A 56,059-nucleotide genomic window follows, 5' to 3' on the forward strand; every position below is an offset into this window, starting at 1 on the left:
CCCGAGGCGGCCGCCGCAGCCCTTGTGGAAGCCGCCCGCACCAGCGAGACCGGCCCGATGCTCGGCGTTCTCGGGCTCAAGGGGCGCGACATCGTCTTTTCCGGCGACGAGGTCGCCGACGCAGCGGACAGGGAGCGCTTTCTCTCGGCCTATCAGGCCAAGCACCAGGTCGAGGTCGACGGCGACAAGGCGACATTGCTCGTCGGTCAGAATGACTTTCCGTTCCCGATCCCGATCCTGCGCAAGGACGGTGAGTGGCGGTTCGACACTGAGGCCGGGCGCAAGGAAATCCTTTTCAGGCGCCTCGGGCGCAATGAGCTCGATGCGATCCAGGTCAGCCTGGCCTATGTCGACGCCCAGAACGACTATGCGAGCAAGGACAGAACCGGCGCCGGGCCAGGCTCCTATGCCCAGCGGGTCGCGAGCCGCCCGGGGAAGCGCGACGGCTTGTTCTGGGCGACCGGGGCAGGAGAAGAGGCCAGTCCGCTKGGCGCTCTCGCCGCGCAGGCCGAGCGCGAAGGCTACAAGGGCGGGCAGGGCAAGACGCCCTATCACGGCTACTACTACAAGATCCTSAAGCGCCAGGGKGCCGCGGCRCCAGGYGGAAGCCTCGACTATGTCGTCGGCGGCAAGATGATCGGCGGCTTCGCTCTGCTCGCCTATCCCGCCGAATACGGCAACTCCGGCGTCATGAGCTTCATCGTGAACCACGAAGGCACGGTGTATCAGAAGGATCTGGGACCCAGGACCAGCCGGATCGCGACGCGGATGCGCTCATACGACCCCGACAAGACCTGGGAGAAGGTTCCGGTGCCGCAGTAATCAATTTTCGAGATGCAGACTGCTGATCCATTCAGCGAAATGGCGATGTCTTCACAAAGCGACATTTAGCCTTCTCAAATGATCTTCGGATGACGGCCCCGATTGGACTACGGTGCCGCCAAAGGCAGGTCGAAAGATTGGCCCGATAGGCGCGGGGGCCGTCGAATCATAGCGGCTATCAGCAATGGAGAACCGATGACCGGCCTCCTTTCGATCCTCTTCGGCGGCTTTTCAAGCTTCACGCCCGGTCGGATGCTTGGGGTCCCAACGCGAGCCCTTAGGAGACTACCGCGGGTTAGGGGCCTTTGATCGTGGATTGATCCTCAGTCGGCGACTGTGCCGAGGGCGTGGGCCGAATATCAGCGGTGGTGATGCCGCGGTGGATGGCAGCATGAATGACGTACAAAAGCGCGGACTTGCAAGGCTCATGCTTCGTTGGCCGCAGCGGCGGATGGAGCTACGTCAAAAATGCAGCAGTGGTGCGGGACTGCTCGATCTCTGCGAAGTTTACCAGGTGACATGTGAGGCCGCTTCCTATTGGGAGAAAATAACTTCGCCGGCCGGAGAGGCCCGTGCGGAGGAGTACCGCGCTCTCGCATTGGAAATCGAACGTGAGGTCAATGAGGCGCTTGCCTCAGTTTGAGCCTTCGTCGCGCCGGTGATCGCCTCGAAGTGGCGCACCTCGCCCTCAGGCTCAAGTCGATGGTCAAGCCTAGATGTGAGGTCTCAATAGGTTGTCCATCCGGTCCCGAATGATGGTGGCGCTGTTCTCTACGGCTACAGCCGGGGCATCATCGCGGCAGCTTGGCTGCGCCTGCGACGAGCGGGTCGACGTGGGGGCGGTGACCGGACTGAACCGACCTGACTTCCGCAGCATCGCCGATCTCCGCAAGCTCCACCTCTCGGCGCTGTCGGATCTGCTCGTGGAAGCTAACGATGCGATAGTGAAGCCACTGCTTGTCGGAAATCCGGGACAGTCGATCACAACGGCGGCATGCTTGCCTTGGCGGCTTGCATCTGGAAGTACGATCGGCATTGTCTGTTCGCACAGAGAATTGAGAATGACTTGATGTCATCCCATCGTCGCGGCGTTTAATTTTCCGCGCTCTGGGAACCCGCCGAGGGAGGCCTCCGTGAATAGACGTTTCTACCTAGTAGTGCTGGCTCTGATGGGACTGGTGGGATGCGTTTCGCGCGAGACGTCCGGATCGGGGGGCGGCGGGCCCGCCTATGTCCAGCAGGACCTCGGGAGCCCCGGTCGACAGACCGACTTCTTCGGGAACGGCCTGCGGCCTTGAGAGCGGGATCTCGCGCTCCCGCGACCCGTCTCGCCATTGCGGGAACTGCCGTGCGCACTGCTGCTGCGACATGAAAGTCACGGCGCGCGGCCCCGGCACCTCGAGAGGTGCCGGAGGGGGCTGCCCCGCCTATTCGACTGGCGCCCAGCTGCTGTCGGGGTCGTAGCGCAGCAGGCGCTCCGCCAAGGCGCTGGTCTTCGAGCCGAGATTTTTCTGCAGTACGACCCCGTTATGTCCGCAGATGAAGGTCATGACGCCGGTCTTGCCCCATTCGGCCGGCCAGGCCACGAGGCCGAAGCCAGCGATCATGTTGCCGTTGACGACATAGGAATGCGCGCCGCCGGGCGCCCAAGGTCCTTGTGCCTTGAGGATGCGAAAGCGATAGCCGGCATAGGTTCGGTTCCCGCGATCCAGCAGGGCCTCGCTCAGGGCGCCCTCGAGCGGGCTGACATCGGCCTGCCCGGTTCTCGGCCAGTACAGCCCGTCCTGCGTACCGGGCGTCGAGATCAGGTTCTGGGCATATTCCGGCACCTGGTCGCCATCATGGTCCTTCCGGATATATTCGCGCTGGGCGCCGATATAGGCTTGGCAGGCCTCGATGGCGCGCAGTTCGTTCTCGCCGACGGCGCGGTTGAGGATTTCGCTACGCCCGGCCGCGACATCGAACATCCAGGCCTCGCCGCGTCGGACGATCGGGATCGGGAACTCGAACTTGCGTTTCCCGATCGTCAGGATCCGCGTCGCGTCGTCGCGCGGCGTCAGGGTGACGGATTCCGCTGCGGCCTCATTGAACCGGTCGAGTCGTTCGCGGTCCAGCGTGGCGTCGCCGGTGCTCAGCACGTCGCGGGCCCCCGGCCCGAAAATGCGATCGAGCATGCCGGGCTCGCGCGCCCGGGCCGCCTCGACCAGCGCGCTGGACGCCGCATCGGGGGAGGGGAAGCTCTGCTGGGCTGCGGCAGGGCCTGCCATCAACAGGACCGCGAGCGAGACCGGGACTGAAAATCGAGCGTGATGTGCCATGATCATGTCCCCCAATCAGCGCCGTCCACCGCGACCACCACCACCGCCCCCGCGGCCACCGCCGCCGCCGATATGCCCGCCGCCGCCACGGCCGCCGCCGCCGATGTGAGCGCCGCCGCCGCGACCTCCGCCGCCGATCTGTCCGCCTCCGCCTCCGCCGCCGCGCCCCGCCGGCATGCTGATCTGCCCACGGCTGGCTGCGCCGCGATTGCCATAGGCCGCCGCGCCGCGCCCGGCATCGATACCGTCAAACGCGGTCCGGCTTGGTGTCGGGCGCGGTCTCGCGCCCTGCGGCGCCGCTGGTCGCGCCTGTGCCGCCGGAGGCCGTGCCGTGGGCCGCTCGGGGCCCGATGGTCGCGTCGCGGGCCGGCCTGCGTCGGCCTGCGGTCGCCCCTGTCCAGCCCCGCCCTGGGGGCGGTCCTGGCCGGGCCGTGCATCAGGACGGGCGGGTTGCTGCGACGGACGCTGGCCGATCATGCCTGCCGCCGCGCCGCCGATCGCGCCTGCCGCCGCACCGCCCAATGCTCCACCGACGCCGCCTGCGCCGCCTGGGCCACCGATGCCGCCAACACCACCGACGCCGCCTGGGCCGTCTGGGCCGCCGATGCCGCCAACACCACCGACGCCGCCCGGGCCGCCTGGGCCGCCGACGCCACCGATGCCGCCGGACCCTCCGGGACCACCAACGCCGCCAGCCGGCCCGGGGCCGCCAATGCCGCCAACGCCACCCGGGGCGCCTGGCCGGCCAACGCCGCCTGGGCCTCCCGGTCCGCCAACACCGCCTGGGCGGCCTGGRCCGCCGGGGCGGGCGAGGCCGGGCTTGGAGCCCTGCCCGGGCCGATACCGGTCAGGGTCGGGCCGCCACGGCTTGGTGTTGCCGATGTTGTTCCCGCTGCCGATGGTGTTGCCGCCGCCGATATTGATCTCGTTGCCGATATTGATGTTTCCGCGCCCGGGTGCGCCGGGATAGCCGGGCCGGTAGCCGGGATAACCCGGCCAGCGCGGCGGATAGACCGCGCCGGTGCCCCAGTTCCACGGGTTGTTGTACATCACGGCGCCSACGGCGATGGCCGTCCCGAAGGTCAGGAGCGCGCCCGGKACGGCGGAGGCGACCGGCTCGTAGACGACGCCGGGGTCGTAACTCGGAACATAGATCACCTCCGGTTCCGCCGGCTCGATATAGATGACGTTGCTGGATCCCTCGGTCTTCTGGACGACGGTCTGCTGCGGCGTCGATTTCAGGGCTCCGCCCTTTGCCGCCTGGGCTCGGAGATCCTGGATGACAGCGGCGACATCCGTCGGCTGGTAGACGAAGGCGTCGCCGAGATCGCTCGTCCAGTCGAGGTTCTCATTCATCTGCTTGATCAGGTCGGGAAACCGGATCAGCGCCTTCACGCTGGCATCCCAGTTCATGGCGTCGGCTGCCGTGAAGTCGGCTTTCTCGACAGCCGCCTTGTTGCGCTCGATCCAGCGCGCCGCCTGCACGATGTCGAGCGGATAGGCCGAGGCCGGCAGCAACTGGGCGAGCAGCGGGTCGGGGTAGAGCGCGATCGGCTTCACCAGCGGCTCGATCTCCGCACGGGTGAAGACCGTGTCCGCTGCCTGCGCCGGTGCAGCCTGTGGCGCTGGTGCGGCCTGCTGGGCGAATGCGGCGCCGAGGCCCGGGAGAAGGACGCTGGCCGGAGCCAGCGCCAGCGCCATTGCGGATAGGGCGATCATTCCGTGTCGCATGCCGTCCTCGCGCTCAAATGTCTGCCACCAAGCCGGTCCATTGCCGTCCGGCCCCTATCTGAAACGACCCACATTCACGATCTGGACGCGCCGATTGGCTGCTGCGTCCGGGTTCTTCCGGTTCTGCAACTGCTCTTCGCCGAGGCCGACCGAGACAATCCTGGCGGGGGCGATGCCGAATGTGGTGACCAGCGCGTCGCGAACAGCATCGGCCCGCTTCTGGCTCAGCGTCAGGTTGGACTTGCGGTCGCCGACCGCATCGGTGTGGCCGACGATGAGGAACTTGTATTCCCGCAAGGTCGGGTGAAGCAGGGAGTCGGCGATCACGCCGACCGTGCGGAATGATGCAGGGCGGATCACCGCCGAGCCGGTCCGGAACTGGATCTCGACCGTAAACTGCGAGAGATTGTCCAGTTCCTGCGAGAGAGGCTCGCGCAGCGAGGCATCCGGCCCGCGGTTGGCGGCGACACTGTCGACGGCCCGGCGCCGGAGCGCGGCGACGTCGATGGATTTCGACTGGTCGAGGACGTTCAGCGTCTCGATCAGTTGCGTGTCGTTGAGCCGCTCCTGGGCGTGCACGGTTGCGGGGGCGAGGGCGATTGCCGCGCAAAAGACGAGGGCGATGGGCTTCATCGGGTGCATTGTCCCTTCAGTTCCAGCCGGCATCGACGATGGCCTGCTTGCAGCCGCTGCTGACGACCTTSGACGCGGTCAGCAGGCACTGCAGCCTGTAGCCGTCATGGGGCTGCACGCCGCTGCAATATTGACCAAGGTCGCGCTCGCAGACCTTRACTGCGGCAGCCTGGGCATTGGCCCGCTTCGCGAGCGACTGGAAGACYTCGGCCGAMGCGGCCTTGCAGCCCRCCGATAGCCGCGCCTGGTTCCGATCAAGGCACGTTTTGACGGCGCCGCCGCCAAGCGAAACCTTCGAGCAAAGCTTGTCGATGTCCGAACCGCAGGMCTTCGCCAGMCGRTCATAGGCTTCGGCGAAGGTGAGCGTCTGGGCSGAAMCGGCCAGTGGGATGACCAGGCTAGTTAGCAGGCAGGTTGCGGCGAGGGCTCTGCGTAGACTCACGATCGTCTCCCTGTGTTCGGTCGGTAATCCCTTGCGCTCTCTTTTCTGCCCGCCCTAGGGGGAGGTCAGAAAAGAGAGCGTATCCGAAGGTTCCAGCCAATCAAGCGGTCAGGCGATTTCAGCGAGACCGGCGTTCTTGGCGCCGGAAAACGCCAGGGGGATGAGTTGATCGATCAGGGCGAGCGCGAATACATCTCGAGCGCCGGCATTAGAGAATGTCGGCAGCTTCCGAGTTTCGTCGTGACAGGGGGCGAACAGAGGCCGCGCTTGTGGCGCGGTCGGATGAAGGGAGAAACAGCCCGGCGCATGGGCCGGGCTGTTTGCAGATCCAGAGTGTCCGGCTCAGAACTTGTAGTTCACGCCGACGCGAACGATCCCGCCGCCGCCGCCGCCACTGGTGGTGGCGGTATAGATTCCGGCCGGGAGCACGCCGCCCGCGGGGTTTTGGAAGACCCGGGTCTGTCGGCCCTCGCCGGTATCGACGTAGAGACCTTCGAGCTTGACCGTCCAGTTATTGGTGAAGGCGTATTCGACGCCGCCRCCGATGGTCCAGCCGGCATTGCTYGTCGTGTTGCCGGTCAGCGGGTTGCTGTTCAGGCCGCCATAGGCCAGACCGCCSGTGATGTAGACCAGGGTCCGATCGAAGGCGTAACCGATGCGGGCGCGCACGGTGCCGAAATASCCGCCGTCACCACCGCCATTATTTGCCCACCAGGTGTATTGCCCCCAGGACATATTGCCGTTCGATCCGACATACTGGATATCGGTCTCGAGACCGTAGACCCACGCGCCGGATTGCCAGTTATAGCCGATCTGGCCGCCGCCGACGAACGTGCCGTCGCCGCTATTGCCGCCCAGAATTCCGGAAGAGCCAGCTGTCGGCCCGGTAATGGTGATGTTACCCGAGTCGGCCCAGCCCATGCCGGCGTTGAGGCCGATGTAAAATCCGGCCCAGGTGAAGACGGGAGCGTAGACGATCGGGGGAGGCGGCGCTTGGCGGCTGGGAAGATCGGCCGAGAGGGCCGACGTCGCCAGGCAGGTTGCAAGGACGGCGGTGGATACAAGTCCTAGTCGCATGGTGTCCTCCGAAGTCAGGAATAGGCCAGCCTATCTGTTGCACATCAAATTGCGGCGGTGAACCCGAATAATCGGCCTAATTTACTGATGGATGTCAAATATTCCCGATAGCGACAATTTGATCACTTAGCCAATTATGAATGCGAATTCTCGATGACGTGAGGTCAATCAATCCATGGGTGCGCCTTGAAGGTTGTCAGGACGGGGATACCGGAGTGTGTTTGATCTCGGCGGTCGCGCAATGCGTATTCGGAGCGGCGATGATTGGCCGAAATGGGGTTGGGTCATCGGGCGCGTGCGAATAATCTTGTGCGCGAGGCCGGCCGAGCCCATAACCAGCCTGCCAGCAATGACGCGGACGGTTGTCTTGCCTCAGGCTGCGGCCGCGGCTGGCCCGGCGTCAAACATGGTGTTCTGGAGCGGCAGGGGGGCGGCCAGGGGTGGCCAAGGGGGCAGCAAAGACGGTTCATCGATCCAAAGGAGTTTTGCCATGAGCGAAGTCTTCAATCCGGACGTGATCTCTCGTCGACATGCCCTTTCCTTCTTGTGGTCGGCGGCTGCACTGGGCCTCGCAGGGGCTGCCACAGTCCTGACAAGTTCACCTTCCGAGGCCGAGACCGCGGGCATGGATCGACGCGGCGACAGGCGCACCGGGCGCGGGGAGCGACGCGACGTTCGCCGCACCGGACGCACCGATCGGCGTGAGGAGCGCCGTCAGTGAGTGGCTGCTGAAGGTACAGCGGAAGAGCGGGATACGATGGCGGCCCCTCTGCGCACCATCCCTGCGTAGGGATGTGGTCGCCACCGTCTCGCGCGCCATTTGAATCTCAAGCCCGGTACGGCGACGCCGCTCACGCCAGCGACGGAAGGTCCTCCGCAGTGCGCGTCACTCTGCCAGCATGATCTCGGCCGCACGCTCGCCGACCATCATCGCCGGAGCGTTGGTGTTGCCGGAGGGGATCGTCGGGAAGATCGAGGCATCGGCGATGCGCAGGCCGCTGAGGCCATGCACCCGCAGGCTCGCATCGACAACTGAATCCGCAGGATCGGGCCCCATCCGGCAGGTGCCGCAGGGGTGGAAGACCGAATAGGCCTGCTGCCGGATGGCGTCGATCTGCGCCTCGTCATCGGCGCAGTCCGGCCCCGGACGGATCTCGCGCTCGATCAGGGCGGCGAAGCTCGGCGCCGATGCCAGGCGGCGCAGGAAGCGTGCACCGGCCAGGATGTCGCGGATATCCTCCGGATCGGAGAGATAGTTCGGCTCGATCACCGGGGCGACATGGGGATCGGCCGAGCGGATCGCGACATGCCCGCGGCTGCGCGGCCGGCAGGGCGAGACGCTGGTGCTGAAGCCGGAGAACGGATCGGGCTTCATCAGGGCGCGCACGCCGGGCAGGGCGCGCTCATAGCTCAGCGGCGAGAAATAGAGCTGCATGTCCGGACGCTCGAGCCCCGGCCGCGTCTTGAAGAAGCCGCCGCCCTGATTGACGCTGAGCGAGAGCGGGCCGCTGCGGTGAAGCGCATAGTGCAGCGCCATGCCGATGCGGCCGGGCCAGGAGAGCAAGGCCTCGTTCAGGCTGGGCCGCCTGGACCGGTAGACATGGTCGTAGCAGAGATGGTCCTGGAGATGGGCGCCGACCGCCGGCAGGGCGTGCAAGGGCGTGATGCCATGCTGCGCCAGAAGCGCGGGCGCGCCGATGCCGGAGAGCTGCAGGAGCTGGGGCGAATTGATTGCGCCCGCCGCGACGATGATCTCGCCGGCGGTGCGGAAGCTGACGGGCGCGCCGTCGCGTTGCCCTTCGACGCCGACGGCGCGGTGCCCCTCGAACAGGATGCGCGAGGCGAGCACGCCCGTCTCGACCTTGACGCGCCCGGTCTTGCGGGCCGGATGCAGATAGGCGCGTGCCGCCGATTCACGCAGGCCGCCGCGCGTCGTGATCTGGTAGATGCCGGCGCCCTCGCAGCTTTCGCCGTTGAGATCGGGGTTGAAGGGCAGGCCGGCCTCTTGCGCCGCCTTGACGAAGATCGGGGTCAGCGGGTGGACGACCGAGGCGATGTCCTCGACATGCACGGGGCCGCCCGCGCCATGCCACTCTGACGCGCCGAGCGCATGGTCCTCCATGCGGCGATAGGCGGCGAGCACCTCGCGCCAGCCCCAGCCGGGATTGCCCATCGCCTCCCAGCCGTCGAAATCCTCGCGCTGGCCGCGCATATAGACCATCGCATTGATCGCGCTCGACCCCCCGACGACCTTGCCGCGCGGCTGGTAGATCTGGCGGCCGGCGAGGGCGGGCTGGCTTTCCGTCCGGTACATCCAGTTCAGGCGCGGGTGGTAGAAGGTTTTGCCGTAGCCGATCGGCAGATGCAGCCAGGGGCTCAGGTCGCGCGGCCCGGCTTCCAGCACGAGGATGCGGCCGCGCCCGGCCAATGCGAGGCGCCCGGCCAGCGCGCAACCGGCCGAGCCCGCGCCGATGACGATGACATCCCATTCCTCCAAGATGGACTCCCTGCCGCTTCCGGCGCTGCCTGAACATCAGGCTCGCGATGTGTTTGCATCGGCTTTCCCCGAAAACCGCGATCCACGTTTCGGGCCGATGTCTTAGGTTGGATTGGGCTTGTCGCTAAGGACCATTCTGTTCGAAGCGCCAGTCCAATCGGTGGGGATCAGGCCGGCGATCAGGCCCAGGATCAGGTCGAATTGAGATCGTCGATCGCCTGGCGCAGGCCAAGCACGCCGGCCTGGATCTGCGCCGGCGTGAAGCCGCTGAAGCCGAGCACGAGCCCGTCGCGCTCCACCGGCTCCAGGCTGAAGCGGCTGATCGGCGCCACCGTGATGCCGCGCCGGGCGGCGGCCTGCGTCACCGCAACGGCATCGAGCCCCTCGCGCAGGAAGCCGATCGTGTGCATGCCGGTATGGGTGGGCACGACGGTGAGAGCGCCCGCCAGATGCGCATCCGCCGCGGCGATCAGCGCCTGGTGGCGCTCCTGGTAGAGCTTGCGCATGCGCCGGACATGGGTGGCGAAATGGCCCTCGACGATGAAGTCGGCGACGATGCCCTGCAGCGCCGTCGGCACGCCCGGCGAATAGGCGTCGAGGCAGATGCCGATCTGCTCGGCGAGCTGCGGCGGGGCGACGAGGAAGCCGAGGCGCAGCGAGGGGAACAGCGTCTTCGAGAAGGTGCCGACATAGATCACGCGGCCGGTCAGGTCGATGCTGGTCAGCGTCGCCATCGGCGCGCCCTGGAAGCAGAACTCGCCGTCCCAGTCATCCTCGATGATCCAGGCGGAACTCGCCTGCGCCGCCTCCAGCAGGGCCAGCCGCCGTTCCAGGCTCATCTTGGCGCCGAGCGGCTGCTGGTGCGAGGGGGTGACGAAGGCGAGCTTGAAATCCGGCGCGCGGCGCAGGCCTGCCTCGACGATCAGGCCGGCCTCGTCGACCGGCACCGGCACGATATCGGCACCCGACAGGATCAGGCTGTTGCGGGCGCCGATCGCGCCCGGATTCTCGAACCAGACCTTGTCGCCGGGATTGATCAGCGTCGCGGCGAGCAGCTGGAAGGCCTGCTGGGCGCCGGCGACGATGAAGATCTGCTGCCATTCGCAGGCAATGCCGCGGTTGAGCCGCAGATGCGCGGCGATCGCCTGGCGCAGCACCGCCTCGCCATGGGGATCGGGATAGCCCAAAACCTGCTGGCGGGCCTTGCGCCAGTGCCGGCCGGAAAGCTTGGCCCATTGCGCCATCGGGAAGGCGTCAAAAGCCGGCATCGCCGTAGTGAAGGCGCGCGGCTGGTGCGGCAGGCGCGTGCCGAACAGTTTTGAGGCGGAATCCATCGCCTGCGCCAGCCGGAGTTTTGCGGTCGGCACGGCTACCGCCGCGGTCACTGGGGCCGGCCGCTCGCTCGCCAGCGCCTGGCTGACATAGGTGCCGGCACCGACGCGGGTCTCGACCAGCCCCTCGGCGGCGAGCCGGTCGAAACTCTCGACGATGGTGGTGCGGGCCACGCCGAATTCCTGCGCCAGCGTGCGCGTCGCCGGCAGGCGCTCGCCGACCTTGAGCGCGCCGCTCAGGATGAGTTCGCGCAAGCCCACGCAGACCTGGACGCTGAGCCCATGCTGCCCCTGTCGATCCAGCACGATCGATTGCAGCAGGACACCTTCTTCGCGTTTGACCATATCGCTCCAGTGATCCTGCCCAAGCCAGCACCGGTCGCGATCTCTGCGATTGGACTGCTGCTTTCGCCAGAATGGACCTTGGGTTCAGACCAATTCAAGTCCCTTTCTGAGCCCACGCCGCCTGGCAATCGCGCTGGGCCATGGCGATGGATTGGCGGCGGCAATAATGAAGATCACCCGTCTCGAAAGCTTCACGACGCCGGATGTCGGCTTCGTCCGTGCCACCTGCGAGGATGGCAGCCAGGGCTGGGGGCAGTTCTCGCCCTATAATGCCGACATCACCGCGACGGTCTTCCACCGCCAGGTCGCCCGCTGGGCGATCGGCTGGGACGCCTTTGCGGTCGACGACCTCGTCGCGACGATCGGCGAGCGCGAGCACAAGTTCCCGGGCTCCTATCTCTGCCGGGCTCTGACCGGACTCGACACGGCGCTCTGGGACCTGCGGGGTCGCAAGGAGCGGAAGAGCGTCTGCGAATTGCTCGGCGGCACGCCGCGCCCGTTCACGGTCTACGCCTCCAGCATGAAGCGCGGCGAGATCACTCCCGAGGCTGAAGCCGAGCGCCTCGCCCGGCTGCGCGACGCCCATGGCTACCGCGCCTTCAAGTTCCGGGTCGGGCGCGAATGCGGCCGCGACCTCGATGAATGGCCCGGCCGTACCGAGGCGATCGTGCCGCAGGTCCGCGCCGCGCTCGGCGACGCGGCGACGCTGCTGGTCGATGCCAATAGCGGCTATACGCCGGCAAGCGCGATCGCGGTCGGCCGTATGCTGCAGGACCATGGCATCGTCCATTTCGAGGAGCCCTGTCCCTATTGGGAACATGCCTGGACGCGTGAGGTCCGCGAGGCGCTCGATCTCGACGTCACCGGCGGCGAGCAGGATTGCGACCTCGCGATCTGGCGGGCGATGATCGACGGGCGCGTCGTCGACGTGGTGCAGCCGGATATCTGCTATCTCGGCGGGGTCGGGCGGATGCTGACGGTGGCGCGCTGGGCGGCCGAGGCGGGCCTGCCGGTGACGCCGCATTCCGCCAACCAGTCGCTGGTGACGGTGTTCACCCTGCATGTCATGGGCGCGCTCGCCAATGCCGGTCCCTATGTCGAGTTCTCGATCGAGGGGCCGGATTATTACCCTTGGGAGCAGGGGCTGCTGCGCAACCCGCCCAAGGCCCGCGACGGCATGGTCGCAATCCCCTCCGAGCCCGGTTGGGGCGTCGAGATCGAGCCCAGCTGGCTGGACCGGGCCGCCTATCACGTGACCGAGGTGTCGGCGTGACCCTCGACCGGGAGAAGCTGGTCGAGGAAGCGCGACGCACCGGCACACTGGCGGGACTGCCGCGCGGGCATTTCATCGGCGGCCGGCTCGTTGCCTCCGTCTCGGGGCGGGAGATGGAGAGTTTCGACCCCGGCCGCGGCGTCCCGTTCGCCAGCGTCGCAGCGGGCTCAGCCGAGGAGGTGGCGGCGGCGGTCGCGGCGGCACGAGCGGCGCTGTCTGGCCCCTGGTCGCAGATGACGCCGGCGGCTCGCGGCGAGATCCTGATGCGGGCGAGCCATCTGCTGCGCGAGCGGGCGGCGCGTTTCGCCGTGGTCGAGACGCTCGATTCCGGCAAGCTGCTCGCCGAATCCGAGGGCGATGTCGGCGGCGTCATCCGTGCCTTCGCCTATTATGCGGGGGCCGCCGACAAGCTGCATGGCGACAGCGTGCCGCTTGGCCCGGACTATCTCGGGGTGACGATCGAGGAACCGGTCGGCGTCGTCGCGCAGATCGTGCCGTGGAACTATCCGCTCTCGACGGCCGCGCGCGGCATCGCGCCGGCGCTCGCCGCCGGCTGCACCCTCGTCGTCAAGCCGGCAGAGCAGACGCCGTTCACCACGCTGATGCTGGCGGAACTGCTGCATGAGGCCGGCCTGCCCGACGGCGTGCTCAATGTCGTCGCCGGCACGGGAGCGGAGGCGGGCGCAGCACTCGTCGCCCATCCCGGCATCGACCACATCACCTTCACCGGTTCGGTCGCGACCGGCCAGCGCGTGATGCGGGCGGCGGCCGAGCATGTCACGCGGCTGGCGCTCGAACTCGGCGGCAAATCCCCCGTCGCGCTGATGGCTGATTGCGAGATCGGGCTGGCGATCGAGGGCGTGCTCGGCGCGATCTACGAGAATGCCGGCCAGATCTGCTCGGCCGGCTCGCGGCTGATCCTGGAGGCACCTATCGCGGACGAGGTTCTCGACCGGCTCGTCGCACGCGTTTCAGCGATGCAGCTCGGCCATGGCCTGGGCGAAGCCGGCATAGGGCCGATCAATTCGGTGCAGCAGCTCGCGCGTATCGAGGCCCATGTCGAGCGGGCGCGCGCGGCCGGCAACCGCATCCTGATCGGCGGCGGCATCGTTCCCGCAGCCGAGTGCGGCAGTGGCTGGTTCTATCGTCCGACCATCATTCTCGCCCGCGGCCCGGACGACCCGCTGGTGCAGGAGGAGATCTTCGGCCCGGTCCTGACAGTGCAGATCGTCGCGGATCTGGAGGAGGCCATCGCGGCGGCCAACGCGACCTCCTATGCGCTGGTCGCCGGCATCTACACCCGTGACCATTCCAACGCCTGGCGCTTCGCGCGCGCCGTCGATGCCGGCCAGGTCTACATCAACGAGTTCTTCGCCGGCGGCATCGCCATGCCCTTCGGCGGTAACCGTAAATCCGGCTTTGGCCGGGCCAAGGGCATGGCGGGCTTGCGCAGCTACTGCAAGCTCAAGAGTGTTGTGGCGCGGCTCTGAACGGGCCCGGGGGGAAACGACGGAATGTCGACTGAGCTGTTTACCGCCGATTTCAAGGCGGCACCCTATTGGTGGGACGGAGTCCCGCGGCCGGAATTGCCCCGCTCGGAGCCGCCGAAACAGGCCGATGTCGTGGTTGTCGGCTCCGGCTATACCGGCCTGCATGCCGCGCTCCAGACCGCCAGGGGCGGGCGCAGCACGGTGGTGCTCGATGCGGAGGCGGCCGGCTTCGGCTGCAGCACCCGCAATGGCGGCCAGATCTCGACCAGCATCAAGCCCGGCCTCGCGGCCCTGGCGCGCCGTCACGGCGAGAAGCGGGCCTTTGCCATTCTGCAGGAAGGCCATCGCTCGCTGCGCTGGATCGCCGAGTTCGTGCGCGAAGAGGCGATCGACTGCGATTTCGGCGTGGTGGGGCGCTTTCACGCCGCCCATTCGCCGGGCCAGTACGAGATGCTGGCGCAGCGCGTCGACAACCAGACCAAGGGCCTCGAAGTGCCCTGCCATGTCGTGCCGCGCACCGAGCAGCGCGACGAGATCGGCTCGGATCTCTATCATGGCGGCGTGGTCTATGCCGGCCATGCCTCGGTCAATCCGGCGCGCTATCACCAGGGCCTGCTGGAACGCGTCCTCGCGGCCGGCGCCGAGCTGGTGCCGTTCTGTCCGGCGACCGCGATCACCCGCCAGGGCAAGGACTTCCTGGTCGAGACGCCGCGCGGCACGATCCGGGCGCGCGACGTCATCGTCGCCACCAACGGCTATACCGGGCCGGCGACCGGCTGGCTGCGCCGCCGCGTCATCCCGATCGGCAGCTACATCATCGCGACCGAGCCGCTGGAGCCGGCGCTGATGGACAAGTTGATCCCGCGCAACCGCATCGTCAGCGATACCCGCAAGGTCGTCTATTACTACCGCGCGTCGCCCGATCGGCGGCGCATCCTGTTCGGCGGCCGCGTCTCCCTGAGCGAGACGGATCCGCGGCGCAGCGGGCCCAAACTCCATGCCGACATGAGCGCGATCTTCCCCGAGCTGGCGCAGACACGGATCAGCCATTCCTGGTGCGGCTTCGTCGCCTATACCTTCGACGAGCTGATGCATGTCGGCCGCCATGACGGGCTCTACTACGCCATGGGCTATTGCGGGGCGGGCGTCGGCACGGCGAGCTATTTCGGCATGCGGCTCGGCCAGCAGGTGCTTGGCCTGGCCGAGGGCAAGACGGCGCTCGACGACCTGCCGTTCCCGACGCGGCCCTTCTACAGCGGCAATCCCTGGTTCCTCGCACCATCGGTCTTCTATTACCGCTGGCGCGATCGCCTGGCCCGATGAGCCAGCAGGATCGTCTCTGCGGATTGGCCTTCCCCAATTCTCAGAATGGACCTTCTGGCCAGACCAATTTCAACAAACTCTGCACGCTCTCAATGGTGGGAAGCTGGGTCGCTACAGCGACTGCGCGACTGCCGCTGGACATGTGCCCCTCAGCTCAGGAGATATGACATGCAGTGCCCGCCGATCCTGCCGTCGCGATCGACCCTCGTCCTTCTCCTGAGCCTGGCCGGAGCGATGCCGGCCCTGGCGCAGGAGCTCACCGTTGTGTCCTTCGGCGGCTCCTATCAGGAGGCGCAGAGCAAGGCGCTGTTCGTGCCTGCCGCCAAGGCGCTGGGCATCAAGCTCAAGGAAGAGACCTATAGCAGCATCGCCGACCTGCGCCTCAAGGTGAAGGCTGGCGCCGTGACCTGGGATGTCGTCGCCAGCGGCTCCGGCAGCGCGGCGCGCGCGGGCTCCGAGGGCATTCTCGAAAAGCTCGACTACAAGGTCATCGACACCTCGAGCTTCGTGCCTGGCACCGCGCAGGATTACTGCGTCGGCGGCGACGTCTTTTCCACGGTTCTGGCCTGGAACACCAAGACCTACGGCGAGAAGGGCCCGCAGAGCTGGGCCGATTTCTGGGACGTCAAGACATTCCCGGGCAAGCGCTCCTATCGCAAGGGCGTGGCGGGTGCGCTCGAGCCCGCCCTGATGGCCGACGGCGTGCCGCCGGAAAAGGTCTACGAGGTCCTGTCGCAGCCCGGCGGCATCGAGCGCGCGATCAAGAAGATCCGCGAGCTGAAGCCGCATATCGCGGTCTGGTGGAGTTCTGGCGCCCAGCACGCCCAGCTGATGAAGGATGGCGAGGTCGACATGATCACCGGCTGGAACGGGCGCTTCGACGTCGCCGCCAAGGACGGTGCCAAGGTCGCCTACACCTTCAACCAGGCGCTGCTCGACTATGACTGCTTCGCCATCGCCAAGGGGGCGCCGAACAAGGACCTGGCGATGAAGTTCCTGGCCGAGATCAGCAAGCCGCAATACCAGGCCGAATTCACCAAATACATCACCTACGGGCCGACCAACAAGAAAGCCTACGACCTCGGCACGATCGAGGCGGCCTATGCCAAATCACTGCCGTCGCATCCCGACAATGCCGCCAAGCAGGTGCCGATCGACCTCGACTGGTACACCAAGTTCGAGACCCAGGCCTCGGCCGCCTACCAGAACATGCTGACCGAATGAGACTGGCGGCTGATCCCGGCGAGCGGGAGGCTGCCATCGCGGCAGCCCCGCTCGTCTCACCCGCAGGCAGGGCGCTGCCGATCGCAGTGCGGCGCTTGAGCAAGGCCTATGGCGCCGTCTCGGTGCTCGACGATGTCGATCTCGACGTCAGGCCCGGCGAGTTCCTGACTCTGCTCGGCCCATCGGGGTCGGGCAAGACGACCCTGCTGATGGCGATCGCCGGCTTCCTGCGGCCCGACAAGGGCAGCATCCGCTTCGGCGAGCGCGAGGTCGTCCGGCTTGCGCCGCACAAGCGCGAGATCGGCATGGTCTTCCAGAACTACGCCTTGTTTCCGCATATGGACGTCGCCCGCAATGTCGGGTTCCCGCTCAGGCTGAGGCGCGTCCCGGCGAGCGAGATCGCCCGGCGCGTCGAGGCCGCGCTGGAGATGTTCCAGCTTGGCGGCTATGGCGGGCGCAGCATCAACCAGCTCTCCGGCGGCCAGCGCCAGCGCGTCGCGCTTGCCCGGGCCATCGTCTTCGAGCCGCGCATCATCCTGATGGACGAGCCGCTCTCGGCGCTCGACAAGCAGCTGCGCGAGCGCATGCAGATCGAGCTGCGCCAGCTCCATGACCGGCTCGGCACCACCACCGTCTATGTCACGCATGACCAGCGCGAGGCCCTGACCATGTCGGACCGCATCGCGGTGCTCGATCGCGGTCGGATCGCGCGGATCGACACGCCGCGTGCGATCTACGACCAGCCCGGCAGCCGTTTCGTCGCCGAGTTCATCGGCGAATCCTCGTTTCTCGATGTCGCGGTCACCGATGGCATCTGCCGGGCTGCCGGCGCCGTCATCCAGGCGCCCAAGGTCCCGGCCGGGCAGCGGAACTGCGTGATGATGCTGCGCCCGGAACGGCTACGCATCCTCGACGGCAGCGAAACCGAGGCGATGAACCGCTTCGAGGGCACGGTCCAGAGCGCGATATACCAGGGCGACACGCTGCTGCTGCAGCTCGTGCTGGGCGATGGCAGCCTGGTCAGCCTGCGCATGGCGACACGGGGCGACGATGCCGCGCCGCCGGCACGCGGCACGCCGATCGCGGTCGGCATCGCCGTCAGCGACACCGTCCTGCTGGGCGACGAGGGGAGGGCGCGCAAGTGAGCGCGCCCGGGCTCAGCATTGCCGGCGGGGCCGGCGACGATTTCCATGCCGCGGCGCTGCACCGCGACCATTGGCGCGAGCGGTTCGGGCTGGCGGCGCTGGCCGCGCCTGCGCTCCTGCTCGTCACGATCACGGTGCTGCTGCCGGTCGGCTGGCTCTTCGGCCTGTCTTTCCTCGACGATGCCGGCGCACCGAGCCTGGAGCATTACCGGCGCATGCTGGCCGAGCCTTCCTATGGCCGGACCTTCCGCACGACCTTCGAGATCAGCCTGCTGACCACGGCGATCTGCATCCTGCTCGGCTATCCGCTCGCCTATTTCCTGTCGCAGCTGCCGCGGCGCGCCGCCAATCTCTGCATGATCGCGGTGCTGCTGCCGTTCTGGACCTCGCTCCTGGTGCGCACCTATGCCTGGCTGGTGCTGCTGCAGCGCCGCGGGCTGATCAACACCTGGGGCATGGAGCTCGGCATCTGGAGCGAGCCGCTGCAGCTCGTCCACAATGTCGCGGGAACGCTGATCGGCATGGTCCATATCATGCTGCCCTTCCTCGTCCTGCCGCTCTACGGAACGATGCGGGCGATCGACCGCGACCTGCTGCGGGCGGCCTCCAGCCTCGGCTCGACCCCGGCTCACGGCTTCTGGACCGTGTTCTTTCCGCTGTCGCTGCCCGGTCTTGCCGCGGGCTCCGCGCTCGTCTTCGTGCTCTGCCTCGGCTTCTACGTGACGCCGGCGATGCTCGGCGGCGGCAAGGTGACGATGGTCTCGAACCGCATCGCCAACGATATCGAGCTGTTCTTCAACTGGGGGGCGGCGAGTGCGCTCGGTGTCGTGCTGCTAGTGATCACGCTCGTCGTGCTCGTCCTGGCTGCCCGGCTCTCGCGCGGCGCGGGCCTCTTCGGCGCGGGGCATTGATATGAGCTGGTTCGATCGTCCCGCCAGCGACACGCAGATCACGCACCGGTCGCGGCTCTGGCTCTACGGGCTCGGGGTGCTGGTGCTCGCCTTCCTGGCCCTGCCGACGCTGATCGTGATCCCGATGTCGTTCTCTCAGTCGCAGTATCTGGAGTTTCCGCCGCGGCAATGGTCGTTGCGCTGGTACGAGGCGTTCTTCTCCTCGCAGAGCTGGATGGCGGCGACGGGGACCTCGCTCAAGGCCGGCATCTGCACGGCGCTCGTGGCGACGCCGGTCGGCACGCTTGCGGCCTATGGGCTGCATGTCTCGCGGCTGCGCTTCGGCGGGGTCGTGATCCTGGCGCTGCTGACGCCGACGATCGTTCCGGTCATCCTCGTCGGCGTCGCGCTGTTCTATGCCTTCGTGCAGCTCAAGATGGTCAATTCCTTCCTCGGCATCGTGCTCGCGCACACGATGCTTGCCGTGCCGATCGTGATGATGATCGTCGGCTCGGCCCTGAAGAGCTTCGATCTCGACCAGGAGCGCGTTGCCCGCAGCCTGGGCGCGACGCGGGCGCAGGCCTTCCTCCAGGTGACGATGCCCCAGATCGGCTTCGCCATCGTCACCTCGGCCCTGCTCTCCTTCCTGACCTCCTTCGACGAGGTGGTGGTCTCGCTCTTCGTCTCCGGCGGCGACAACTCGACGCTGACGCGCGCGATGTTCATGGCGCTGCGCGACCAGATCGACCCGACCATCGCGGCGATCTCGACCATCATGATCGTGATCACCTCGCTGCTTCTGGCGGCCTCGCAACTGCTGGGCAAGGCGGAGAAATAAAGGCAATGGAGTCAATCCTTTGCCGGTAGATTTGGCACATGCCGGCCGACCTGGCGAGACCGTGACAAGCTGAGCGGCGCGCCCTATTCATGGCAACCTGAGCTTGCGGCCGACCAAAGCAGCGCAACGCTGCCGGCCATGATCGGGATGGGGGTATGGGGGACGCACCGGATTGGGTGAAGGGCGGCGTTCTGCGCCGCGGCCTGGCCTTCCTGATCGATCTTGTCGTCGTGATGATCGTCACCCAGGCACTGGCGGCCGTCCTGTTCCCGCTGTCGAATGGGGCGTTGATCGACGGCTCCAGCTTCATGACGGACTGCCGGCCCGCGCAAGGCCGCCCCGCGACGATCGAGATCCCGGCCGGCTTCCGGCCGACTTCAGTAAGCATCTGCACGAAATCGCTGTTGGGGCAGCCGACTGCCCGGTTCTACACGCTGTCGCGGCAGGGGGCCGATTCAAGCGTCACGACCTCGCTCAGCTATGCACTGAACGCTGAGAACCAGATGACGCTGGCCTTCGATCTGTCGATCCTGCAATGGCCGCTGCTGGCGCTGATGCGGTGGCTGCTGGAGATCCGCGGCGTGCCGAGCCTCGGGCGCCATCTCTTGTCCCTGCGCGTCCTGCCGCGGTGGGACGAGCCGGTCACCGCAGCAGAGATCCGCGCCGCGCTCGCCCGGCGCTATAGTCTGTTCGCGCTGCCCGGCGTGGCGCCTCTGGCAATGGCGGTCCTGCTGTTCGCTGCCCTTCGCTCAGGGGTGCCGCTTCCGAACGATCTGGCATCCATCCTGGGCTTCCTCGGCAACCTGCCGCTCGCCATGGCGGTGATCGCCGCCTTGTACGCGATCGCGCGGGGGCGCGATGCCTTCTACGACGAAGCCGCGGGAACCACCGTGCTCCGCCTCGTGAACGGGGCCAGGGAGGTCGCATCTGAGCAGCCCCCTGGTGCAGAACCTGGCATTCCCGGCGGCGCTCCGCGGAAAGCCGCGCTGTCCGCCGGTCTCCAGCCCGTCCCCTGGGCGACGCTGGCGCTGGCAGCTCTTCTCATCCTCGTCTTCATCGGCGAATTGGTTGAAACCTATGTCCGGTCGCAGAGCCTCGGTGTCACCGGGATGACCATCGTGCTGTTCGGCGGCGTCTCCAGTGAACTCGCGATCCAGGCCGGGCAATGGTACCGCCTCGCCCTCGCCATGTTCCTGCACTGGAGCCTGGCGCATCTGATCGGCAACGTCGTCATCCTGGCGATCGCCGGCTGGTTCCTGCAGCCGGTCCTCGGGATGGGCTGGCTTCTCGCCATCTTCCTGCTCGGCGGGCTTGCGGGGGCTCTCGGTTCTATCCTGGTGAACCCGGCAACCCTGATTGGTGCAGGGGCTTCGGGCGCCATCATGGCCGTGATCGCTGCGGGCCTCGTGGTGAGCCTCCGGCTTGCCGACGATGCCCGCCGGCTCTGGCTGCAGGCATTCTGCGTCGCGATCCTGCTCGCAACCTTCCTCGCCGGCGGCAGGCTCGCGGCTGGAGAGCTCGACCATGCCAGCCATGGCGGCGGTGCTCTTACCGGGGCCATGCTCGGCGCCCTGATCCTGCGGTCCTGGGATGCCGGGACGCGGCGTCCGCGCTGGGCCCGCCCCGCGCTTGCAGTCGCACTCGGCCTGACAGCCTTGACATTCCTCTCGATTCCGCGCGCGGGCTTTGGTGACGTCGCCCTGGCGCGGTTGACCATCCCGCCGGAGCAAGTGCCAAAGACCGATGCCGAATGGTTCGCACGCTCCGCCGAGCTCGTTCGCCAGTATCCGCGCGATCCGCGCAGCCATCTCGCCCATGCCGTCGCGGTCGGCAACGACAAGGCTGCGCGCGAGAGGGCCTTGACGCTGGTCAGCAGGACCCAGGCGGCCCTGTCCCCGGCCAGTCTTCCCGAGGTCGAGCAGAACGCCTTCCTTGTCGTGGGCGAAGCGCGGCGCAAGGCGCGAGACTGGGAAGCCGCGCGCGACCTCTTCACACGCGCGAGCGCCACAACGGCGCCGCCTATGCCCGCGATCTATGGCTGGCGCGCACAGACTGAACTCGCGCTCGGCTTGCTTGACGCGGCGCTTGAAGACGCAGAAGTCCAGGTTCGCCTGCAACCATCCAGCACCCAGGCGCTGGTCGATCTGGCTGGTATCTTCGACGCCATGGGCCGGCAGCGCGACGCGATCACTAGGCTCGATCAGGCGCTCGCCATGGAGCCGGACAATGCCGGCATACTGCGCTATCGCGGCTGGCTTGCCTTCTTCGACGGCCGGCCCAAGAAGGCCATTCAGGACCTGGAACGGGCTCTCACGCTGAAGCCCGAAGACGCCTATGCCGCCCTGTGGCTGCACATCGTCTCCGCACGTTCGGGGCGAGGGGGGCGGCTCGCCTCGGCGGCCAAGGGGGTCGACATGACTGTCTGGCCAGCCCCGATCATCCAGTTCTATCGCGGCGAGATCGACCGCAACGTCTTGCGCGCGGCAACGCAGAGCCGAGACCCGATCACGCATGGCGAACAGACCTGCGAGGCGAATTTCTATCTCGGCGAATGGCACCTTCTGGAGAATGCCAAGGCCGAGGCCGACCCGTTCATCTTCTATGCGGCCACGAGTTGCCCGAAGACCTTCGTGGAATGGGCGGCCGCCCGCACCGAGCGCCGCCTGATCGAGCGGTGAGGGGCGCGGGACGCCCCGACCTCGTCAGACCGAGATCCACTTCTCATCCAGCACTGCTGCGCGCCCCTCATCCCTGAGCTTGAGCAGATGCGCCGCCACATTGCGCTCGGCGGCGCGGCGCAGCCAGGGATCGGTTTGCGAATAGAGCCGATCGACGAGATCCCAGGTTCCCATCGGTCCGGCTTTTAGCGCATCGGCAATGGCGTTCTCGCGCCTGAGGCGATGCTCCAGCAGCTCGGCGACATAGGGCTGCGGATTGGGCAGCGGCGGCCCATGCCCGGGCAGATACAGGCTGTCGTCGCGCGCCAGCATCAGCCGTAGGCTTGCAACGTAATCGGCCATGTCACCGCCCGGCGGCGCGACGATGCTGCTCGACCAGGACATGACGTGGTCGGCGCTGAACAGGATCCCGTCCCGGAAGGCAAAGCAGAGATGGTCGGAGGCGTGTCCGGGCGTGTGGATCGCCGTCATCCCCAATGCGGTGTCGCCGTCCTTCAGCAGGATATCGGGGATAAAGGCGTCATCGGCGCTGAGATGGTAGGCGTATGTCTTCGCGCCGGTGCGGGCCTTCAGGCCGGCGGTCGCGCCGAGATGGTCGGAATGGGTGACTCAGCACGATCGCAGAAACCGCACCGCCCGTGGCGCGCAGGATGTCGTCGAGATGCCCGGCATCGTCGGGGCCGGGATCGAGAACCACGAAGCCGTCGCCATCCTCGATCAGATAGGTATTGGTGCCACGATAGGTCATCAGGCTCGGATTATTGGCGACGATACGGGAGATGCCGGGGACAACCTCCATCGGCCGGCCACGCGGCGGCTCCGGTTCAGTCAGAAAGGCCAATATCCTATCCTTCGCTGGGGCGATGCAGACCGAGCCCCGTCCTGCTCGCTCTTACGCGATGTCGAAGGCAGGAGAAATTGCGCGCAAGGTATAGCGGGGTTCTGCCTCTCGGTGATCGTCTCGGATGCCATGCTCCTCGTCGGGAGCGCGGATGACCGCAGCTTCCAGCATGCGGCATTCGCCCATGGCGATCCGGTGATCGGACAAACCGGCTCGCCACCAGGCAGTCAAACCAGCGCGCTCAGGCATCCTGCAGCATCGTCTCGGTGTGGAGGGCGCATTTCCAGGATTGGCCATCCCTGACCCATGTCGTGCTATCCGCGCATTTCATGTCCATGGGTTTGCCCTTCATGTCGCCCTTCTGATGCACCTTGTAGGCGATGACGGCGACTTCGTCGGTCGGCATGATCACGTCGACATCGCTGAGCTTGAAGCTCCGCAGCGTCCACCGGCCTTCTTCCGTCATGGTTTCATACCGGTCGGGGTCGATCTTCATCGCCCCCATCGGGCCGGTGATCAGACATTCGCTGGCGATCATCGATTTCGCGAGCTTGGCATCCTTGTCGACCATGGACTGCCAGAAGCGCGTCTCGAGATCGATGATGGTTTGCTTGTCTCCGGACATGGCTGTTCTCCTTTGACGAAGAGAACGAGCATCGGTGGAGCAGGTTCCGGGAAGGGCGCCGCCGCCCGCCGCCCGCCCACCGTTGCATCGTCATGGCTCACAGGCCCTGCGCAGATCGCCTGCGGATGAGCGTCCAGGCGAGCAGAAGTCCGACACTGATGGTGATCGCAGCATAGATCGCCGGTGCGGGATTGCTGAACGTGCTCTTCGAACCTGCCCAGGCGACGATGAAGGCAAAGGGTATGACGCCGACGCAGTAGCCGAACAGGAAACGTCGAAACCGCATCCGGGTCATTCCGGCAATGGTGCAGCTGAGCTCGGGCAGGATCGGCAGCGCCTGACACGCAAACAGCGTGAGCAGATCGTTCTTCGCAAAGGCTCGCTCGATCTCCGCGAGCTTTTCGCCATCCTTGAAAAGCCTGGCGAGGACGGGTCTACCAAAGCGGCGCCCCATCCCATATCCGCCGAGCCCCAGCAGCATCAGCCCGGTGGTGGCGGAGGCTCCGCCCAGGAGCGGGCCCATCGCATATCCCGCGATCAGGATCGTCGTCATCGTGGGCACTGCAATCAAGAGGTCGATCGCCAGCAGGAGGACGACACCCGCCCCCAGATAGAGCGGATTGATCTCCTTCGCGGCCTCGATGAAGGCCAGCGCACTGCGCTCGGAGACCAGACCTGTCGATTTGACGATGAGCGCGGTTGAAGCGAACGCGAGCGCAAGGACAAGCGCGACTTTCAGAAGCCCCTTCATGAGCCGCGCATCATCCTGCGACTGAGCCCGGGCGCCAGCCTGGATGTCAGCGGCAAGAGCCTCGCCTTTCCGACATGGATTTCCGGCCGCGCACACCTGACGCCCGCCAGGATCGCCTCCGCGGCATCGCGAGCCGATATCTTTCCGCTGCCGCGCCCCGCCGTCATCGGGGTCTCGACCAGGGGAAGGATCGCCTCGATCACCGCCACCCCGTCCGTTTCGAGCTGGTACCGCAGGCTCTGGGAAAAGCTGTGCAGCGCCGCCTTGGTCGCGCAATAGAGCGCCGTCCGCTGCTTCGGGAGGAGAGCCAGTCCCGAGGAGATATTGACGATCGCGGTGCCCATGCCCTGCCGTCTCAGACCCGGCAGAAATGCGTGGGTCAGCAAGGCCGGGGCCAGCAGGTTGACCGCAATTTCGGCGTCCATCTGCAGGGGATCGAAATCGGGATCGGTCAAGGCGACGGGATATTGGAGCGCCGCATTGTTGATGAGCACGCTCAGATCGGCATGGCGCGCCGCGATATCGGCTGCCACCGCCCTGACGGCCGCAGGATCGGCCAGGTCGATATCGATCGCCTCCAGTCCGTTGCGCGGCTCGAGCCGGCTTGCGCTTCGTGCCAGCACAATGACGGAGTGCCCGGCGGACAGGAGCTTTTCCAGCATCTCGGCTCCGATGCCCGAGGTGCCGCCCGTCAGAACGACTTTCGAGGATCGAGAAAGCGGGGTACGCATTCCGATGTCTTGTCTCCTTTGTGTCTGTCGTCGATCCTCCTGCCATGCTTTCGAGCGTTCCTGATGAACCCGGGTTTAGATGAGCGAGGTTCTCCGGCCGGCCGACTCCTGAGTCAGCTCCGGGAACTTGCTTTGCAGGACAAAGTTTGGGGCGACAGGCTCTGGACCGCCAGGGCTTGTCCCAAGGGCCATGTCCTGTTCGATCCGGACAATGCGCCGGCCGATCTGTTCATTCTCACGGAAGGGCTCATCAAGCTGGTCTACGTCACGCCCGAGGGCGATGAACGGATCAAGAGCTTCATCGCCGATCAGGGCCTGTTCGCGGCAGAGGGCAACGGGCCGGCCTTCGGCGCACGAACGCTCGAACCATCGACAATCATCCGGGTTCCCCTGCCATGGTTGCAGCAGCGGATCGCCGAGAACCCGGATCTGCAGCGCGCTTACGGCCAGTTCGCGGATTGGGTGAGGCAGCGCAAATCGCGGCGCGAGCAGGCCTTGCTCTGCGATTCCGCCGCAGAGCGATTTCGGGCCATGCTAAGGCTGGAGCCGGGCTTGTTTAGCCGTCTCTCCCAGGGAGATATCGCGCGCTATCTCGGCATCACGCCCATCGCCTTCAGCAGGATCAAACGGCGCCTGAGCGCAGCTGAGTGACGGCATTGCACGCCGGAACTGTGACGTTCAGCCATAGCCTCGCAAGCAATCTGCGGCAGCGGCGGTTCGAATTCGGCATCCCGGGCCGTCCTGCCGGCTCCGGCGCCAAGCGTAGTTCCATCGACAGCGATCGCGCTATGCTGACCGAAGGTTCGCAGGGCCGGGTTCCCGGTTCCACAGCGTCTCACCCACGTGGGCTAGCCTGCCCGGGGGCGTAAAATCCGCCCGGCGCGCCTGATCGATGGATGTCCTGGCCTTCCAAGCGCTGCCTGACCGCGCTGCTAATGCGATGTCAGGACATGCCGTCAGGTGGCAAGCCGTTTCGACGCAAAAGACGTCAGGTGGTGATCAGAGAAGCTGGAGGGAGCCTGCCGCTGTCTTGCCGCGTTCGGTTTTCAAGTCGAAAGCGACCTTCTGTCCTTCGGTCAGAGTCATCATGCCGGCCTCTTTCACGGCTGTGATGTGTACAAACACATCCTTGCCGCCGTCTGAAGGCTGAATGAACCCGAAACCCTTCTCAGTATTGAACCATTTCACGTTTCCCGTCGCCATAGCCGCATCCTCTGAAGATTGCGTCTTGCGGGCAGGCGGATGCTCGATCCGACGACCCGGCGAAAGAATTGACCGAAAAGACAAGGTTGTCGAGACCAAACGTGAAGCGTCACTGGCCGACGATTACAACCGGTTTATCATCACAACTGTGAGTTGCCATCGAATGGCGCTGATGCATCAATATACACCTCCGGTAGTGCTGGATCGATCATACCCAGCGCCGACGCGCGATCCTTCCAAGGACGATGATCTTTGCGCCACGCGCAACCTGCGTCATGACCTGCCGAAGAGCAGGTTCCGAGGGAGGCGGACGTCTATCGCCCGCCGGTATCGCTCACGATTGCTCTGATCTCGCGTGCGACGGCAAGGAGCGCCCCGTCCCGACATCACCGCGTGCCGTATCCGCGTGAAGGCCGACCCAAAGTTTTGTGCCAAGGTCGCCCCGAACAGAGGGTTTCGACCCAAAGTTTTGTACGAAACGGATCCAAAGTTTTGCAGTGTCGAAATTACGGATGCTCGCGAAGGTTGCAGAAATTGGGCTTCCCCGGGGGCGTTCGTGGCTACAAAGCTTCGGACTCCCGCAGGGCTCGACGCATCATTCGCCGGGGCCGTGAAGGCCCTCTCCCCGTTCTGACTTTCTGCGATGACTGGACGCTGCTGATTGCCGCATTCACGGCGACGGGCCAGGCGTACGACCACTATGATCCTTTGAGCCGCCGTCGTGCGGGCGAGTTCCTGCATATCCTAAAGGACAAGATCCATAGGAACCCGGGACCAGTAAAACTGACGGTTGACCCTGAGGGCCGGTCTCCGTGGATGCCGCTCTCCAATGTGACCGGCGTCCACGTCTATGAGACTGACGATGGGTGGAAATCCGAGATCACGACGACATTCCGCTCCCGAACCCCCGCGAGCGGGTCATCCGCTTCCCGTGCCCGACGCGGTCATGGTCCCCATCTACGGCAAAATGATCGAGGACCATATCGGATGGGCAGGAGAGTTGGACGTGACGGCCGAAACCGCTCGGTAGCGTAGATTGGCGAGCCATTCAGCTACCGGTGGGCGGGGGGGGCTTGACGGACAGCTCTACCGGTCCCTCGGAATGGAAGAGAGAAGGGAGCTGGTCAGAGCCCGCGCGGGTGCGGTCGCGGTCGGCATCGATCGCGGGGAGATGCCGCTCCCGCGGCATCGTTCCGACACTGATGATCGAAAACGCTACAACGACGCACAGCTCTGCATGGTGTCCAAGGCTGCCTGCCGAGGAAAGATCTTCACTCGGACGACGTCATACGGGAACACAGGTTCGACGCCTGCTAGCCGCAATCTCTTGAGGGTCCGTATGTGGCCGATCCCGCTGATCTCGCAAAGCTCAACGAGCGAGATATAGCGCGTCTTGAACGCCTCCACGCTCTCGTGTGTCACTCCCCTTACAATGTGCCGGGCCCTTGGACTGAACTCCTCGGTGGTTGCGAGCGCGCCGAAGCTGACAATGGCTGCGGTGCTGTTCTTGCCGAAGCCGCGAATGAAATTCTCGACATCACGGTATTGAATACAGGACATCGCGGGCTCGCTCCTGACCAGCGACTTGATCTCATTGGTATCGACGAGCAGGTTCTCGTAGCGAAGCTCCGTACCGATCCGCCCCTTCCAGCGGAGCGTACCGGCGGCTATCCATTTCACCAGATCGTTGACTTTCGCCGTGGCTACGAATCTGGCCCTCATCACGCTAGTTTGGTGGTCGGCGGCCACGTCTATAGACTCCGCGCCCCTGAACAAGCGCTCCATGAGCGCATCGACATCGGCACGCGCGAACCGGTGGCGTGCGCCAGCAATCTTGTTCGAATCCGTCAGTGACGGCAGAAAACCGAGCGATATGATGGTGATCAAATGGGTTCGCGGGATGCCCGTGATCTTGAGAACCGCTTCCATGCTGAGCGCGTCCCGGAGCTGGCTGACCTCAAGCTCAATGTCCTCAATCCTCACATTGACGCGGTGGTTGGACAGCTCGGCAGCCGGATCCGCCGCGTACAAGCCCTTTCGCGCAAGCACTTTCCGGATCGTCTTGGCGTGCACTCCCGTCGCCACGGCCGCTGTTTGCACAGTATGTATGCGGCGGCGACCCAGAGGTTCGCCAAGCACAACGGTCCCCCGTTCCAGTGGTAGGAACTCGAAGGCGTGGCGGCGCAACACCCCGCGTGCCTTCTCGAAGTCGGGATCGGCCTGCGTACGCAGCAAGAGCTTGAAAACGTAGCCATAGGTGTCGAACAGGCCAATCACGCCGCGGGTCTTGCTCTGCTCGCCGACTAGCCGAGACAGCATCGGTTCCATCCCTTTCTCGCCTTCGGCCGCCAAGCGATAGCCCGCCGCCGCGGCCTTCGCCCATTCCGCCGCGGGGAGCTTTTTGGTGCTCGTTCTGGGGGGATGAAGCGCCGAGACGCCGAGAGCCTCGCAGAATGCGATGCCGACCCGTAGCGGCAGGTCATCGAGCCAATTCGACGGGTCCCGGACGCCATCCAGGCGTGCGACGATCCAGTCCTCGAAAGCCGAGTGCTGCGATGGGGTGGCGTCGCGTACCAGTTCATCCAGGACGGGGAGGACCCTCTGGCTGATAGTTGCGGAAAAGTCAGGCGCCTGCATGCGTCGAGACGCCGGGGGCGCATCAATCAGCACCACGTCGTGCTCTCGGCAGCTTCTGACATGATCGAACAGCCATTCCGACCGCAACCACGGACGGGCGGACTTCGGTCCCTCGAATTTCTCCAGATCCTCCCGAATGCAATGCGGACAGTAGCGAAAAARGGAGCGGTTCACCGACCCGGGATCTAAACGCTCCGAAGCCATCTTCGTCGATCGCTTCAGTGGAAGACGCAACGGCGTGTAGCGGATGAGCGCTTCCGTCCCCGCCGCGTCCAGGCCTCCAAGCGCGGCGATCTCACGTGCCGTCGCATCGGTGCCACAAAAGACATCAAGCTGGTTCACGCTCATATCGGTCAGAAGCGTGTAAAGATCGACTCCGTTAAGAGCCGCTAGGCGGGAGGCAAACCCGCTGGCTGGTTCGCGCTCCTGAAGTGGATGAGCCCAACCCAGGCGTTGGATCGGCAACCGGTCGGACATCACCAGCTCTCGTCGTGCTGATCGATGAGGAAGGACCCGGGCTTGAGCGCCATCCAGCGGTCGACGAGGAACGGGTTCTTGTCGTCACGTCCCAACGCGTGGGAGCGCAAGGCGTAGGCCCTTGCGAAGTCGGCAAGGGTCAACTCGTCAGCATGATCGTCGGCGGCCAGAGCCGAATGGATTGCCTCCAAAGTTACCTGGCAGATCCGCGCGTAGCGATATCGTGCGGAATGGGCCAGGCGCTCGGGCAGATCGGTTTCCAGCAAATGGGACACGGACAACCCGGCCGCTTCGCTCATTTTGACGAGGATCTTGGTTACAAGCTTGCGTTCCTCCGGCAATTTCACGTCGGTAAATTTGATGAAGGCGCCACCGCGGCGCTCGAACTGCTCATCGTTGAGCGGCAACTGTGCCACGCGGGGCAGGCCGGAAAGCAGGAACGCGACGGGCCAGTCGCGATCGATGGACACGCCCTTGATTGCGTTTGCCAGTTCCTCGCGCTCCTTCTGCGAGGCGGACTGCTTGATCAGATGCTGCGTTTCATCGATATGGATGAGCATCGTACGGCGAGCTTTCAACCGGGCCGCCATGACATCCCAGATTTCTCCGCGTTGCGTATCCTGGCGGATCGGATACCCGGCGGCGGCAATGATATTTCGACCGGCGATGCGGGGGAGCGTAAACCCGCGTAGCTTGATCGAGACGTACGGCAAAATCGTTCCGAGCGAGCCTGTGATGGGCTTCAACAGAGGATGGCGCGACAGAAGACGCTCCACGGCGGCGCTTTTTCCCGCGCCGCTCTCCCCCGTGAGAAAGAAAACTTCTGCTTCATCTCGGCCTGAGCCTCTCCGTGCCATGAAATTGCGAAAGAATGTTTCGAAGGCGTCGCCGAGCGCCTTGTCTCGCCCGCATGTGACGTAGACGGATTTGACGCGCTCCAGCCGCTCGACGATGCGCTGGTCGCGTTGGGGCATGCGTGCCCTCATCAAGTCGAAAAAGGCGTCGTCGTCGGCGAACGGATCGGCCGCTTCGCGGTGGTTGGCGCTGTCGCGGTTACTCTGACTCATTCGTCGGACTCGTCATCGTAGAGGTTGATTGACTGCGGTAGGATCGATGGCCCCCGGGAGGGCTTTTGCTCCCCGTCGGGCTGCGTCGGCCTCGGAGGGCGCTCGGTGCCCGCGACAAGCGTGCCGAGCCCGGACGTACCGTCGTCTCCATTCATCGGCGCGCCCCTCGGCTGGATCCGCGCTTCCGTGGCGAGATCACCCTTGCGCTCAAGCTCGCTGACGAACTTTCGGTACGTCTTGGGATCGATTTCGTCCGAGGGAATGCCAGCCTTGATGCGCAATTCCTCTGCTTCCTTTCGGATCGCACGGAACGCGCCGAGGCGGATCGGCGCGCCCAGCTCCGCCTGCTCGCGTTCGAATTGGCGCAGAATTCGGTTCGACCGCAGATGCTGGGCGACACTTATGCCCTCATAGCCCTCGGCGGTGAACGTCAAGTAGTCCCCGTCGCCGCTGAAATGGTTGCGATGGTCGTCGTGAACGAGCACCAGGATCGCGCCCATGTCATGCGGGTTGACCACGGCGGTCAGTCGGCCCCGGCCCAGGAGGCCATGCAGGACGCCCATTCGCGGATGCTTGTAGTCGACATGAAGATAGCGGATGCCTGCCGTCGAAATCGCCCTGTCGTGCAACGGGATGCCGAAGGCAATTTGCTGCTGGATGTGATCGGGCGGCGGATCGAGATCGTTTCCGGCCTCCTTCCAGGCATTATATGGAAGTTGCCCGCCGAGTCCGCGATGCGGCCGATGATGATAGCTGTCGACGATGAAGCGGATGAGAAGCCGCTCAAGGTCTTCGACCAAAAGGCTTGCCATCTGCTCCGCCGGATAGTCCCCCTTTTCCACGATGTTGGAGAACGCCTGACCCGTGAACATCCGGCAAAAGCGCTTGAACGTCCTGAAAAATGACTCGATCGTACCTCGGGACCGCGGGTCGCCGTTGCCGATGCGATGGGCGATGTCGAGCTGTACGACGCTGTCATGGAACGCGCCCCGGAATGCGGGGCCGCCGTCGGTCGCGATCTCACCTGGCCGCGCGTGCATGGGCCAGTCGCGTTCGGCCCCCGAGGATTTCGCGAGCACGCTCTTGTCAACGACGATGGTGCGCAACGCCGACTTCGAGCCCTGGGTCGAGGGAGAGAACGGGCTCACACCCAAACCCACAATGCATTTCGTGGCGACGTCGATCGCCGCGGTCACGGTGCATCGCACCGTTACCTTCTGTTTGCGCAGACTCCTTGCCATCATCCGCGCCTGTTCGGTGACGTAGTATTGGGCGTCGGGGTGCTGGATGACGGTATGGAGGTCCATCTCCCAATCATCCATCTCGATGCGTTCCATCCGCGCGAGGTCTCCGAGGCCCTCGCCGACGGGCGCGTACTTCTTCCGGGCCTGGTCGGGTCCCATGCGGCCGAGGTCGACGAAGAGAGGGGCGAGCCGTCGTATTCGACGTCGAATTGCGCGCTCGCTAACGTAGATCTTGGGACCTTCCGTCAGACCTCGGTTGAGCACGTCGATATCGGCTTCGACGGCTTCGTATACGTCGGCAATCGTGGGTTTTGCCCGGCTCGCATAGCGACGAACGTTCTTCTCCACGATTTCGGAGGCGCGCGAGTCGAGTTGGTATCGGTTCCCGCAATTGGCATAGCGGAGCCGGAAGGCTTGCCGCCGATGCCCCGCGGCGGCGAAGCGATTGACCCAGTACCGCAGGGTCGAGGGGCTCGGATAATCGAAGACCTTGCGCTCTTCACCCTCGAATTCACGGCCGGGAGGTCGGGCCACCTTGAACTGATTGACATACCACTGATGGATCGAATCCTTGCTCTGTTGGATAAAGGTGCCGATTGCGCAGGGCGAGCGGCTAACGCGACCTTCGGAATAGGCCTGTTCGAACCGGGTGCACCATTCGGCCTTCCAGGCGATGGTCCGAAGATCTTCCTCTCTCAGGTCGCTCAGATCGGAATTATCCCCCCGTGCCTTGATTAGCTGCTGGCCGAGCGAGAAATGGTCTTTGTCGATGCGCACTTTCTTGGCGCGCATGAGCGAGCCAAGTTCCTCATCGCTGAGCAGCTTGTAGTGATCCTCCAGGACTCCGTCGACTACGAGCTGAAGAAGATGCTCGCGACCGATCTTGTGGAGCGGCCGAAAGGCGGCGCCGGAGATTTTGATCCGATCGTGACGACCGAGCCGGAAGCTTATCGGCTGCATTGCTTGCCCTTGCTGGGACGGGAAGATGGCCGACACCTTCCCGTCCGAGGATTGGAGATCTCACTAACGAGACTGGTTACCCGTTGCTGACCGCGTGCCGCGGTTTTGCATCGGGAGATCGATCGTCAAATCGCGGCCGCGCGGGAGCATCAAAATGCCAGACTGGATCAACGCGATGGCCGCTCGAACGCCGCGATCGCCAAGCCCGCTAGCCTCTGCGATATCCCGAAGCGTCACCGTCGGTCCAAGATCGGCGAGGATCTTCGTGACCAGCCTCTGCGCCTCGAGGTCATGATCCCGGCCGCAATCGAGGATGAGCTTCGCGTTCTCGAGCGCGATCGGATCGAGCGACTCATAGGTCACCGTCCGAAACTCGTCGGCGACTTTGGAGCCATGCTCGGCCGCGATCGTTTCCACGATCTCGATGGTGTCGTCACGCAGCAATGCCTCGTCGGAGTGCTTCACAGCGTAGGCAACGCGGTGACGGTCGCGCTCCTCGGCGACGATGTCGAACGTGTATTTCCGGATCCTTCCCCGCCACTGGTAGTTGACGGAGACCTGCTCGCGGATCGTCACGACGTCGGGCATCGAAATGAGGATGGTCAGCAAGGCCAGTTCCGGATTGCTCTCGTAGACGTAGCGGCGACGGCGGAAGGGATCGGTGAACTCGCCTACTGAAGCCCCGTGCTTCTTGGGAGACGGGCGGCGACCCGGCGACGTCGAGAGATAGTGGATGCCGGAGAGCTCGCCTGACGCTGCCGCACGCGGAACGCGAGCGGAAGGAGAAGCGCTATATTGACAAGCTCCTTTCCGAGCCAACCACGCACCAGTTTCCGTCGGTGATCTGTTTCAGTTTTCGCTGCCTGGCGTTCATGACAACCTCCATCGTCCCGGCGCGTCGGCACGCGTCGAGGGCTGACCTCCGGAAGCGAGCGAACGCCTCCGGTGGAAATGACGAAACGGACCGAAGTCCGGTGGCGTCAGGCCGATATGACGAGGAGCGTGTTGTGCTTGGCGCCGAGAGAGGCGTGGACGAATGCGTTCGACATCTTCTTGCCTCCTCTGGCTGCGGCCATCTCAGCGAGATGGCTCGGTTGGCGAATCCTTCGCGGCAGAGCCGGAAGGGGGACGAATCCCTCAGGGCACCGACCGGTACCGGGGGAGGGCGCTCCAATACCACGCCTCCGGTGCAGGTCTATAGCTCGAAGGGAGCTATTTTCGCCTTATTCCCCGTCGGCGCCGCTCATGGTTGACGCCAGGTTGAACGGCTCATGAGAATGCGGCCCATCGCCTGAAATGACCCCGCGCGACAAAGCTCGTCCTATATCGTCGGCAGTGGCGCGACCCCTGTCTCGAAGCTCGCTCGCGATCCTGTCCAAAGCCTCACGGTGTCCGTTGAGGAGATCCTTGGCGCGTCGAAGGCAGCCATCCAGACGAGCGTCGACGCATTTGCGAAGCAGAGGATCGGCGCGGATCAACGACATGATCTCCGGGGGGGTATTGGATGATCGGTAGGTGAGGCTGTCCCCCAGTCCGAGCGACGTTTCCATGCTTCCGGCCAGCATGGTTGCCAGATGCAGGTCGGATTGGTCGCTGCCACCCCCGCCACCGCCATGCTCGCCAAGAACGATTTGCTCGGCGGCTAAGCCTGCGAGCAAAGTTGTGATCTGAGCCAGGTATGGAGCCCTTGTTCTCTCGGCTCCGGGTGAATGTTCGAAGTCAGTCCGCCCACCCGATCCATCTACCGCGACTTCGCGGTAGATCCGGACGTCGACGGGAGTGCTGCCGGACTCGTCCCGCAGCAAGTATCCGACTACGGCGTGCCCAGCCTCATGTACGCTGGCGCGCCGATATGCGGCATCCATCAGCCGTACGCGCGCGGGCAGGCTTGCGAGAAGATCTTCAATGACGAGGGCGCGGCGGTCCGACCTCGCCTTCCGTCTGGCGTCGCGCACGATTTGCTCGATGACAGCGCCGGTCGCTCCCTCGATGCCAGCCGAAATGCCGGATAAATCAGCCTCAGGTAACGCAGAACTAAGGTGATGACGCAGGATGCCCTCGCGGGCCAGGGCATCGGGCAAAGGAATTCGAATGTGTCTATCGAGGCGCCCGGGTCGCAGGATCGCGGGATCGATCTTGTGCGGTAGATTGGTCGCTGCCACGACGACGACGCCCTCGCGGGTCTCGGCACCGTCCAAGCACTCGAGAAAGCCGTTGATCACTTCCCGGCTGTACTGCTCGTTTCGGCCGCTGAGATTTTCGCGGTCCCCAAACGAGTCCACCTCGTCGAGGAAAAGGATGCAAGGCGCGGTCTCTTTGGCCTCGGCGAATGCGGTCCGCATCGCCTTCTGGAGGTCGTTCAGGTAACCGCGCGCTTGCCATCGCGCTAGGGAATGAACGTGGATCGGTACATCGCAGGTCCGGGCCAACGCACCGGCGTAGATAGTCTTGCCGACGCCCGGAGGGCCGCTGATCAAGACCCCGCGATCGACGTCCGCCCATGTGATGGTTCCCGCACGATAATCGGCGAGGTCTGCCGCCAGCTCGTGCCCCCATGTCGCCGCTGCGCCGAGCCCGGGAAGATCGGAGAGTGACGGCTCGACTTGCGCCTTGATAGGAGCAAGTTTGGAAGCGGAAGCGGCGGCCGTAAGCCCGCGCAGCCTTCGAAGAACCCACCCAATGTTGCGACCGCGCTTCAGGGCCGCGCCGAGCAGGTGTAGCGGTGCTCCGATCGCCGGAGCGAGGTCATGATCCGCCGGAACACGGCCCAACACGATCTGGAAGGCGCCCCGCAGGGCTCGCAAGTCAACGGGGCCCACCTCGATGATCGCATCTGCGACGAGACGGAACGTGGGTGGGATATCGCGTTCTCGGGACACGAAGCCGAATAGACGTTCCGTCTTCGGCAGGAGGGCCTTCAGCGACTCTTCCGGTGGCCGGAGCCCAGGTTTCGGTGGTTCTCCCGTCCAGTGAACGACATCGAAGTCGTCGGAATAAAAGGCTACCAGATGCTTCTTGAGCATCTCTCGCGCAGCGCTGATATAGATCTCGGCATCGACCACAGGGACAATGAAGCCCACGATGCCCGGTTGTCGGAGCAGAACATGGTGAAGGCCCGCGCGACGCAGCGCTCGGACAATCAGGGTCCGGGCCAGGATCATGCTGGCATCCCGGGGGCGGCGATCAGCGATCCTGCGCCTTTCGAAGGAACGCGGGCTCATCGGAAGTCCCGCCGGTCGGAGAGGAGATGCCGACGACCCAGTTTATACACTCGGTTGATGGTTCGCGCGTAACCGAGTTCCGGTGCCAGAAAAAACAGGTTGGAGGTTCGAGCCTGACGGCCGTCGGCAATGGTCGGATTTCCATGAACTTTGCCGATGAGGGCAATTTCTGGCCGCTCGGCGAAGCTCCAACCATCAAGAGTCGGCGCGGTGGCAAGTGCGCGCTCATCGGGATGATCTCCAACTCGTATGCGGTCGAGGTCCTGATAGAGATCACGCAGGCGCTCGACTTCTTGCGCGAGCAGCGGAACGGGGTGTCGGTCAGAGAAAGTATAGATCACAGGCGTGCTCCATCGATCGCGGTCCCGGTAGCGGGGTACCGACGGTGCGAGGTGGAAAGGAAAGGGGAGGGCGGTTCTGCTGTGGGCGGACGGCTCGGGCGCCCAGCCGCGAGCCGTCAGCCTATAGGCGGCAACGACACTCGGGTCAGCGGGCCGATCGGGCGCGAGATATCTATCGATAGGGCCTTCGCGGCGGCGAGCGAAAGAACCGCTCGGATGGGGTCCTGCGTTCCCGGCGCGTAAGCTGCGCAGTCGCCCAGATACGAGCTCCCGCCATTTTCTGTCAGGTGCTGTGCTAGAAGAACGCGGGCCATCGGTGGGACGGGATACCGGGAGCAATCGGCGATCAACGCGGAGCCCTCGAGATGAGGTCTACGTCGGAGCCACCGTTCGCTGACGACGAGGAGGTTCGCATGGCGCCAATGGTTGCATAGTCTTCGGCGGAAACCGGGAAGTAGTTCGAATCCATCAGGTATTGCCACGATCGACAGAATCCGATCCGTTAGCCGGACGGTTCGGACGACCGATCCCGGCGGCGCATCGGACAATTGAAGGATTGAATCCTCGCGAGTGTTTTTATGGAAATCGCGGACGCGTGGATGCGCAAGCAACCGAGTGTCGAGCGCATCGCTCAGAGGATCGTCTTTTTCGTAAGGACCGGCAGCTACTTGGACGTTCGGTATCGCGGGTGATGAAGTATTCATGGCAAGCTCCGCCGTCGTCCGGAATCTTGTTCCGGCGCTGTTATCAAGTATCCGTGTGACTCAACGCGGGGTGAGAATGGTTGCGAAGAAGAGGATGCGTGATGCCAGGCGATAATCAGGCGCTCTCTGGGGCGCGAGATTCGAATGGCATTTTCATCCATAATGGTCGAATCCTCCCCGGGAACATGGTTAGCGGGCGCCTAATCGCCGCGGCTCGGGGGCTGCTCGGCTGGGACCAGTCCGCGCTAGCGGAGCGAGCGGGGATAACGAGACATACAGTTGCAGACTTGGAGAGAGATGGACGGCGTCCCCACGCACGCGTTCGGGAGGCGGTGCTCGGCGCTCTCGAGGAAGTCGGGATTCGGTTTGTCGAGGTTGATGGAGCCCTCGGCCTGGTCCTGAACGCGGATCACACGGCGAGGGCAGAATAGCTCGATCTGGGCGCGAGCAGGTCCGAAGCTTGTTTGCCGCAAGTATTGCAGGGGTCGGTATCAAAGGCGCCCTGGGCATCTTCTGAGGATGATGCAGCTCCGACCAGAAAAGCACCCAGTTCGGAATGTTGGGTGCTTGTCTGGCGAATATCTATTGCTTCGGCAGTCCAAATGCGGCGGCTCAGCGACCGGCACCAGCGCGGGGGGTGGAGTTGTCTCACTCGCGTCGGTGCCAACGAGGCGTTAGAATGTCGACTTCTCGGTTCCAAAGAGGGGAGCATGAACGAGGAGTTCGTCCGCCGAGTGCGCGACGCCGCTCAGGCGGCCGACAATCGTAGAACACGGATTCTGCTGGCCCTTGCCGAAATCGCTGTCGCACCGACTAGGGCGAGCGAACAGATCAATGCGTCCCCGACGGACGCAGGACGCCGCGACCCGTCCACGGCGTCGGACCCCTCGCCTGACGAGAGGATGGTCGTCATCTCTATGCAAGAGCTCGCCGAGCTCATCGAGGCCGTCGCGCAGCCTCTATCCTTTGCGGAGGCGCTCCGGGAGGCTGGGTTCGTACCCGCCACCGCGCCAAAGCCGACGCTTCGTCGCGGGAATGCGCGGAATCCACTAAGGCGATACCGAGCCGACGAAGCGTGACGGTGGGCTGAGCAGCGATGACGGCATCCGGGTCCCCTTCCAGACGTCTGCACGAGCAAGGCATGTTTCCGATAGCAATTCTGCCGCCTTGGAACGGGCGCTCTCCAGACACGTTCTGTAGTGAGAGCCGGACCCGTTTCCGGTTAGCCGGTAACGAACATGACCCGTTATTTCTTCGACAGTTCGGATGGCGACTTCGTTGATATCGACGAGGACGGCATCGAACTTTCCAGCGACGGCGAGGCGCGGCTATCGGCTTTGGACGCATTGCCGGATATGGCGCGCGCGGTGATGCCAAATGGCGACTGCCGGTTGTTCACCGTTAGCGTCCGCCGGGAAGATGGGGGCGTGTTACCGGGCGAGCATGGAACTTACCGCAAGCTGGACCACAACGGAGGTCGACATGGCACATGCAGATAAAAGCAAGACGGCAGGTCAGCCCGGGAGGACGAGCGATGGGGTCCCACGGCCGGGAACAGGCATACCGACGGACGATCGGGCAACTCCCGCGGCGGATGGGGGCGTCGCTTCGCCAGCAAAGGGCGAGCCAAAACCCTCGAGCTCGCCGAGCGCACTCGACCCTGGGCGGCCGGTTAAGAAAACCTGATCTGCGGGCCGCTTACGCCCCAGGATTCTTAGCGTGCGCGCAGCCTGGGCTGTCATGAGTGAACCTGCCCCGATGTTGCCACGTCATCGGCGCCCCGGTGGATCGATTAGGGGGCGGGCGATCGGTTGTGGTGCTGTTGTCTTTCGAGCCTGTCACGCTCGATAACAAGCACGATGACCGCTCCAACGGGTCCCAAACTGCTGACCCGGCCAAGTTGACTTGCCGCCGCCTTGACCAGTGGCTCCCTGCCTTTGCCTCCCGTGCTCTGCGGAGATGGGTCCACCGCGCACGCGGCAGATCATCAGTAGCTGAGCAGGTAGCCTCTGCCACCGATCAGACCGCCGGTCGGCCGCGTAGGCCGAGTGCGTGCAGCCTGAAAGCGGAGGCGCCGTCCGTCAAACCACCGCAAAAGTTAGCTGGAACAAGTGCGTAACATTGCCGTTTTAGTGGGCACATCTGGCAACTGTTTCAGGGAGATAACGATGAAACGGACGTTCATCGCGGCGGTGTTCTGCGGGGCCACGATCCTGGCTGCTCAGGCGCAGACGTCGACGACCGCGCCAACTCCTTCCCCAAATGCTCCAGCCGATGCGAACGCGCCGCTGCCCGGTGCCAACAGCTTTACCGAAGGCCAGGCGAAGAGCCGCCTCGAGGCGAACGGCTACACCGCAGTGTCCGAACTCAAGAAGGACGACAATGGCGTCTGGAAGGGCAGGGCGACGCACGACGGCCAGCCGGTCAACGTGAGCGTCGATTACCGCGGCAACATTACGCGCAACTGAGGATCTGCCAGATGACCCAGACCATCACACGTTCGTACGATACCTACGAGCAGGCTGAATCCGTGGTTCGAAAGCTGAAAGACGCCGGCGTCGCCGATTCCGATATCAGCCTTGTCGGCCGTCACGCCGATGCCGATGAAAGCCACGCGGGCGAGGGAGCAGGAGTCGGCGGCTTGATCGGCGGTGCCGCCGGGCTGCTGGCGGGCCTCGGCCTGATTGCGATCCCCGGCATCGGCCCTGTGGTGGCCGCTGGCTGGCTTGCGGCTACCGCCGCGGGAGCCGCGACCGGCGCCGTCGCGGGGGGGCTTGTGGGCGCCCTGACGAGTTCGGGCGTCGATGAAAAGGACGCCCATTACTATGCAGAGACGGTGAGGCGAGGTGGCAGCGTTGTGGCTGTTCGGGCAACCGACGAACAGGCACCTACGGTCGTGGCAATCATGGACGGCGCGACACCCATCAACACAATCGACCGCCGTGCTGCCTATGAGAGGGAGGGCTGGACAGAATTCGATCCCGAAGCTCCGCCATATGTGCGGCCCTCGATTTAACTGACCAGGAGGCTCCGGCAGCAATGACGGGGCCTCCTTCAGCAATTGAGCACGCGGCTGGTTGACTAGGAGTTTGCCCAACACCCCGCGCCGCTATCCCTATCGATCACCTTCCCAGCGGTGGCCGCAATGAGACGAATTGAACGCGCGGGGGGATCGGGAACTTGGCGACCTCGCCACGGATGAAAATGCATGGCCCAGTATTTTTTCGACATCGAGATCAACACCGAACTGGTCGTAGACGACGAAGGAATAGACCTTGAAGATCACGTCGCCGCACGTCTTTCGGCGCTTTCAAGTCTCGGCGACATCATCGCCGAGCATATCCAGACCAGTGACGATCTGAGAGTGGATATGAGAATCCGCTACGCTGATGGAACCCCCATTTTTGCAGCCAAGCTGACGCTCAATAGCCAGTGGCTAACGCCAGTTCCCCCCTCTCAACCTCGGCAGACGGTGCCCCGCAAGACGGAACCGTGAGATAGGCATCATCTGGAGTGGCTGCCTGCTGGAAACTGCGGTCTCCAACCGGAAGCCACAATCAGGATGCCGAGGCGGCGCCAAGCACATTCCGAGGTGACCCGAAACGGAAAGTGCGATCTCGCGGTTGGATGGGCCAAAGCTGAAGCGCATTAGACCGGCAGCGGCGTTTCGTGGATTGCGCGAAGGCCAGCGGCATATTTTCGGCCCAAACGGTCACGGTCGCTAACATTCGCCAGCCGAGCCTTTGCCATATTATCGAGAAGATCTGCCTGCTTCACAAAGCGCGCCTGCGGGTGATTGGCCGCGCGGCGCACGAACGGGATGTACTCCTCGCCATCTCTGCGGGTGAGCGCGTCAACGGCAGACACCACTGCCTCCGAGAAGCCCTCGCGTTTAAGATCGTCGAAGGTCCAGTCGGAATCCTCAACCACATCGTGGAGAGCGGCAATTATTGCATACTGCTCCTGGCCGGCGGAGAGGAACCGGGCCATCAGGCGCATCGGATGGGCAATGTAGGGTTCGCCAGCCTTATCCTTCTGGCCTTCGTGAGCCTTGGCGGCGATCTCGATGGCGCGAGCAAGAGTGCTCATTTCCTTCCCCCAGAGTGCTCCTAACCTTACTGTCGCGATGCACGCTTTGCCCCTTCGACGTTCGCTCTTGGTAGGAATTCCGGCCCCAGTTCGAGCGACCCAGATCAACTCTACTCCATCGCGAGCGTCTGAAGCCGCGCGCCCCGCTGCCCGTTCCGCGCCGTTGCCCAGATTCGGGGCCCCGGACGCCAAAGTAAGGCTCCGAAACGACGCGTGTTCAGCCCGTCTTATGACCCCATTGCCCGCTTGGCTTGCCGCACCGCCTCCATGCATTCGGCCTCTCGACCCGCGCGATCCAAACCCTTCGCTCGATCGAGAGCGGCGGAGGCCTCAACTTTGCTCGTACTAGCCGGCGGCCGAGTACCCTTTGCCTGCTCCGCAGCGGTGGCCTGGCCTTCGGTCTGGCGACGGACATCTTCCGGCGACGTCGCTTTACCCTGAGCTTCGCGAGTCATAATTTCCGCTGGCGGGTGCTGGACTTGCGCTGCGCGAGGCTGGCTTGAACCCGAGGCGCCCGCCGTTGGTCCAGAACCCGCATCCGTGGCAGCCAACGTTTTTGTGAGGGCGTCGACTTCGCCGGTGCACGGACCAGCGAATGCTGTGCTGGCTTGAAAAGCAATAGCCATAGCCATGGTGGCATAGGGTGAGAGCTTCATGATCGTTCCTCCCGTTGCTTGAAGCACGGACGACCGCGACCACGAAACGCCCGACGTTTCGGTAGGTTCCGAGGTTCGAAGTTCAGGTGTTGTTCCCTCGACGGGACGAGAAATGGGGCGACTCGCAGGTTTGTTCCGCACTGAATTCAGTCGATCAATGAGCGCGGCCATTAGGGCCGTCGGAACAGATTGGGGTTCCAGGAATTACCTTTCCACCCTGCCGCAGCAGACCCGGGCTGCGGGTCCAAGAGAAGGACATCCGACGATGCGCGCCACCACTTTCGCTCTAGCCGCAACCCTGCTTTCCGGCGCGGCGTTTGCGCAGACGGCACCCGTCCCAGCGCCCGCTACGTCCCCCGTATTCGTGTCCGTGGACGAGGCATCTGCGCTTGTCAGCAGCCTGAAGGGCCTCAATGTCAAGAATGCCGGTGATGAGAATGTCGGCGAGATCGAGGATGTCGTCATCGCCGGTAACTCCCTTGCCTCCTACATTCTGTCGGTCGGCGGGTTCCTTGGTATGGGCACGCACTACGTCGCGGTCAGCCCGAGTGCGCTTGCCGTCACTTGGAATGCGACGGACAAGAAATGGAACGCTCGGATCAATGCCACCAAGGAGCAGTTGAAGGCGGCGCCGCAGTTCAAATACGAAGGCCGCTTTGCAAAGTGAAGCGGATCCGAGTGCAGGCGTGGAAACTCTCGCGTGTTGGAGCGTTACTCTCCGCACCTCACATTGAACTTGGCCCGTCACTCCAAAAGGGGTGGCGGGCCCCGGGCTTTGATTTGCAGCCGATCAACTTGAGCACGGCGACGGCAGCCTCTCCGGGGATTTGACGCCTCGGCTTTCGCGATCGATGGCGCCGGAAGAAATTCGGCTCGCTCCGCCTCCGGCATGCCAAGCAGATGCTCGATCTCGCATTCATGGCGCCATGCCTCGGAACTCGTCGAGACCTCTCGATCGGCAAGGAACGACCACGCAAAGCGGGGAGCAGCAGACACGGAGCGTCTACTGCGAATTTCCTTCACTTTACCCGCACCAGATTGAGACGGAACAGACTTCGGATTCATTCGTTTCCACGGCGTGCTGGCCTCGCCATTCTCCTCGGGACCGCACGGCCGCGGGCCCCGCCGCTGCCATACGGCGGGGTCTCCGCGCCCTTTTCCCCTTGCGTTGTTTTGATGGATTGTAAACTGTGTATCGCAGGGGAATAGCGATGCCGTTTCGTTCCATTGTGGCCACTCCGGAAGAACTCGCCCTGATTGTGGCCGCGTTCGAGAAGGCTTGGAGCGAGATCGATGCGCGAGGATCGTTCGACGTATTGAAGGCCGCCGGCCAGCGTGAGCGCCTTGGCTACATCGTCGCCGGATTGTGGTCGGCGGGCGAAACGATCGATCTGGCCAAACTCGCTGTACTACGGTTCGATGAGACCGCTATGGCTGACGCTCTCGAACGCCAGACGGTCATTCCGAACAAACCCTGACAAATTGGGGCTGCGGTACGGAACTAGGCGCTTCACGATGGGTTCGCTATCGCGTGGTGGCGTTGTCCACATCCGGCGCCGTCACGGCGTGGGAGCCCCGCCGCTATTCCCCCCGGAACGGCGGGGCGACTGCCGGGGCCTTTTTGTTTCTGGCTCCGTCCAGGAACACCCTGAGCCACCGTCCGTTTTAGTGGCGTGAGGGCGTTGAGCGATTGACAACTCAGCGGCCGCAACCCTCGCAGCCTGGGGCCGTGCCGTTGCCAAGCGGCGGGGCCTTCATATCGCTTCGGATCAGGCGGATGGACAAAAGCCATGCCTCAAATACGTGGATTTTTCACGTTGTCATGCCACTGACCGCGTTGCGATTTCTGTCTCGGCTCCAGGCGATGGAGGATTGGCTGAGCGAGTGGGAAATCCCCTATGAGGTGGTGCCACTCCATGCCGATGATACAGTCCTGTTGATCAGGTTCCCGACCGAGGACTTCGCGCACGCCTTCATCGCCGTGGAGAAAGAGATGGCAATGGCCGCTTTGCCGGGCCTGCACTGAGCGTGCCCACTGCGCCGCATCTAGCCGAATGAGCAACGTCACCAGCTCCGCCTGACGCCTGGTATTGGTTTTCCCGAACACCGTGGCGAGCTGGCTGCGAATGGTATTGAGGCTCACTTCCTACTTTCGGGCGACATCGGCGGGCGGGTCACCGCGGGCCAGAGCAAGGCGGGTCTCGGCCGCGGTCAGGCCGAACAGGCGCCGAAGCATGAAGGGATTCGGCTCACTTAAAATTCTAACTCTGGAGCCGAGGTGGCGTGTTCCTTTGACAGGCAAAAGAGGGCCAGACCGGGATCGGTGGGGTGGGATGTGCCCAGTCTACCCCAAAGATATGACTCGGGGGGCACGCATTGGGAGGACGATTGTCATGCCTGGGAAAGCCAAGGTGGTCCGGAAAATGGCCGACATGCTGAACCGCGTTGCTGGCGACTATACCAATCCTGCCGCACTTTATCGCGCCGTTCGAGAGGTTCATCCAAAGGGGTCAAAGAAGCAGGTCGCACTCGCGGCCCTGGCCGCCCTTATTGTCGGGGCAGCAAAATCCGGCGAGCCAAAGAGTACAAAGGCGCAGGGCACACCTGGTGAGTGACCCTCTCGAGTTCTTCAGAAGCCACGGCGTCCTTCAATGGCGTCGGCTGCTGGGGCTTGTTCCTCCCGGGCTCGCTTGGCGCGTCGCTCGAATTCGGTGCGAAGAGCCTCGAGTTTCTCTTCGTCGAGTTCCTCAAGGTCGAGAAGCTCTTCACGCGCTCCCTCCAGCCGGACGATCAATTCATCCAGCTTGATCTGCATCGCGCAGGTATCGCGGTTTTGGCTGTTCTGGATGATGAAGACCATCAAGAAGGTGACGATCGTCGTCGAGGTATTGATCACCAATTGCCAGGTGTCGTTGAAGCCGAAGAACGGCCCGGACAGCGCCCAAATGGCGATGATGGCGAGCGCCAGAAAGAAGGTTTGTGGCTTCCCTGCCCACCGGGCGGTGGTCTGCGAAAGCCGGGTGAACAGCGAAGCATCGCTTCCGAGGTTGCTCACTGATTCCTGATAATTCGTCATCGAAGGCGGCTCCCATCGATAGGTCAAGAGGGGAGCCCCGGCTGCGCCCCGGAGCTCCGTGGCCTAAGGCTATGCGGCCTTCGCCATGGCGGATTTGTTGACCGAACTCGCTGCGAGCTTCGAAAGTGCCTCGTCGGTTTGCGACTCCTCGTTGAGCGTCTGATCAAGCAGCGTCACCGCGTCCTTGAGGCCAAGTTGCGCGGCCCACGCCTTCAGCGTGCCGTACCGTGCAATCTCGTAATGCTCGACGGCCTGGGCGGCCGCGAGCAGTCCTGCATCCATGGCCGGGCTGTCGGCATAGTCCTCCATGACCGCCTTGCCTTCCTCGATGATGCCGAGGATGGCATCGCAGGTCTTGCCGCGCGCCGCTTTACCGGCGATCTCGAACACCTGAGCGAGGCGCTCAACATGCCCTTCCGTTTCGTCGCGGTGCTTTCCGAAGGCTGCCTTGAGTTCTTGGGACTTCGCTGCTTTCGCCATTTTCGGCAAGGCGCGCAGGATCTGCTTCTCGGCATAATAGACGTCTTTGAGGGTGTCGATGAACATGTCGTTGAGGGTTTTTGCTTCGGCAGCCATGGGCTCTCTCCCGGGAAAAGAGTTCGGAAAGCACCACGAACACCGCCGTAACCAAATTGTTCCGGGGGAGCGGGCCAGGCGTCGAACGCTCACTCCGGCCGGTCTCCGAGCTGCCGGGAGCGTCGCAAAAAGCTAAGGCCATGTCTCGAAGGGCCCTGGGCCTTATGCGCGGCTGAAATCTACAGCCGTTCTCCAATCGCCAGTGGGCGAAAAGTTCACAGCGGAGATCCGCTGTTGAAACCAGGACGGCACATTGATCAGTCGTCCGAGGGCCCCGGCCTGACTTTCGGAGAGTCGTCATTCCTCTCTTCTTGCCGAACCAAAAACGGGAGTTCGCGTTCCTCCTCGTAGGGTGGAGGTTTTCCGATGAATGCGATGGACGAACACAGCCGGTCGGTCTGGATGGACGTGAAGGTTGCAAGCCATGCCCGCCCGCTCGAGAAGGATCTCGCGATTGATGTGGTCGTGATTGGAGCCGGCATTGCCGGTTTGTCGATCGCTTACGAGCTTTTACAGCGAGGGCTGTCTGTTGCGGTTCTGGATCGCGGGACGATTGCCGGCGGAATGACGGCGCGAACCACAGCGCATTTGGCCCCGATCTGCGACGACTCGTTGGCGGAACTGGTGTCGATGAGAGGCACCGAGCTTTCCCGAGGATTTCAGGACAGCCAAAGCGCCGCGGTCGACCGAATCGAGGAAATTCAATTCAGCGAGGGCATCGAGTGTGAATTTCGCCGCCTTGACGGAATCCTGTTTTTGGACCCGACAAGTGACAAGAACGTCCTGGATGACGAAATCAAAGCCGCCGCAAAATTGGCAGTCACGGTCAAGCGCGGAAAAGGGCTTCCGCTCGTCGGCCTCGAAGACACGCCCTGGCTCCGATACCCCAATCAGGCGACGTTCCATCCCCTAAAGTACTTGCAAGGCCTTTGCGACGCGATCGAAGCGAAAGGCGGGTTTCTCCATCCCAATAGCGCCGTTGATGAGATCCAGGAGCAGGGGGCTGGGGTGCGGGCGAGGCTGGCGAATGGCCCTCGGGTAGCAGCGTCATCTGCGGTGGTCGCCACCAATTCGCCTATCCACAAGACCACGCGCTTTCACACCAAACAGGCGCCGTATCGCACCTATGCGATGGCCTTTGACGTCAAAAACGGGGAGGTTGAGGACAAGTTATACTGGGACACCCTCGACCCCTATCACTATGTGCGCATTACAGCCGGGCCCAAGGGGCGTGACCGACTTATCGTGGGGGGCGAGGACCACAAGTCTGGAGAAGCCGACAATGCGGCCGCACGGTTCGTCGCACTGGATGCCTGGATCCGAATGCTGGTGCCCACCCTCGGAGAGGAAACCCATCGCTGGTCCGGTCAGGTCATGGACACGCTCGATTACAGTGGGTTCATTGGGCGGGATCCCGATTATCAGCGAATCTACGTCATCACCGGGGATTCGGGCCAGGGCATCACCCACGGTGTTGTTGCCAGTTTGATGATCCCGGCGATGATCGCCGGTGATGAATGCCCCTATGCCTCCGTGTACGATCCAGCACGCAAACCGCTCAAAGCGGCAGGCAGATTCATGTCCGAGAACATCACGGCCCTCTCGAACGCCGCTTCATATCTGGCGCCCGGCGAGCTTACTTCGGTTGAGGACCTTTATCCCGGGGAAGGTGCAATCATTCGAAGTGGTCTGACCAAGATCGCCGCGTATCGCGACGCGAATGGCAGAATATATCAACGGTCAGCGGTCTGTACGCATCTTGGCTGCCATCTACGGTGGAACAGCTTTGAGCGATGCTGGGATTGTCCCTGCCACGGCTCCCATTTTGCACCGGATGGAAGCGTGCTGAACGGACCAGCCGTTATGGCGCTTCCCGAGGCCGAGAACTAAACGACCCGCGTCTGATCCGGAGGGCCCATGTCGAGTGCCGAGCGGCTGCGCTTATCGCCGAGATCCGTCCATATCTGTGTCGATATGCAGCGGTTGTTTTCCGCCGACGGCCCTTGGCCGACCCCATGGATGGATCGGGTTCTTCCAAAATGTGCCGAACTGGCCGCACTCACTCACGACAGGACGATCTTTACTCGGTTTATCCCTCCTCACACGCCGGAGATCGCGCCTGGCGCTTGGTGCGGTTACTATCGGCACTGGCGGAACACGACCCTCGACCGATTGGATCCCCGCCTGGTGGATCTCGTGCCCCAACTAGAAGGATTCGCTCCCCCCGCCCTTATCTACGACAAGCCGGTATACTCGGCGTTCGGTGGGCATAAGCTCGCGACCATGCTCAGGGAATGGCGGGCCGACACTCTCGTGTTCTCAGGGGCCGAGACAGATGTTTGCGTCTTATCGACCATCCTGGCGGCGATCGATCTTGGTTTTTATGTGGTAGTTGCGCGCGACGCCGTTTGCAGTTCGTCAGATGAAGGTCACGATGCTCTCATCAGGATGTTCGAGTGCCGGTTCGCGCACCAACTGGCGATCGCAGACACCGAAGAGATCCTGGGGGCTTGGCGTCAGGTGTTCGACCCCGGACTTTGATGGTGGACAGGGTCGGTACGACGGAGTCAGTCAGTGGAAATACAAATTTGTTCCAGAGAGCCTAAGTGGGCTGTTGAGGCGCTATGGAATTCATCCGAGGATCGGTCGAAGAGTCGAAGAAGCGGCCTCGACCACTGATCCGCCGACCCGGCCGCCGTCCGCGTGCGCAACATTGGATGAGTCCCTGTAGTATTTGACTCACTTCCTCCTTGCCCAGCTCGGCGCATCCATTCACCGTCTAGTCCTTTTTCAACTTCCCAAGGTTTCCGGGGAGACCGGAGAATGGCAGATCATCCTTGATCAGGAAGCTGCTTCCGCTTACTGCCCCTTCCTCGCTTCCCATTTCTGGCGACGCCAGCATTTCAGCAGCGACCGTGAGGATTCCCGGCGGTGGTTCGCTGTCTTCCTGCAAGTGCCATTCGACCGATTCCCGGCTCTCCCCGCATCGTTCGGCTAGGGTGGCGATCCAGTCTTCCCGGGGAAAGCGGGCGGCCATTCTGACAGCGAGTTCGCGGCCCGTTTCGATAGGCTCCATTGGTCTCATCGTTCTGGCTCCAACTCGAGGATGTTTCGAGGAACTCATCCCGGGAGCCCGGTGTTCCGCCGAAGAATTCAGATCGAGCCGATTCGATCCTGATTGGTCAGGAGCAAGTCCTGTCCCGGGGCCGAAGGAGCCTCAGTTCAATATCTTGAACCCACCGACCGGACGCAGTGCCGAACAAATCCCTCTCTGGTTAGTTCTGAGGGCTAGCTGGAGCGGGCACTTCACATCATGCGGCGATGGCGAGTACCAGTTTTCCCTTTCGATCGGGCTATCGCCCGCGGAATCGCGCATCAAACTGCGCCTGCCGTGGAGCGCCCTTTGCGATTAGCAACGCTTCTGGCTGACGAGCGGCTCTTGTTCGTCGTGGCTTTCGGAATATGGGTCCCGGCCCAAAGCGGACCTCGACGGCGACGCTTGGCGGCAAGGCACGTTCTTCTCAGTGTCGTGGTGAGTTCGCTAGTGCCCCACATTTTGAAGCGCATCTTCGATCAAGAGCGACCTGATCGGATCGAAGTCCAAGGACCGCGCCGCGGGATTCCTCGCTCCGGAAAGGCTCTCGACTCATTTCCATCAGGGCATGCGGTTCAGATGGGCGCCTTGGCGGCTGCCCTCGCGCGTAACTGGCCGCGATATTCGGTCTGGTCTTGGAGCGGCGCAACGTTGATTGCGCTTACGAGGGTTGCATTGCTCGCCCATTGGGTCAGCGACGTGCTGGCAGGAGGCGCCCTTGGGATAGGGATCGAATATCTGTTGAACTCGCTCGATCGAGGTGAAAGTTGACCCCGTCACTGGTCGCCAAGACGAAAACGGCGCTCGATGAATCGCGCATGCTGATGCTGGGAGCCCAAATTTTGCTGGGCTTCCAGTTTCACGCACCGTTTCAAAGCGCCTTCTCTTCCCTATCGCCCGCCGAGAAAGCGCTCGAACTCGGCGTTCTCGGTCTGATCATTGGCGTAATCGGCCTCCTGATCATGCCGAGTTCGTATCATCGCATCGCACTTGCCGGTGAGGCGAGCGGCAGGCTTATCGCCTTGATAGACCGCGTGATGGTCGCCACGCTCGTGCTGTTCGCGGTCGCGATGGGAACCGATCTGGGTCTAGCTGGTGCGCGCATCGCCGGTGCCGCTTGGGGGGGCTTTGCGGCGTTCTGCGGCTTCGTCGCGAGCATTGCGATCTGGTTTGGTCCCTGCCTGGTTCGCGCTCAGGAGTTAGCCATGCCGACATCGGATGAAAAGACACCGACCGCTGCGAAACTGGACTATGTACTCACTGAGGCGCGTGTCGTGCTCCCCGGCGCCCAGGCTATTCTGGGCTTTCAATTCGCAATTGTTCTGACAAAGGAGTTTGCGGAACTGACTTCCGACCTGAAGCTTGTCCATGGCTTCTCTCTGGCCCTTATCGCGGTCGCCACGGCACTATTGATCGCGCCGGCGGCCTATCACCGGATTGTTTACGGCGGACGGGACGATCCCGATTTCCAGCAAGTCGCGAGTAGACTGATTTTGCTGGCGACTGTGTTTCTCGCGCTGGGTATTTCGGGTGACGCCTATCTGGTGGCATCAATGATCGCAGGCAATGGTCGCTTATCGGCGGCCTTCGGAGTTATTACGGCGACGGTCCTTCTGGGCCTTTGGCATGCTTGGCCTTGGTCGAAGGCTCGGCAGGTCCCGGGTGCCTGATGGGCTTTGCCGGCTGCTGCGCTTGGCGGCGTTGCGTGCCGCCCACCTCACGGTCTTCGCCGCGCCGGGCTGACGCTATCATCGGTACGCGGCCCGGTTCCGTTGAATTCGGAACAAGTTTCTGAGCTGAACGTTCGCGGGGCAGCGGGAACCGCGGAGCGTCGCAATGCTAATGGTCTCGGTGGGAGCGCTATCGATCCTCGCCGGTGTTCTTGTGCTGGTCGCCAAAGCTGTCTGGAAGGGGCCGATGAGCACAGGAGACCGCGCTCATGCTCGCGACACACGGCCGACGCTGGAGCCTCCGGGGAGTGGGATAACCGTCTTCGCCCTATCCAGAAATTGGCTTGGATTGGCCCTCATTGGGGTAGGGGCTTTGCTGCTTCTGGCAGGGGCACTCTGACGGGAGAGGGGCTCTCACTGGCCTTCTCCACCCGCCCTCGAAGGCCACACGGCCTAAGGCCCGGCTGGGATTGCCCTACTGCGGGGCTCCCTACTCACCATGGCGTCGCCCTCAAGTACAATAGAGGGACGGATGCATTGGTGGCAGCATGGCGAATTCGATACGCGCACTTGAAGTTGCGCCATGACGCTGATCCAGAAACGTGGACTGACACGTCTGATGCTGCGGCTCCCGGCTTTGCGTGCCGCCTTTGAACAGACCTCTGATGACGCCTTCCTTGATCTCTGCGAAGCGTACGAGCTGGTGTGGAACGGGCTGGATTACTGGACCCGGTCGGAAGCGCCGGAACGCGCCGGGCGGATTATGGAATACCAGGAATTGGTGGCGTCATTGGAGTCGGAAGCGCTGCTCGCAGCGGCCGGAGAGGGCTCGACTGCCACTGCATCCAACAGCTCCTGACTCTGAATGAAATACTGCAATCGGGGGAACACGGGCGTTTCCCCCCCGGAGCGGCGGGCCGTTTGGCTCGCCGCCCCTCAACGCTCACACGCGGGTGAACTCTAGAAAAATCCGCCCCGGGCAACATCGGGATCGATCTTTCGGCGGTTCATTCAACGATATGAATGACGCGCCGGGTCGTTGGCTCGACCAAAACCACGTGGTCATTGGTGTAGACGTAGCGGTACTTGCTGACCGATGGCCCCCAATCTTCTGGGACCGGCGCCAGTTCGACGTCGGAGCCGAGTGTTGATCCCACGGTGACCTTTTCCTTGATTACCGTTGGCTTCACCTTCTCCTTGACCACGTACTCTTTGATGCGAGTCTGCTCGGGCTGGCCGATGGTGACGCTAACCTGCGCGAATGCCGTCGTGCCCATGACCCCCAGGGCAAGGACGGAACCGAGGATTGCCTTCTTCATGACGTTCTCCCTGAAAGCGACTCCTGTTGGATTCGCTTCCGCAGCAACGCCTAAACTTTAGACAGGTTCCAGACGGGACTGTACTGTCCTGCTGCTGCGCGCACCGCAGGGGGATAGTGAATGCCATTCCGGTCCATCGTCACTACGCCCGAGGAACTCGCGCGGATCGCCGCGGCTTTCGACGAGCGTGGAGCGAGGTCGCGCCAAGCATCGACCCATTGAGCGCCTCGCCTCAGGCCAACGCGAGCGTCTTGCCGCCATCATCACTGTATTGTGGTCGGCGGACCCCACCGTCGATTCGGGCTAAACTCTAGGGCCGCTCGACGGTACGATGCCTCCCGGGCTGTCGTTCTCTAGGCTCGGGTGCTTGGCTCCATGCGCCGCGCCGAAGCCTTATGGCAGGACCGCGACCCGGGCGAGCAATGTGACCAGCTCCGCCTGACGCTTGGTATTGGTCTTGGCGAAGAGTGCGGACAGTTGCGAGCGAACGGTCGAGCGGCTGAGGTGCAGCTTACGGGCGACATCGACCGGCAGATCGCCGTTGGCCAACAGAAGCGCAAGCCGCGTCTCGGCCGTAGTCAGACCAAACATGCGCTGAAGCATGAAGGGGTTGGGTCGCAGGTGAGCGTCAAGATCGACCAGCATCACCAGACTGGTACTATCGTGCGGTATACCGTCTGCGGCCTGATTCAGGACGAACGGTGCTTCGTGTTGGTTCCAGATGACGACCCAACACAATGGACCCAGCGGCGGCCGGTGTGGCGCCCGCGCCAACAATTGCATGAAGGCGCTCGTCAGTTGATCAAACTCTTCGCCCGAACTGGTCTTGCAGCGCAGAATCAGCCGGGCCGCGGCGTTGGCCTCGACAATCCTGCGGCGGTGCTCGACAACGAGATACCCACATCCGAGGCGGTCGAGCGTGCTCAGGGCGAAAGCGCCTTGATAATTCCTCCGGGAGGCGACCCCTGACTTCCCCCCGTCCTGGTCGGCTGGCACACTCCTGGGTAATTCGCATGGCTCGCAGGTCATCGATTTCACCTTACCCCCCAAGCTATCCCGTTTTCGCCTGCCCCCATCTGGACGCACGTGTCTCTAACTTTGGGGATCTTTGAGTGTTCCTCGCCCGGGGGAACGATTTGTCGTGGCCCGGCGTTTGGGACGGAGCTGAAGTAGCTGTTGTGCACGCGTCGCGTTTTGCGTGTCGGCCTGGGGCCGAGATTGCATGGACCGGTCAGCAAGGCCCGGGATACCCGCCAGCGAGCAAACTGCGGCAGGCGTCGTTCAAGGGGCTCCGCGGCGATGCAGATGCTGCGACTTATTAGAACCCCGACCTTCCTGATAGCATGCCCACCCCGCGGCCGGTCCGAGTGTAATAATGCCCACCAGCAACCCTCTTTCGTGGAGCGCTGAGAGCCTCCGGCGCACTATCGGGACAGCAGACGCTGGGCGAATTTAGTGGCTTGGCAATAGGGTTAGCTACATTGCCCGTCGGAACCCGCATGTGCCTGAGGTAACCCGGCTTAGACCCGAGTAACGATCCCGAAGGGGTGCCCGTGAGCCTAGGTCACCTCATTACCGGAGCGGCGCCCGTCTTCGAGATCACCTCCTTGCCAGGAAGGCGAGCAGGGCGGCGATAGCGAGCCGTAGCGCCCCTTGCCTGGGCGACGGGGGGATTGGACGCTCCGGCAGAGCGAGGTCTCGGTCGATCCCGTCTTCCAGGCGGCGGGGAGGTTGCTGAGAAGCATGGGATCAAAGGGCCCGGAGCCTCAAACGACATTCACGCCATGAGGCTGCGATATGGCCACTCCGCCTTATCACGTCGGTCGTTCAGACAGTGACCCATGAACACATCGCGGCCGATGGAATGGTTGGTAGCCCCTCGTCATTGAGCATGGCCGCTGCTTCGGTATGGCTGCCAGAATAAGATCATTCCGTCTGGAACCCTTACCTCCTGAGCCTGTTTGCCTGTGGGGGCATGGTGGTCGGTATTCGGGTTGCCGACCTGAACTCGTATGAGGAGCCAAACCGATGCGCGCATTATGCTGGCACGGCAAGGGCGACGTTCGCGTCGATACAGTCCCGGATCCCAAGATCGAGCACCCCCGTGATGCAGTGATCAAGATAACCTGCTGCGCGATTTGTGGCTCGGATCTGCATCTTCTCGACGGCTATCAGCCGACGATGGAGAGCGGCGACATTCTCGGCCACGAGAACATGGGCGAGGTGATTGAGCTTGGCTCTGAAGTCACCAATCTGAAGATAGGCGACCGCGTCGTCGTGCCTTTCACAATCAGTTGCGGGGACTGCTGGTTCTGCCGGCACGGCATGTTCTCAGCCTGCGATCGGACCAATCCCAATGCCAAGATGGCAGCGAAGGCGATGGGCCAGTCGCCCGCAGGATTGTTCGGATTCAGTCATATGCTGGGTGGCTACAGCGGTGGCCAGGCGGAATATCTGCGCGTGCCCATGGCGGATATCGGCCCGATCAAGGTCCCCGACAGTGTTTCCGACGAGCAGGCCCTGTTCCTCTCTGACATCTTCCCGACCGGGTACATGGCTGCCGAGAACGCCCAGATTCAGGACGGCGATACCGTCGCGATCTGGGGCTGCGGGCCGGTGGGCCAGTTCGCAATCCGCTCGGCCTTCATGCTGGGCGCCGGCCGGGTGATCGCCATCGACGAGGTCTCGGAACGATTGGCGATGGCCGAGGCCGGCGGCGCCGAGACCATCAACTTCTCGAAGTTCGACGTCTATGACGAGCTGATGGTGCGGACGAAAGGCCGAGGACCCGACAGTTGCATCGATGCCGTGGGCTGCGAAGCCGCGGGCCACGGTACGGCGGACGCCATCCTCGACAAGGTCAAGGCAGCGACCCTTCTTGCCACGGACCGGGTCCACGTCCTGCGTGAGGCCATCATGTGTTGCCGCAAGGGGGGCACAATCTCGATCCCGGGCGTCTATGTCGGCATGGCCGACAAGATCCCGATCGGAGCCGCGATGAACAAGGGCCTTACCTTCAAGATGGGGCAGACCCACGTCCAGGCCTATACGAAGCCGCTGCTTGCGAAGATCGAGGCAGGCGAGATCGACCCCAGTTTCGTTATCACGCATCCGGCGAGCCTCGAGGACGCGCCCGAAATGTACAAGAAGTTCCGCAATAAGGAGGACGGCGTCATCAAGGTTTTCTTGCGACCGTAGTTTTGACCTCCCGTGCCAACTCGGGGAGCAAAGTGATCGAGGACGCGGCGGGCCTGATGGGCTAGCAGGGTGGACGAAAGGGCAGGGCCCGGAAGCGAACCGTGCCATCCCCGCGTGTGGATGGCCCTGCTGGTCGATGGTGCCCTGCCATCGAACCCGAAAGCGGAACATACGCGAACGGTCCAGGTTGAAATCTCGACCTTCTGGAAACGTGAGTTGAGTCGGATGACGTCCAGGCGGAGCATGAACGCTTCCCCTTCGTTGGTTGCCGAGTGGCCGCTACCGTCTTCTGCGACGCTTGGGTCGTCGGTGCGGGCGAAGGGGATCGAACGCGAAATTCGAGGCCGGCTGCCCTGGGCAGCGAGGACGTGTATCACGGCTGCGACGGGGCGTATCGCATTGCGCATGTCAGAGGCCGAGACAGATGCGTTCAGGGTCGCCTCCGCGCGCATCTCCGAAGTGCTGGGCGGGATCGCGGGGCTGCCCATACTTCCAAGTGAGGCGGAGGATATTCTGACGATCTCTTCCCGCGAGCGTCACAAGTGGGTGAAAGACGGGCGCCTCAAGAGCATCGGGACACGCACTGTCAAGTTGCGCGGGCGCGCAAAGGCCGTGACGTTCCACGTCTTCGACCCGCGGCAGATCGAGGCCGTGCTTGATGGGGACCTGCCGGCCATCTGGAGAGAGGAAGATGCGCAGGCGCTCGCCGAAACCCGGCGGCGCGCGGCGGGGAAGGCCGCACTGACGCGTGCGGGCAAGCCTCAGGGCAAGGCCGGCGGCACCAGGAAGGCCCAGGAGGACGCACCGGGGTCGCAATTGGATGGCTGGGATGTCTTCGAGGCGCAGGGACTGCTGCGCTAGCAGAATCCCAAACTGACCACCCAGCTTCACCCGCATAACGGTCGGTCAGAACAATGATGGATACGCAAGCCGCGAAGCGGAAAGCACCCGGATCCGATGAGCGTCGTGAACGGCGGCGGCTGCGCAGAGAGAAACAGCGGACAGAGAACATTGGGCGCGCCAAAGAAATGCATGCCGCTCGCCTGGCGGGGACAGTTGCGGAGAGCGGGAATAGCTCCTGTTTGGAGGCATCGGTCTATGTCGGTTGCTCCGGATGGTTCTACTGGAAATGGGGTGGACAATTCTACCCGGCGCAGATGCCAACGGGCGAATGGTTCAGCCACTACGCGAAACAGTTCGACACTGTCGAGATCAACGCGTCATTCTATTCGTGGCCGACCGTTGCAAACGTGAAAAACTGGCTTCGTCAACCCGGCGATCGCAATTTCATCTATACGATCAAAGTATGYGAGCTGATCACTCATATCAAAAGGTTTGAGGGCACCAAGACCCTCGTAAAGGATTTYGGGGCGATAGCCGACATTCTCGGGGAACGAATGGGCTGCTTCCTTTTCCAGCTTCCGCCGAGCTACAMGTTCACMAAAGTGAGGCTGAMCAGGATTCTGAGCCAGCTCGATCCGGCGCGGCGCAATGTCGTGGAGTTCCGYCACGCGAGCTGGTG

General features: G+C 63.7%; 56 protein-coding genes and 1 pseudogene (1 of these 57 cut by a window edge). 32 read left to right on the top strand and 25 right to left on the bottom strand.

Annotated elements, in window-relative coordinates:
• From AC1DW9_RS30430 to AC1DW9_RS30440, 3 genes and pseudogenes are all read left to right on the top strand, one after another.
• Positions 1-822 (top strand): DUF2950 domain-containing protein (locus AC1DW9_RS30430; RefSeq protein ID WP_476855274.1); only part of this gene is annotated, 822 nt, incomplete at its 5' end.
• A 391-nt stretch (positions 823-1,213) separates the two neighbouring features.
• Positions 1,214-1,465, top strand: a complete 252-nt coding sequence (locus AC1DW9_RS30435) for a hypothetical protein (RefSeq protein WP_441509160.1) — start codon at positions 1,214-1,216, stop codon at positions 1,463-1,465.
• A 123-nt stretch (positions 1,466-1,588) separates the two neighbouring features.
• Positions 1,589-1,751: pseudogene (locus tag AC1DW9_RS30440) on the top strand (IS5/IS1182 family transposase); the annotation flags it as partial.
• A 498-nt stretch (positions 1,752-2,249) separates the two neighbouring features.
• On the opposite strand, the gene AC1DW9_RS30445 reads toward AC1DW9_RS30440, so the two are convergent.
• The 5 genes from AC1DW9_RS30445 to AC1DW9_RS30465 all read right to left on the bottom strand — a co-directional run bounded on the left by AC1DW9_RS30445 (position 2,250) and on the right by AC1DW9_RS30465 (position 7,023).
• The gene (locus AC1DW9_RS30445; protein ID WP_441509162.1) at positions 2,250-3,140 is read right to left on the bottom strand and encodes a DUF2950 domain-containing protein; all 891 of its coding nucleotides are present in this window, start codon (positions 3,138-3,140) and stop codon (positions 2,250-2,252) included.
• Positions 3,141-3,155: 15 nt separating this feature from the next.
• Entirely contained in the window at positions 3,156-4,859 is a 1,704-nt protein-coding gene (locus AC1DW9_RS30450; RefSeq protein ID WP_476855275.1) for a DUF3300 domain-containing protein, read from the bottom strand.
• A 66-nt stretch (positions 4,860-4,925) separates the two neighbouring features.
• Positions 4,926-5,504 carry an OmpA family protein gene (locus tag AC1DW9_RS30455; RefSeq protein ID WP_476776646.1) on the bottom strand — a complete coding sequence of 193 codons (579 nt, stop codon included), beginning with the start codon at positions 5,502-5,504 and terminating at the stop codon, positions 4,926-4,928.
• 16 nt (positions 5,505-5,520) lie between these two features.
• Entirely contained in the window at positions 5,521-5,946 is a 426-nt protein-coding gene (locus tag AC1DW9_RS30460; protein WP_476855276.1) for a hypothetical protein, read from the bottom strand.
• 342 nt (positions 5,947-6,288) lie between these two features.
• A complete protein-coding gene (locus AC1DW9_RS30465; RefSeq protein WP_476770537.1) occupies positions 6,289-7,023 on the bottom strand; it encodes an outer membrane protein in 735 nt (244 codons plus the stop codon).
• Positions 7,024-7,513: 490 nt separating this feature from the next.
• Here AC1DW9_RS30465 and AC1DW9_RS30470 point away from each other — a divergent pair, with 490 nt between their 5' ends.
• The gene (locus AC1DW9_RS30470) at positions 7,514-7,744 is read left to right on the top strand and encodes a twin-arginine translocation signal domain-containing protein (protein WP_441491082.1); all 231 of its coding nucleotides are present in this window, start codon (positions 7,514-7,516) and stop codon (positions 7,742-7,744) included.
• A gap of 165 nt (positions 7,745-7,909) precedes the next feature.
• Here AC1DW9_RS30470 and AC1DW9_RS30475 read toward each other — a convergent pair whose 3' ends face one another.
• Both AC1DW9_RS30475 and pdxR read right to left on the bottom strand, forming a co-directional pair.
• A complete protein-coding gene (locus AC1DW9_RS30475; protein ID WP_476776924.1) occupies positions 7,910-9,520 on the bottom strand; it encodes a GMC family oxidoreductase in 1,611 nt (536 codons plus the stop codon).
• Between the two features lie 191 nt (positions 9,521-9,711).
• Entirely contained in the window at positions 9,712-11,196 is a 1,485-nt protein-coding gene (gene pdxR / locus AC1DW9_RS30480; RefSeq protein ID WP_476776925.1) for a MocR-like pyridoxine biosynthesis transcription factor PdxR, read from the bottom strand.
• Between the two features lie 166 nt (positions 11,197-11,362).
• On the opposite strand from pdxR, the gene AC1DW9_RS30485 reads away from it, so the two are divergent.
• The 8 genes from AC1DW9_RS30485 (at position 11,363) to AC1DW9_RS30520 (ending at position 22,057) form a co-directional block, all read left to right on the top strand.
• A complete protein-coding gene (locus tag AC1DW9_RS30485; protein WP_476776926.1) occupies positions 11,363-12,469 on the top strand; it encodes a mandelate racemase/muconate lactonizing enzyme family protein in 1,107 nt (368 codons plus the stop codon).
• Entirely contained in the window at positions 12,466-13,959 is a 1,494-nt protein-coding gene (locus AC1DW9_RS30490) for an aldehyde dehydrogenase family protein (protein ID WP_441491086.1), read from the top strand. Before AC1DW9_RS30485 ends, AC1DW9_RS30490 begins: the two co-directional genes overlap by 4 nt.
• 24 nt (positions 13,960-13,983) lie before the next feature.
• Complete coding sequence (locus tag AC1DW9_RS30495; RefSeq protein ID WP_441491087.1) at positions 13,984-15,282, top strand: NAD(P)/FAD-dependent oxidoreductase; 1,299 nt, start codon at positions 13,984-13,986, stop codon at positions 15,280-15,282.
• Between the two features lie 168 nt (positions 15,283-15,450).
• A complete protein-coding gene (locus tag AC1DW9_RS30500; protein WP_476776927.1) occupies positions 15,451-16,506 on the top strand; it encodes an ABC transporter substrate-binding protein in 1,056 nt (351 codons plus the stop codon).
• Positions 16,503-17,651, top strand: coding sequence for an ABC transporter ATP-binding protein (locus tag AC1DW9_RS30505; RefSeq protein ID WP_441506677.1), 1,149 nt, complete (start codon positions 16,503-16,505; stop codon positions 17,649-17,651). The genes AC1DW9_RS30500 and AC1DW9_RS30505 overlap by 4 nt, the downstream gene beginning before the upstream one ends.
• The gene (locus AC1DW9_RS30510; RefSeq protein WP_476824761.1) at positions 17,648-18,562 is read left to right on the top strand and encodes an ABC transporter permease; all 915 of its coding nucleotides are present in this window, start codon (positions 17,648-17,650) and stop codon (positions 18,560-18,562) included. Before AC1DW9_RS30505 ends, AC1DW9_RS30510 begins: the two co-directional genes overlap by 4 nt.
• A gap of 1 nt (position 18,563) precedes the next feature.
• On the top strand, positions 18,564-19,379 hold the full coding sequence (locus AC1DW9_RS30515; RefSeq protein WP_441491091.1) for an ABC transporter permease: 816 nt from the start codon (positions 18,564-18,566) through the stop codon (positions 19,377-19,379).
• A 155-nt stretch (positions 19,380-19,534) separates the two neighbouring features.
• On the top strand, positions 19,535-22,057 hold the full coding sequence (locus AC1DW9_RS30520; protein WP_476776929.1) for a rhomboid family intramembrane serine protease: 2,523 nt from the start codon (positions 19,535-19,537) through the stop codon (positions 22,055-22,057).
• A 24-nt stretch (positions 22,058-22,081) separates the two neighbouring features.
• Here the strand turns inward: AC1DW9_RS30520 and AC1DW9_RS30525 are convergent, their stop codons facing one another.
• The 5 genes from AC1DW9_RS30525 to AC1DW9_RS30545 all read right to left on the bottom strand — a co-directional run bounded on the left by AC1DW9_RS30525 (position 22,082) and on the right by AC1DW9_RS30545 (position 25,005).
• Positions 22,082-22,534, bottom strand: coding sequence for an MBL fold metallo-hydrolase (locus tag AC1DW9_RS30525; RefSeq protein ID WP_476776930.1), 453 nt, complete (start codon positions 22,532-22,534; stop codon positions 22,082-22,084).
• Between the two features lie 43 nt (positions 22,535-22,577).
• Positions 22,578-22,898, bottom strand: a complete 321-nt coding sequence (locus tag AC1DW9_RS30530; RefSeq protein WP_476776931.1) for an MBL fold metallo-hydrolase — start codon at positions 22,896-22,898, stop codon at positions 22,578-22,580.
• 241 nt (positions 22,899-23,139) lie between these two features.
• Positions 23,140-23,523, bottom strand: coding sequence for a nuclear transport factor 2 family protein (locus AC1DW9_RS30535; protein WP_476776932.1), 384 nt, complete (start codon positions 23,521-23,523; stop codon positions 23,140-23,142).
• Between the two features lie 97 nt (positions 23,524-23,620).
• On the bottom strand, positions 23,621-24,274 hold the full coding sequence (locus AC1DW9_RS30540; protein WP_476776933.1) for a TVP38/TMEM64 family protein: 654 nt from the start codon (positions 24,272-24,274) through the stop codon (positions 23,621-23,623).
• The gene (locus tag AC1DW9_RS30545; protein WP_441491098.1) at positions 24,271-25,005 is read right to left on the bottom strand and encodes an SDR family oxidoreductase; all 735 of its coding nucleotides are present in this window, start codon (positions 25,003-25,005) and stop codon (positions 24,271-24,273) included. The genes AC1DW9_RS30540 and AC1DW9_RS30545 overlap by 4 nt, the downstream gene beginning before the upstream one ends.
• A 132-nt stretch (positions 25,006-25,137) precedes the next feature.
• Here AC1DW9_RS30545 and AC1DW9_RS30550 point away from each other — a divergent pair, with 132 nt between their 5' ends.
• Positions 25,138-25,656, top strand: a complete 519-nt coding sequence (locus tag AC1DW9_RS30550; protein ID WP_476776934.1) for a Crp/Fnr family transcriptional regulator — start codon at positions 25,138-25,140, stop codon at positions 25,654-25,656.
• Between the two features lie 348 nt (positions 25,657-26,004).
• Here AC1DW9_RS30550 and AC1DW9_RS30555 read toward each other — a convergent pair whose 3' ends face one another.
• The 7 genes from AC1DW9_RS30555 to AC1DW9_RS30585 all read right to left on the bottom strand — a co-directional run bounded on the left by AC1DW9_RS30555 (position 26,005) and on the right by AC1DW9_RS30585 (position 36,155).
• Positions 26,005-26,208, bottom strand: coding sequence for a cold-shock protein (locus tag AC1DW9_RS30555; protein ID WP_069881900.1), 204 nt, complete (start codon positions 26,206-26,208; stop codon positions 26,005-26,007).
• Positions 26,209-27,423: 1,215 nt separating this feature from the next.
• Positions 27,424-29,322 (bottom strand): TniQ family protein, encoded by a 1,899-nt coding sequence (locus tag AC1DW9_RS30560; RefSeq protein WP_476855277.1) that lies wholly within the window; start codon positions 29,320-29,322, stop codon positions 27,424-27,426.
• Positions 29,322-30,389: an AAA family ATPase gene (locus AC1DW9_RS30565; RefSeq protein WP_476776936.1), complete on the bottom strand. Its 1,068-nt coding sequence runs from the start codon at positions 30,387-30,389 to the stop codon at positions 29,322-29,324. Before AC1DW9_RS30565 ends, AC1DW9_RS30560 begins: the two co-directional genes overlap by 1 nt.
• Entirely contained in the window at positions 30,386-32,629 is a 2,244-nt protein-coding gene (locus tag AC1DW9_RS30570; RefSeq protein WP_476776937.1) for a hypothetical protein, read from the bottom strand. Before AC1DW9_RS30570 ends, AC1DW9_RS30565 begins: the two co-directional genes overlap by 4 nt.
• Before the next feature lie 27 nt (positions 32,630-32,656).
• A complete protein-coding gene (locus AC1DW9_RS30575; protein ID WP_476776938.1) occupies positions 32,657-33,202 on the bottom strand; it encodes a hypothetical protein in 546 nt (181 codons plus the stop codon).
• A 614-nt stretch (positions 33,203-33,816) separates the two neighbouring features.
• Positions 33,817-35,754: an AAA family ATPase gene (locus AC1DW9_RS30580; RefSeq protein WP_476776939.1), complete on the bottom strand. Its 1,938-nt coding sequence runs from the start codon at positions 35,752-35,754 to the stop codon at positions 33,817-33,819.
• A 56-nt stretch (positions 35,755-35,810) separates the two neighbouring features.
• Positions 35,811-36,155 (bottom strand): DUF6634 family protein, encoded by a 345-nt coding sequence (locus AC1DW9_RS30585; protein ID WP_476776940.1) that lies wholly within the window; start codon positions 36,153-36,155, stop codon positions 35,811-35,813.
• 889 nt (positions 36,156-37,044) lie between these two features.
• Here AC1DW9_RS30585 and AC1DW9_RS30590 point away from each other — a divergent pair.
• The 6 genes from AC1DW9_RS30590 (at position 37,045) to AC1DW9_RS30615 (ending at position 40,355) form a co-directional block, all read left to right on the top strand.
• Positions 37,045-37,290: a helix-turn-helix domain-containing protein gene (locus AC1DW9_RS30590; protein ID WP_476776963.1), complete on the top strand. Its 246-nt coding sequence runs from the start codon at positions 37,045-37,047 to the stop codon at positions 37,288-37,290.
• 279 nt (positions 37,291-37,569) lie between these two features.
• Positions 37,570-37,938, top strand: a complete 369-nt coding sequence (locus AC1DW9_RS30595; protein WP_476776941.1) for a hypothetical protein — start codon at positions 37,570-37,572, stop codon at positions 37,936-37,938.
• 159 nt (positions 37,939-38,097) lie between these two features.
• Positions 38,098-38,358: a DUF6894 family protein gene (locus AC1DW9_RS30600; protein ID WP_476776942.1), complete on the top strand. Its 261-nt coding sequence runs from the start codon at positions 38,098-38,100 to the stop codon at positions 38,356-38,358.
• Positions 38,359-39,027: 669 nt separating this feature from the next.
• Entirely contained in the window at positions 39,028-39,327 is a 300-nt protein-coding gene (locus AC1DW9_RS30605) for a PepSY domain-containing protein (protein ID WP_476776943.1), read from the top strand.
• A gap of 11 nt (positions 39,328-39,338) precedes the next feature.
• Positions 39,339-39,875, top strand: coding sequence for a hypothetical protein (locus tag AC1DW9_RS30610; protein ID WP_476776944.1), 537 nt, complete (start codon positions 39,339-39,341; stop codon positions 39,873-39,875).
• 192 nt (positions 39,876-40,067) lie between these two features.
• Complete coding sequence (locus AC1DW9_RS30615) at positions 40,068-40,355, top strand: DUF6894 family protein (protein WP_476776945.1); 288 nt, start codon at positions 40,068-40,070, stop codon at positions 40,353-40,355.
• Between the two features lie 152 nt (positions 40,356-40,507).
• Here AC1DW9_RS30615 and AC1DW9_RS30620 read toward each other — a convergent pair whose 3' ends face one another.
• A complete protein-coding gene (locus tag AC1DW9_RS30620) occupies positions 40,508-40,948 on the bottom strand; it encodes an HD domain-containing protein (RefSeq protein WP_476776946.1) in 441 nt (146 codons plus the stop codon).
• A gap of 921 nt (positions 40,949-41,869) precedes the next feature.
• Here AC1DW9_RS30620 and AC1DW9_RS30625 point away from each other — a divergent pair.
• Positions 41,870-42,271 (top strand): PRC-barrel domain-containing protein, encoded by a 402-nt coding sequence (locus AC1DW9_RS30625; RefSeq protein WP_476776947.1) that lies wholly within the window; start codon positions 41,870-41,872, stop codon positions 42,269-42,271.
• 77 nt (positions 42,272-42,348) lie between these two features.
• On the opposite strand, the gene AC1DW9_RS30630 is transcribed toward AC1DW9_RS30625, so the two are convergent.
• Entirely contained in the window at positions 42,349-42,669 is a 321-nt protein-coding gene (locus AC1DW9_RS30630) for a DUF7696 family protein (RefSeq protein WP_476776948.1), read from the bottom strand.
• Positions 42,670-42,815: 146 nt separating this feature from the next.
• On the opposite strand from AC1DW9_RS30630, the gene AC1DW9_RS30635 reads away from it, so the two are divergent.
• The 3 genes from AC1DW9_RS30635 (at position 42,816) to AC1DW9_RS30645 (ending at position 44,219) form a co-directional block, all read left to right on the top strand.
• Positions 42,816-43,082 (top strand): hypothetical protein, encoded by a 267-nt coding sequence (locus AC1DW9_RS30635; protein WP_441508705.1) that lies wholly within the window; start codon positions 42,816-42,818, stop codon positions 43,080-43,082.
• A 299-nt stretch (positions 43,083-43,381) separates the two neighbouring features.
• Positions 43,382-43,630, top strand: coding sequence for a hypothetical protein (locus AC1DW9_RS30640; RefSeq protein ID WP_476776949.1), 249 nt, complete (start codon positions 43,382-43,384; stop codon positions 43,628-43,630).
• Positions 43,631-43,997: 367 nt separating this feature from the next.
• A complete protein-coding gene (locus AC1DW9_RS30645; protein WP_476776950.1) occupies positions 43,998-44,219 on the top strand; it encodes a hypothetical protein in 222 nt (73 codons plus the stop codon).
• A 14-nt stretch (positions 44,220-44,233) separates the two neighbouring features.
• Here the strand turns inward: AC1DW9_RS30645 and AC1DW9_RS30650 are convergent, their stop codons facing one another.
• Together AC1DW9_RS30650 and AC1DW9_RS30655 are read right to left on the bottom strand one after the other, a co-directional pair.
• Entirely contained in the window at positions 44,234-44,680 is a 447-nt protein-coding gene (locus tag AC1DW9_RS30650; protein WP_476776951.1) for a low affinity iron permease family protein, read from the bottom strand.
• A gap of 69 nt (positions 44,681-44,749) precedes the next feature.
• A complete protein-coding gene (locus tag AC1DW9_RS30655) occupies positions 44,750-45,256 on the bottom strand; it encodes a YciE/YciF ferroxidase family protein (protein ID WP_476776952.1) in 507 nt (168 codons plus the stop codon).
• A gap of 366 nt (positions 45,257-45,622) precedes the next feature.
• Here AC1DW9_RS30655 and AC1DW9_RS30660 point away from each other — a divergent pair, with 366 nt between their 5' ends.
• On the top strand, positions 45,623-47,146 hold the full coding sequence (locus tag AC1DW9_RS30660; protein WP_476776953.1) for an FAD-dependent oxidoreductase: 1,524 nt from the start codon (positions 45,623-45,625) through the stop codon (positions 47,144-47,146).
• Positions 47,147-47,173: 27 nt separating this feature from the next.
• Positions 47,174-47,797, top strand: a complete 624-nt coding sequence (locus tag AC1DW9_RS30665; protein WP_476776954.1) for a cysteine hydrolase family protein — start codon at positions 47,174-47,176, stop codon at positions 47,795-47,797.
• Between the two features lie 238 nt (positions 47,798-48,035).
• On the opposite strand, the gene AC1DW9_RS30670 is transcribed toward AC1DW9_RS30665, so the two are convergent.
• Positions 48,036-48,332, bottom strand: coding sequence for a hypothetical protein (locus AC1DW9_RS30670; protein WP_476776955.1), 297 nt, complete (start codon positions 48,330-48,332; stop codon positions 48,036-48,038).
• Positions 48,333-48,569: 237 nt separating this feature from the next.
• Between AC1DW9_RS30670 and AC1DW9_RS30675 the strand changes: the two genes are divergently transcribed.
• The 3 genes from AC1DW9_RS30675 to AC1DW9_RS30685 all read left to right on the top strand — a co-directional run bounded on the left by AC1DW9_RS30675 (position 48,570) and on the right by AC1DW9_RS30685 (position 50,879).
• Positions 48,570-49,121, top strand: coding sequence for a phosphatase PAP2 family protein (locus tag AC1DW9_RS30675; protein ID WP_476776956.1), 552 nt, complete (start codon positions 48,570-48,572; stop codon positions 49,119-49,121).
• Positions 49,118-50,020 carry a DUF6328 family protein gene (locus tag AC1DW9_RS30680; protein ID WP_476776957.1) on the top strand — a complete coding sequence of 301 codons (903 nt, stop codon included), beginning with the start codon at positions 49,118-49,120 and terminating at the stop codon, positions 50,018-50,020. Before AC1DW9_RS30675 ends, AC1DW9_RS30680 begins: the two co-directional genes overlap by 4 nt.
• Before the next feature lie 583 nt (positions 50,021-50,603).
• Positions 50,604-50,879 carry a hypothetical protein gene (locus AC1DW9_RS30685; protein WP_476776958.1) on the top strand — a complete coding sequence of 92 codons (276 nt, stop codon included), beginning with the start codon at positions 50,604-50,606 and terminating at the stop codon, positions 50,877-50,879.
• 148 nt (positions 50,880-51,027) lie between these two features.
• On the opposite strand, the gene AC1DW9_RS30690 is transcribed toward AC1DW9_RS30685, so the two are convergent.
• On the bottom strand, positions 51,028-51,339 hold the full coding sequence (locus AC1DW9_RS30690) for a DUF1236 domain-containing protein (RefSeq protein WP_476776959.1): 312 nt from the start codon (positions 51,337-51,339) through the stop codon (positions 51,028-51,030).
• A gap of 375 nt (positions 51,340-51,714) precedes the next feature.
• Between AC1DW9_RS30690 and AC1DW9_RS30695 the strand changes: the two genes are divergently transcribed.
• From AC1DW9_RS30695 to AC1DW9_RS30710, 4 genes are all read left to right on the top strand, one after another.
• The gene (locus AC1DW9_RS30695; RefSeq protein ID WP_476776960.1) at positions 51,715-52,308 is read left to right on the top strand and encodes a hypothetical protein; all 594 of its coding nucleotides are present in this window, start codon (positions 51,715-51,717) and stop codon (positions 52,306-52,308) included.
• A gap of 1,059 nt (positions 52,309-53,367) precedes the next feature.
• The gene (locus AC1DW9_RS30700) at positions 53,368-54,537 is read left to right on the top strand and encodes a zinc-dependent alcohol dehydrogenase (protein ID WP_476776961.1); all 1,170 of its coding nucleotides are present in this window, start codon (positions 53,368-53,370) and stop codon (positions 54,535-54,537) included.
• A gap of 225 nt (positions 54,538-54,762) precedes the next feature.
• The gene (locus AC1DW9_RS30705; RefSeq protein WP_476776964.1) at positions 54,763-55,398 is read left to right on the top strand and encodes a hypothetical protein; all 636 of its coding nucleotides are present in this window, start codon (positions 54,763-54,765) and stop codon (positions 55,396-55,398) included.
• A gap of 56 nt (positions 55,399-55,454) precedes the next feature.
• Positions 55,455-56,059, top strand: partial view of a DUF72 domain-containing protein gene (locus tag AC1DW9_RS30710; RefSeq protein ID WP_476855278.1) — the 5' portion only. 346 nt of this gene lie beyond the right edge of the window; 605 of the gene's 951 nt are visible here — the first part of the coding sequence; it begins with the start codon at positions 55,455-55,457; the stop codon falls past the right edge of the window.

The sequence above is a fragment of the Allobosea sp. P4_E12 genome, assembly GCF_056401655.1.

Excerpts from the sequence above, each read along its gene's own strand:
- AC1DW9_RS30435 (WP_441509160.1), top strand. The coding sequence starts at position 1,214 with ATGAATGACGTACAAAAGCGCGGACTTGCAAGGCTCATGCTTCGTTGG.
- AC1DW9_RS30445 (WP_441509162.1), bottom strand. The coding sequence starts at position 3,140 with ATGGCACATCACGCTCGATTTTCAGTCCCGGTCTCGCTCGCGGTCCTG.
- AC1DW9_RS30455 (WP_476776646.1), bottom strand. The coding sequence starts at position 5,504 with ATGAAGCCCATCGCCCTCGTCTTTTGCGCGGCAATCGCCCTCGCCCCC.
- AC1DW9_RS30470 (WP_441491082.1), top strand. The coding sequence starts at position 7,514 with ATGAGCGAAGTCTTCAATCCGGACGTGATCTCTCGTCGACATGCCCTT.
- pdxR (WP_476776925.1), bottom strand. The coding sequence starts at position 11,196 with ATGGTCAAACGCGAAGAAGGTGTCCTGCTGCAATCGATCGTGCTGGAT.
- AC1DW9_RS30485 (WP_476776926.1), top strand. The coding sequence starts at position 11,363 with ATGAAGATCACCCGTCTCGAAAGCTTCACGACGCCGGATGTCGGCTTC.
- AC1DW9_RS30495 (WP_441491087.1), top strand. The coding sequence starts at position 13,984 with ATGTCGACTGAGCTGTTTACCGCCGATTTCAAGGCGGCACCCTATTGG.
- AC1DW9_RS30500 (WP_476776927.1), top strand. The coding sequence starts at position 15,451 with ATGCAGTGCCCGCCGATCCTGCCGTCGCGATCGACCCTCGTCCTTCTC.
- AC1DW9_RS30505 (WP_441506677.1), top strand. The coding sequence starts at position 16,503 with ATGAGACTGGCGGCTGATCCCGGCGAGCGGGAGGCTGCCATCGCGGCA.
- AC1DW9_RS30515 (WP_441491091.1), top strand. The coding sequence starts at position 18,564 with ATGAGCTGGTTCGATCGTCCCGCCAGCGACACGCAGATCACGCACCGG.
- AC1DW9_RS30520 (WP_476776929.1), top strand. The coding sequence starts at position 19,535 with ATGGGGGACGCACCGGATTGGGTGAAGGGCGGCGTTCTGCGCCGCGGC.
- AC1DW9_RS30535 (WP_476776932.1), bottom strand. The coding sequence starts at position 23,523 with ATGTCCGGAGACAAGCAAACCATCATCGATCTCGAGACGCGCTTCTGG.
- AC1DW9_RS30540 (WP_476776933.1), bottom strand. The coding sequence starts at position 24,274 with ATGAAGGGGCTTCTGAAAGTCGCGCTTGTCCTTGCGCTCGCGTTCGCT.
- AC1DW9_RS30545 (WP_441491098.1), bottom strand. The coding sequence starts at position 25,005 with ATGCGTACCCCGCTTTCTCGATCCTCGAAAGTCGTTCTGACGGGCGGC.
- AC1DW9_RS30555 (WP_069881900.1), bottom strand. The coding sequence starts at position 26,208 with ATGGCGACGGGAAACGTGAAATGGTTCAATACTGAGAAGGGTTTCGGG.
- AC1DW9_RS30565 (WP_476776936.1), bottom strand. The coding sequence starts at position 30,389 with ATGAGTCAGAGTAACCGCGACAGCGCCAACCACCGCGAAGCGGCCGAT.
- AC1DW9_RS30580 (WP_476776939.1), bottom strand. The coding sequence starts at position 35,754 with ATGATCCTGGCCCGGACCCTGATTGTCCGAGCGCTGCGTCGCGCGGGC.
- AC1DW9_RS30590 (WP_476776963.1), top strand. The coding sequence starts at position 37,045 with ATGGTTAGCGGGCGCCTAATCGCCGCGGCTCGGGGGCTGCTCGGCTGG.
- AC1DW9_RS30595 (WP_476776941.1), top strand. The coding sequence starts at position 37,570 with ATGAACGAGGAGTTCGTCCGCCGAGTGCGCGACGCCGCTCAGGCGGCC.
- AC1DW9_RS30600 (WP_476776942.1), top strand. The coding sequence starts at position 38,098 with ATGACCCGTTATTTCTTCGACAGTTCGGATGGCGACTTCGTTGATATC.
- AC1DW9_RS30605 (WP_476776943.1), top strand. The coding sequence starts at position 39,028 with ATGAAACGGACGTTCATCGCGGCGGTGTTCTGCGGGGCCACGATCCTG.
- AC1DW9_RS30610 (WP_476776944.1), top strand. The coding sequence starts at position 39,339 with ATGACCCAGACCATCACACGTTCGTACGATACCTACGAGCAGGCTGAA.
- AC1DW9_RS30615 (WP_476776945.1), top strand. The coding sequence starts at position 40,068 with ATGGCCCAGTATTTTTTCGACATCGAGATCAACACCGAACTGGTCGTA.
- AC1DW9_RS30620 (WP_476776946.1), bottom strand. The coding sequence starts at position 40,948 with ATGAGCACTCTTGCTCGCGCCATCGAGATCGCCGCCAAGGCTCACGAA.
- AC1DW9_RS30625 (WP_476776947.1), top strand. The coding sequence starts at position 41,870 with ATGCGCGCCACCACTTTCGCTCTAGCCGCAACCCTGCTTTCCGGCGCG.
- AC1DW9_RS30630 (WP_476776948.1), bottom strand. The coding sequence starts at position 42,669 with ATGAATCCGAAGTCTGTTCCGTCTCAATCTGGTGCGGGTAAAGTGAAG.
- AC1DW9_RS30635 (WP_441508705.1), top strand. The coding sequence starts at position 42,816 with ATGCCGTTTCGTTCCATTGTGGCCACTCCGGAAGAACTCGCCCTGATT.
- AC1DW9_RS30640 (WP_476776949.1), top strand. The coding sequence starts at position 43,382 with ATGGACAAAAGCCATGCCTCAAATACGTGGATTTTTCACGTTGTCATG.
- AC1DW9_RS30645 (WP_476776950.1), top strand. The coding sequence starts at position 43,998 with ATGCCTGGGAAAGCCAAGGTGGTCCGGAAAATGGCCGACATGCTGAAC.
- AC1DW9_RS30650 (WP_476776951.1), bottom strand. The coding sequence starts at position 44,680 with ATGACGAATTATCAGGAATCAGTGAGCAACCTCGGAAGCGATGCTTCG.
- AC1DW9_RS30655 (WP_476776952.1), bottom strand. The coding sequence starts at position 45,256 with ATGGCTGCCGAAGCAAAAACCCTCAACGACATGTTCATCGACACCCTC.
- AC1DW9_RS30660 (WP_476776953.1), top strand. The coding sequence starts at position 45,623 with ATGAATGCGATGGACGAACACAGCCGGTCGGTCTGGATGGACGTGAAG.
- AC1DW9_RS30665 (WP_476776954.1), top strand. The coding sequence starts at position 47,174 with ATGTCGAGTGCCGAGCGGCTGCGCTTATCGCCGAGATCCGTCCATATC.
- AC1DW9_RS30670 (WP_476776955.1), bottom strand. The coding sequence starts at position 48,332 with ATGGAGCCTATCGAAACGGGCCGCGAACTCGCTGTCAGAATGGCCGCC.
- AC1DW9_RS30675 (WP_476776956.1), top strand. The coding sequence starts at position 48,570 with ATGCGGCGATGGCGAGTACCAGTTTTCCCTTTCGATCGGGCTATCGCC.
- AC1DW9_RS30685 (WP_476776958.1), top strand. The coding sequence starts at position 50,604 with ATGACGCTGATCCAGAAACGTGGACTGACACGTCTGATGCTGCGGCTC.
- AC1DW9_RS30690 (WP_476776959.1), bottom strand. The coding sequence starts at position 51,339 with ATGAAGAAGGCAATCCTCGGTTCCGTCCTTGCCCTGGGGGTCATGGGC.
- AC1DW9_RS30695 (WP_476776960.1), top strand. The coding sequence starts at position 51,715 with ATGCGCCGCGCCGAAGCCTTATGGCAGGACCGCGACCCGGGCGAGCAA.
- AC1DW9_RS30700 (WP_476776961.1), top strand. The coding sequence starts at position 53,368 with ATGCGCGCATTATGCTGGCACGGCAAGGGCGACGTTCGCGTCGATACA.
- AC1DW9_RS30705 (WP_476776964.1), top strand. The coding sequence starts at position 54,763 with ATGACGTCCAGGCGGAGCATGAACGCTTCCCCTTCGTTGGTTGCCGAG.